Origin of the sequence: Candidatus Magnetaquiglobus chichijimensis, assembly GCF_045865675.1 — a bacterium.
GTDB classification, from domain to species: Bacteria; Pseudomonadota; Magnetococcia; order Magnetococcales; family Magnetaquicoccaceae; genus Magnetaquiglobus; species Magnetaquiglobus chichijimensis.
Map to the genome: position 1 here is coordinate 519,043 of NZ_BAAFGK010000002.1, position 57,671 is coordinate 576,713.

Annotated in this window: 43 protein-coding genes (2 of these 43 only partly in view); 30 read left to right on the forward strand and 13 right to left on the reverse strand. The window is 62.7% G+C overall.

The genetic code is table 11. From position 1 onward, the window contains the following. Together ACOY6C_RS04050 and ACOY6C_RS04055 are read right to left on the reverse strand one after the other, a co-directional pair. On the reverse strand, positions 1-656 hold the 5' portion of the coding sequence (locus ACOY6C_RS04050) for an MBL fold metallo-hydrolase (protein WP_420904194.1). The gene continues 232 nt to the left of window position 1, outside the view; only the first 656 of its 888 coding nucleotides appear in the window; its start codon is at positions 654-656; the stop codon falls past the left edge of the window. Beyond that, positions 653-1,546 (reverse strand): HDOD domain-containing protein, encoded by an 894-nt coding sequence (locus ACOY6C_RS04055; RefSeq protein WP_420904195.1) that lies wholly within the window; start codon positions 1,544-1,546, stop codon positions 653-655. The genes ACOY6C_RS04050 and ACOY6C_RS04055 overlap by 4 nt, the downstream gene beginning before the upstream one ends. 383 nt (positions 1,547-1,929) lie before the next feature. On the opposite strand from ACOY6C_RS04055, the gene yajC reads away from it, so the two are divergent. The 7 genes from yajC to ACOY6C_RS04090 all read left to right on the forward strand — a co-directional run bounded on the left by yajC (position 1,930) and on the right by ACOY6C_RS04090 (position 9,873). Then, positions 1,930-2,328, forward strand: coding sequence for a preprotein translocase subunit YajC (gene yajC, locus ACOY6C_RS04060; protein ID WP_420904196.1), 399 nt, complete (start codon positions 1,930-1,932; stop codon positions 2,326-2,328). 248 nt (positions 2,329-2,576) lie between these two features. Further along, positions 2,577-4,103, forward strand: a complete 1,527-nt coding sequence (secD, locus tag ACOY6C_RS04065; RefSeq protein ID WP_420904260.1) for a protein translocase subunit SecD — start codon at positions 2,577-2,579, stop codon at positions 4,101-4,103. A 34-nt stretch (positions 4,104-4,137) separates the two neighbouring features. Then, on the forward strand, positions 4,138-5,073 hold the full coding sequence (gene secF / locus ACOY6C_RS04070) for a protein translocase subunit SecF (RefSeq protein WP_420904197.1): 936 nt from the start codon (positions 4,138-4,140) through the stop codon (positions 5,071-5,073). A 34-nt stretch (positions 5,074-5,107) separates the two neighbouring features. Continuing rightward, the gene (locus tag ACOY6C_RS04075) at positions 5,108-5,488 is read left to right on the forward strand and encodes a hypothetical protein (RefSeq protein ID WP_420904198.1); all 381 of its coding nucleotides are present in this window, start codon (positions 5,108-5,110) and stop codon (positions 5,486-5,488) included. Between the two features lie 166 nt (positions 5,489-5,654). After that, entirely contained in the window at positions 5,655-6,026 is a 372-nt protein-coding gene (locus ACOY6C_RS04080; RefSeq protein ID WP_420904199.1) for a response regulator, read from the forward strand. A 19-nt stretch (positions 6,027-6,045) separates the two neighbouring features. Then, positions 6,046-6,591, forward strand: coding sequence for a hypothetical protein (locus ACOY6C_RS04085; protein WP_420904200.1), 546 nt, complete (start codon positions 6,046-6,048; stop codon positions 6,589-6,591). Between the two features lie 51 nt (positions 6,592-6,642). Further along, the gene (locus ACOY6C_RS04090) at positions 6,643-9,873 is read left to right on the forward strand and encodes a response regulator (protein WP_420904201.1); all 3,231 of its coding nucleotides are present in this window, start codon (positions 6,643-6,645) and stop codon (positions 9,871-9,873) included. A gap of 308 nt (positions 9,874-10,181) precedes the next feature. Here ACOY6C_RS04090 and hpf read toward each other — a convergent pair whose 3' ends face one another. From hpf to ACOY6C_RS04130, 8 genes are all read right to left on the reverse strand, one after another. Further along, on the reverse strand, positions 10,182-10,487 hold the full coding sequence (gene hpf, locus ACOY6C_RS04095; protein WP_420904202.1) for a ribosome hibernation-promoting factor, HPF/YfiA family: 306 nt from the start codon (positions 10,485-10,487) through the stop codon (positions 10,182-10,184). Between the two features lie 46 nt (positions 10,488-10,533). Further along, positions 10,534-10,743: a hypothetical protein gene (locus ACOY6C_RS04100; protein ID WP_420904203.1), complete on the reverse strand. Its 210-nt coding sequence runs from the start codon at positions 10,741-10,743 to the stop codon at positions 10,534-10,536. A gap of 47 nt (positions 10,744-10,790) precedes the next feature. Further along, positions 10,791-11,669 carry an ATP phosphoribosyltransferase gene (hisG, locus tag ACOY6C_RS04105; protein WP_420904204.1) on the reverse strand — a complete coding sequence of 293 codons (879 nt, stop codon included), beginning with the start codon at positions 11,667-11,669 and terminating at the stop codon, positions 10,791-10,793. Between the two features lie 22 nt (positions 11,670-11,691). Continuing rightward, positions 11,692-12,378, reverse strand: coding sequence for a phosphoglycolate phosphatase (locus ACOY6C_RS04110; protein WP_420904205.1), 687 nt, complete (start codon positions 12,376-12,378; stop codon positions 11,692-11,694). Continuing rightward, complete coding sequence (hpt, locus tag ACOY6C_RS04115; RefSeq protein ID WP_420904206.1) at positions 12,375-12,905, reverse strand: hypoxanthine phosphoribosyltransferase; 531 nt, start codon at positions 12,903-12,905, stop codon at positions 12,375-12,377. Before hpt ends, ACOY6C_RS04110 begins: the two co-directional genes overlap by 4 nt. Next, the gene (metW, locus tag ACOY6C_RS04120; RefSeq protein ID WP_420904207.1) at positions 12,902-13,543 is read right to left on the reverse strand and encodes a methionine biosynthesis protein MetW; all 642 of its coding nucleotides are present in this window, start codon (positions 13,541-13,543) and stop codon (positions 12,902-12,904) included. The genes hpt and metW overlap by 4 nt, the downstream gene beginning before the upstream one ends. Positions 13,544-13,636: 93 nt before the next feature. After that, positions 13,637-15,733: a carbon starvation CstA family protein gene (locus tag ACOY6C_RS04125; protein ID WP_420904208.1), complete on the reverse strand. Its 2,097-nt coding sequence runs from the start codon at positions 15,731-15,733 to the stop codon at positions 13,637-13,639. A 5-nt stretch (positions 15,734-15,738) separates the two neighbouring features. Next, positions 15,739-16,014, reverse strand: a complete 276-nt coding sequence (locus ACOY6C_RS04130) for a hypothetical protein (RefSeq protein ID WP_420904209.1) — start codon at positions 16,012-16,014, stop codon at positions 15,739-15,741. A gap of 169 nt (positions 16,015-16,183) precedes the next feature. Here ACOY6C_RS04130 and ACOY6C_RS04135 point away from each other — a divergent pair, with 169 nt between their 5' ends. Continuing rightward, positions 16,184-17,329 (forward strand): KamA family radical SAM protein, encoded by a 1,146-nt coding sequence (locus ACOY6C_RS04135; protein WP_420904210.1) that lies wholly within the window; start codon positions 16,184-16,186, stop codon positions 17,327-17,329. Next, positions 17,323-18,348 (forward strand): D-alanine--D-alanine ligase family protein, encoded by a 1,026-nt coding sequence (locus tag ACOY6C_RS04140; RefSeq protein WP_420904211.1) that lies wholly within the window; start codon positions 17,323-17,325, stop codon positions 18,346-18,348. The genes ACOY6C_RS04135 and ACOY6C_RS04140 overlap by 7 nt, the downstream gene beginning before the upstream one ends. Positions 18,349-18,381: 33 nt before the next feature. On the opposite strand, the gene ACOY6C_RS04145 is transcribed toward ACOY6C_RS04140, so the two are convergent. Further along, complete coding sequence (locus ACOY6C_RS04145) at positions 18,382-18,516, reverse strand: hypothetical protein (RefSeq protein ID WP_420904212.1); 135 nt, start codon at positions 18,514-18,516, stop codon at positions 18,382-18,384. Between the two features lie 215 nt (positions 18,517-18,731). Here ACOY6C_RS04145 and ACOY6C_RS04150 point away from each other — a divergent pair, with 215 nt between their 5' ends. After that, positions 18,732-18,926, forward strand: a complete 195-nt coding sequence (locus ACOY6C_RS04150; protein ID WP_420904213.1) for a hypothetical protein — start codon at positions 18,732-18,734, stop codon at positions 18,924-18,926. A 68-nt stretch (positions 18,927-18,994) separates the two neighbouring features. On the opposite strand, the gene ACOY6C_RS04155 is transcribed toward ACOY6C_RS04150, so the two are convergent. Then, entirely contained in the window at positions 18,995-19,810 is an 816-nt protein-coding gene (locus tag ACOY6C_RS04155) for a hypothetical protein (protein WP_420904214.1), read from the reverse strand. Between the two features lie 143 nt (positions 19,811-19,953). Between ACOY6C_RS04155 and ACOY6C_RS04160 the strand changes: the two genes are divergently transcribed. From ACOY6C_RS04160 to ACOY6C_RS04225, 14 genes are all read left to right on the forward strand, one after another. Further along, positions 19,954-20,751: an outer membrane lipoprotein-sorting protein gene (locus tag ACOY6C_RS04160; protein WP_420904215.1), complete on the forward strand. Its 798-nt coding sequence runs from the start codon at positions 19,954-19,956 to the stop codon at positions 20,749-20,751. Between the two features lie 90 nt (positions 20,752-20,841). Continuing rightward, positions 20,842-21,060, forward strand: coding sequence for a translation initiation factor IF-1 (gene infA / locus ACOY6C_RS04165; RefSeq protein ID WP_420904216.1), 219 nt, complete (start codon positions 20,842-20,844; stop codon positions 21,058-21,060). Positions 21,061-21,122: 62 nt separating this feature from the next. Next, positions 21,123-23,039, forward strand: a complete 1,917-nt coding sequence (locus ACOY6C_RS04170) for a DNA gyrase/topoisomerase IV subunit B (RefSeq protein ID WP_420904217.1) — start codon at positions 21,123-21,125, stop codon at positions 23,037-23,039. 209 nt (positions 23,040-23,248) lie between these two features. After that, on the forward strand, positions 23,249-24,562 hold the full coding sequence (locus ACOY6C_RS04175) for a TolC family outer membrane protein (RefSeq protein WP_420904218.1): 1,314 nt from the start codon (positions 23,249-23,251) through the stop codon (positions 24,560-24,562). Positions 24,563-24,760: 198 nt separating this feature from the next. After that, positions 24,761-24,985 (forward strand): NifU family protein, encoded by a 225-nt coding sequence (locus ACOY6C_RS04180; protein WP_420904261.1) that lies wholly within the window; start codon positions 24,761-24,763, stop codon positions 24,983-24,985. Between the two features lie 8 nt (positions 24,986-24,993). After that, on the forward strand, positions 24,994-25,554 hold the full coding sequence (gene ampD / locus ACOY6C_RS04185) for a 1,6-anhydro-N-acetylmuramyl-L-alanine amidase AmpD (protein WP_420904262.1): 561 nt from the start codon (positions 24,994-24,996) through the stop codon (positions 25,552-25,554). Between the two features lie 109 nt (positions 25,555-25,663). Further along, positions 25,664-27,130 carry a UDP-N-acetylmuramate--L-alanine ligase gene (locus ACOY6C_RS04190; RefSeq protein WP_420904219.1) on the forward strand — a complete coding sequence of 489 codons (1,467 nt, stop codon included), beginning with the start codon at positions 25,664-25,666 and terminating at the stop codon, positions 27,128-27,130. A gap of 27 nt (positions 27,131-27,157) precedes the next feature. After that, the gene (locus ACOY6C_RS04195; RefSeq protein WP_420904220.1) at positions 27,158-27,721 is read left to right on the forward strand and encodes a YqgE/AlgH family protein; all 564 of its coding nucleotides are present in this window, start codon (positions 27,158-27,160) and stop codon (positions 27,719-27,721) included. Positions 27,722-27,762: 41 nt separating this feature from the next. After that, a complete protein-coding gene (gene trpE, locus ACOY6C_RS04200) occupies positions 27,763-29,253 on the forward strand; it encodes an anthranilate synthase component I (RefSeq protein ID WP_420904221.1) in 1,491 nt (496 codons plus the stop codon). 6 nt (positions 29,254-29,259) lie between these two features. Then, on the forward strand, positions 29,260-29,823 hold the full coding sequence (locus tag ACOY6C_RS04205; protein ID WP_420904222.1) for an anthranilate synthase component II: 564 nt from the start codon (positions 29,260-29,262) through the stop codon (positions 29,821-29,823). 6 nt (positions 29,824-29,829) lie between these two features. After that, complete coding sequence (gene trpD / locus ACOY6C_RS04210; protein WP_420904223.1) at positions 29,830-30,843, forward strand: anthranilate phosphoribosyltransferase; 1,014 nt, start codon at positions 29,830-29,832, stop codon at positions 30,841-30,843. Between the two features lie 32 nt (positions 30,844-30,875). Next, positions 30,876-31,697: an indole-3-glycerol phosphate synthase TrpC gene (gene trpC / locus ACOY6C_RS04215; RefSeq protein WP_420904224.1), complete on the forward strand. Its 822-nt coding sequence runs from the start codon at positions 30,876-30,878 to the stop codon at positions 31,695-31,697. A 231-nt stretch (positions 31,698-31,928) separates the two neighbouring features. Then, on the forward strand, positions 31,929-33,986 hold the full coding sequence (locus ACOY6C_RS04220) for a methyl-accepting chemotaxis protein (protein WP_420904225.1): 2,058 nt from the start codon (positions 31,929-31,931) through the stop codon (positions 33,984-33,986). An 85-nt stretch (positions 33,987-34,071) separates the two neighbouring features. Next, positions 34,072-37,194 (forward strand): bifunctional diguanylate cyclase/phosphodiesterase, encoded by a 3,123-nt coding sequence (locus tag ACOY6C_RS04225; protein ID WP_420904226.1) that lies wholly within the window; start codon positions 34,072-34,074, stop codon positions 37,192-37,194. A gap of 9 nt (positions 37,195-37,203) precedes the next feature. On the opposite strand, the gene queG is transcribed toward ACOY6C_RS04225, so the two are convergent. Further along, the gene (gene queG / locus ACOY6C_RS04230) at positions 37,204-38,286 is read right to left on the reverse strand and encodes a tRNA epoxyqueuosine(34) reductase QueG (protein WP_420904227.1); all 1,083 of its coding nucleotides are present in this window, start codon (positions 38,284-38,286) and stop codon (positions 37,204-37,206) included. A gap of 102 nt (positions 38,287-38,388) precedes the next feature. Between queG and nadA the strand changes: the two genes are divergently transcribed. The 6 genes from nadA to ACOY6C_RS04260 all read left to right on the forward strand — a co-directional run. Further along, a complete protein-coding gene (gene nadA, locus ACOY6C_RS04235) occupies positions 38,389-39,471 on the forward strand; it encodes a quinolinate synthase NadA (RefSeq protein ID WP_420904228.1) in 1,083 nt (360 codons plus the stop codon). A gap of 2 nt (positions 39,472-39,473) precedes the next feature. Then, positions 39,474-39,908: a GTP pyrophosphokinase gene (locus tag ACOY6C_RS04240; protein ID WP_420904229.1), complete on the forward strand. Its 435-nt coding sequence runs from the start codon at positions 39,474-39,476 to the stop codon at positions 39,906-39,908. A gap of 366 nt (positions 39,909-40,274) precedes the next feature. Continuing rightward, positions 40,275-48,665, forward strand: coding sequence for a carboxypeptidase regulatory-like domain-containing protein (locus ACOY6C_RS04245; protein WP_420904230.1), 8,391 nt, complete (start codon positions 40,275-40,277; stop codon positions 48,663-48,665). 19 nt (positions 48,666-48,684) lie between these two features. Beyond that, entirely contained in the window at positions 48,685-49,416 is a 732-nt protein-coding gene (locus tag ACOY6C_RS04250; protein WP_420904231.1) for a hypothetical protein, read from the forward strand. Positions 49,417-49,773: 357 nt separating this feature from the next. Then, positions 49,774-50,910: a hypothetical protein gene (locus tag ACOY6C_RS04255; protein WP_420904232.1), complete on the forward strand. Its 1,137-nt coding sequence runs from the start codon at positions 49,774-49,776 to the stop codon at positions 50,908-50,910. Positions 50,911-51,089: 179 nt separating this feature from the next. Continuing rightward, positions 51,090-57,671, forward strand: the 5' portion of a protein-coding gene (locus ACOY6C_RS04260) for a carboxypeptidase regulatory-like domain-containing protein (protein WP_420904233.1). It continues 6,156 nt past the right edge of the window; only the first 6,582 of its 12,738 coding nucleotides appear in the window; it begins with the start codon at positions 51,090-51,092; its stop codon lies off the right edge, out of view.

Sequence of the window (57,671 nt, forward strand, 5' to 3'; positions counted from 1 at the left end):
TACGACGTATCCGCGATCAGCACGTCCACCCCACGCATGAACGCCACGATCGCCTCATTCCTCTGCTCGATGTGGCCGGCATATTCGGCGTATTCGGGATCTTCCGGCGCGTAGATGTTGTACAGATGCTCGTGATCGCCGGTGAAGACCACCGATTTGCCGTTGCAGTCGATTCGGTAGCCGTAGTTCAACACCGGGTGATTCATCAACAGATTGGTCACCGTGGCATCGGCGACCTGGACGGTTTCCCGTTCCCGCAGGGTGTGGTATTCGATCCTCGCCTTGAGTTCCGCCTCCCGGACCGGGAAATAGCAGTATTGCAACTGGCCGGTCAGCACCTCGCGGATGTCCCGTTGGTCGATGGGGTCGAAGGCGCCGAAGATCTTGAGCGTGTTGCCAGGAATGAAGTTCGGGATAAAGAACGGCAGACCCTGGATGTGATCCCAATGGGTGTGGGTGATGAACAGGTGGGCGGTGATCGGCAACTCCGGAAAGAGGGAGAGGGCCAGAGGGTGGATGCCCGTGCCGGCGTCGAGAATGATCAGGGCGTTCGAGTCGGTGCGGATCTCGATGCAGGTGGTGTTGCCGCCGTGGCGGAGCGTCGTCGGGCCGGGCGTGGCGATGGAACCGCGCACCCCCCAGAATTTGATTTTCATGGCGGTTCGCAGGTTGAATCGGCTGGAGTGGCGTTCCAGGCGTTCAAAAAGAGTTGGACCTTGTGCATCTCCGCCGGGATTTCGCCCAGGGAACCGATCAACTCCGGCAGGGTGCCATCCAGACGGCGCGCCACGCTCTCCGGGAGGGTGGTTTCGATGCGGGGATTGCCCGATGCCCCCAGGCCGACGGTTTTGGCGATGATGTTGGCGGCATGCACGCAGTCGGGGAGCGGGGAGTCGGATTCCGGGTCATCCGGAAGGTGGTGGCGTCCCATGGCCAGGGCGCAGTGTGGGGAGAGTTCCCATTTTTCGGCGAGCAAGGCGCCCACGCCCAGGTGGTCGAGTTTGAAGAGTTCCCGTTCCGTCTCGTGGAGCGGTCGCTGTTTTTTGACCGCCATGGCCAGGGCTTTTTTGTATCGGGCCGGGAAGAGTCGGTGCAGGACGATCTTGCCGTAGTCGTGGAGCAGACCGGCCATGAAACAGTCGTGCGTCTCCCCCCCGGGCAGGCCGAGGCGGCGCGCCAGTTGCCGGGCGATCAGGCCGACGGCGAAGGCGTGGGAGAGTTGTCCCTCCAGAAACGGGGTGCGCTCCGAGTCGCGACCGAGCATTTCGATCGGAGCGACGGTCAAGGCGAGATTCTTGATGGTGTTGATGCCGACGATCACCACGGCCTGACGAATCGAAACAACCGGTTCGGCGAGTCCGCAACGGGGTGCGTTGATCAGATGCAGGAGCTGTCGGGCCAGGGGTGGATCCTGATCGAGGATGCGCACGATCTCCTTGGGCGGGCAATTGATGTCCGAGGTGAGTTTCAAGATCCGGCAGGCACTCGGCGGAAAGGCGGGCAACACCTCCACGAGTCGCGGCAACTCTTTTTTCGATGGCCCCATGGTGCCCTGCCTGCGGTGTTGGTGGTGCGATCCCGGTCAATTTGGGGCAAGTCGGTCCCCAAGGTCAATCCTTTTCATCGGTCGATCCAAAACAGAGTCAAAGCAAGATTGACACCAAAGTGACCGGGGGATGGGTCTCGCGAGGGCGGGATGCGCAAAATCGTGAGGGACGCCTTGCCAAGAGATGGGAATTCTCGTATGTTGGATTGATTTTGTCTGTCGTGGTATCGGGTTGGTTTGCGCGTACGGTTTGCGCGGGGATTCCGATCGGATCCCGATCTTCAGGTAAGGTCGGGTGGCATCCGGGACGATTCATCCAACCGCTCCACGAAAGGCCATGGATTGGTCTGATTCGCTCTGTCAACACGTAACTGGAGAGAACCATGCTTGATTGGTTGATCACCCCTGCCTATGCGCAGGCTGCCGCCCCCGGACCCGAGGCGGCCATCGGCAACATCGTGTTCATGGTGCTGTTGTTCGGCATCTTCTATTTTCTGCTGATCCGTCCGCAACAAAAGCAGGTGAAACAGCACAAAGAGATGGTCGCCAATCTGCAACGCGGGGATTCGGTGGAGACCCGTGGCGGATTGATGGGACGCATCCATCGCGTGGAAGAGGATCACGTCGTGCTGGAGATCGGCGAGATCGAGGTGTCGGCGCGCCAGTTCCGTCCGGTGCGGGTCAAGGTGCGGCGCGCGGCGGTTGCGGAGATGGGCGCCAAGGCCGGCGTGCCGATGCCCGAGGAGCCGGCAGAAAAACCGGCGGACAAATCCCAGGAGTGAGGCTTCGGCATCCTTAAGGCATGTTGACTTATGAAGGCAGCGAACCTTCAGACAAGGCGCGACGACCCGGGCAGCAGCATACACGGTAAGTATGTGAGCAGCGAAGGGGCGTCGCAACGCCGTATCAAGGCCGCTGACGCACTATGTCAACACGCCCTAAGATTTTTTCGTGATTTTAGGAGTGACCGGACGTGCGACACTTCCCGCTCTGGAAGACCATCCTCTCCCTGATCGTTGTCGGGGGGGCCATGCTCTACTCCCTGCCCACCCTGATGGGCGGGGTTCCGGCCTGGTGGCCGGGTTGGCTCCCCTCCAAGACGGTCTATCGTGGCCTGGACCTGCAAGGCGGACTCTATCTGCTGCTGCATGTCGAAACCGACAAGGCGGTGGAACAGTCCGCCGAAAATCTCGTGGACGAGGTGCGTCTGTCGATGCGCAAGGCCAAGCTGCGCTATCAGGCCATCAAGCGCGAGGGACGCGATGCCGTGGATCTCAAGTTGCCCGCCGACGTGGCCAAGGCCGATGTCTTGAAGGTCATCAAGGAGGAGTTCCGCAACTCGGTGGCCGAGGAGACCCCGGATGGGGTGCGTCTGCGCCTCTCGCCGACCGAGGTGACCGATCTGAAGAAATTCGCGGTCGATCAATCGATCCAGACCATCCGTTCGCGCATCGACCAGTTCGGCGTCGCCGAGCCCTCGTTGCAGAAACAGGGCGAGGATCGCATCCTGCTGCAACTTCCCGGCCTCAACGACCCTTCGCGCGCCAAAACCCTGATCGGTCGCACCGCCCGCCTGGAGTTCAAGCTGGTGGACGAGAAGGGCGATCTTGCTGCGGCTCTGGCCGGGAACATCCCGCCGGATGACCAGCTTCTCTACGAGGAGCGCGGACCCCGCAAGGGACAGGCCGCCAGCCGCCAGCCCCTGCTGCTGAAAAAACGCACCAACCTTACCGGCGATCTCTTGACCGATGCACGGGTCAATTTCGATCAGTTCGGCGAGGCGCTGGTCTCCATCACCTTCAATCACCAGGGGGCGCGCAAGTTTGCGCAACTCACCGGCGAACATGTCGGCGAGCGGATGGCCATCGTCCTGGACGACAAGGTTTACTCCGCGCCGGTGCTGCGCGAGAAGATCGAAGGCGGACGCGCCCAGATCACCGGCAACTTCACCATGGAGGAGGCCCACGACCTGGCCATCGTGTTGCGCGCCGGCGCTCTGCCGGCCCCGGTCACCATCCTGGAGGAGCGTACTGTGGGGCCCACCCTGGGCAGCGACTCGATCCGCGAAGGGGTGCTCTCGTCGCTGATCGGCGGATTGATGGTCATTGTCTTCATGGCGGTCTACTACAAGGGGTTGGGGATGCTGGCCAACATCGCCGTGATCTTCAACGTCTTCATCGTCATGGCCGTGCTGGCCGCGCTTCAGGCCGCCCTCACCCTGCCGGGCATCGCCGGCGTGGTGCTGTTGATCGGCATGGCCGTGGATGCCAACGTGCTCATCATCGAACGCATCCGCGAAGAGCTGCGTTTGGGAAAAACTCCCTTCGCCGCCATCGATCAGGGGTACGAGAAGGCCTTCATGACCATCCTCGACTCCCATGTCACCACCCTGGCCACGGCGCTGATCCTGTTTCAGTTCGGCACCGGACCGGTGCGCGGCTTCGCGGTCACGCTGATCATCGGGTTGATCTCCTCGCTCTTCACCTCCATCACCCTGACGCGCATGATGCTTTACTACATCCTGCACAACCGGCGGATCAGGCAGTTGAGTTGCTAGGATCAAACCCACTCACCCTGAAAAGTGGCACACCATGGAATTTATCAATCCGAAAATCAACATCGATTTCGTTTCCAAGCGCTATTGGGCCTTTGCGATCTCCGGATTGCTGCTGCTCATCAGTCTCTTCTCCCTGGCGACCCGCGGTCTGAACTTCGGACTGGACTTCTCGGGCGGCGCGGTGATGCAGGTGCGCTTTCCCGGTCCGGCTCCGGTCCACGATATCCGCGTGGCCCTGGGCGAGATCGGCCTGGGCGCGGCGGTGATCCAGGAGTTCGGCGCCCCGGAGGAGATCCTGATCCGCATCCATCAGGCGCACCAGGAGGGTCAGGACGGACAGACCGCCTCGAAGATGGCCCAGAAGATCGTCGATACGCTGAACCCCCTGTCCGGCGCCTCGGGCAAGGTGGAACTTCGGCGCGTGGAATTTGTCGGACCTCAAGTGGGGCATGAGCTGACCGTCAACGGGATCTGGGCGGTGGTCTACTCCTGGCTCGCCATCCTGGTCTATGTGGGGGTGCGCTTCGAATTTCGCTTCGCCTTTGGCGCCGTGCTGTCGCTGATCCACGACGTGTTCCTGATCCTGGGCTTCTTCGCCTTTACCCAGAAGGAGTTTTCCCTGGTGGTGGTGGCGGCGGTGCTTACCGTGATCGGCTACTCGATCAACGACACCATCGTGGTCTTCGACCGGATCCGCGACGAAACCAAACGGCTGCGCAATCAGCCGCTGGAGGTGATCATCAACGAAGCCACCAACCGCACCTTGGGGCGTACCATCAACGTCTCCCTGACCGTGGTTCTGGTGCTGCTGGCACTCTATTTTTATGGCGGTGAGGTGATCCACGACTTCTCCGTGGCCCTGCTGCTGGGCGTGGTGATCGGAACCTGGTCGTCGATTTACGTGGCCAGCCCGACCGTGTTGCTCTTCGAACACTGGAAACTGGCCAGGCAGGCCAAGGTCGGGAGTTGATCCCCATTCCTGGTATTGGAACAAGGATGAGAGCATGAGCAACGAGCAGGACTCCGAGCAGTCGGACGATTACCATCTGCGGTTTCAGATCGCCACGCCGGAGTTCAGCGCCGAGCAGGATCGCCAGCATGCCGAGGCCATGGAGTCGCTGCGGGCGGCCCTCGACGCCGGACGCAAGTGGGATGGGGCCATCAGGGCCGTCAAGATCCCGGCTGGTCCGTTTCGGGAGCTGGTGCTGGCGGATTTCCTGAAAGTGCTCCTGGCGGAACGCCATTTTCAGGGCGGTGGGCGACTCAAGGAGATCGCCCGTGAAATCGGGGCGCCGATGGAGTTGCTGGTCGCGATGAAAGAGGAGATGCTTCGCGAGGTGAGCGACTCGGCGCAAGAGGCCTATCGGATGACACGTCAATCGTGACAGGCTGTCCGTAACCTCCAGACCGCCGACGCGGGCCCTGGTGGGTTCGCCCGATGGCTTGGCCATTTGTTCGAGCACGGTCGAAGTCTTTGCACCACGCGCGTTTGGCGATTCGAGGGATGCCGTCGCCAAACGGCCTTTAATCATTAAGAAAAAAGGAATTTTTATGGCACGTATCCTGGTGATCGACGATGATGCCTCCATCCGCGCCCTGCTGCGCGAGATTTTGACCGAGGAGGGGCACGAAATCGAGGAGTCCCCGGACGGTCGCGCCGGGCTGCGCCGTTTCAAGCAGTACCTCCCGGATCTGGTCATGACCGACATCCTGATGCCGGAAAAGGATGGGGTGGAGCTGATCATGGAGTTGAAGGAGGTCTCCCCCACCATTCGCATCATCGCCATGTCCGGTGGTGGTCGTGGCCTGGATGCGGCCTTCAATCTGCGCATGGCCCAGGATTTCGGGGCTACCCGTCTGCTGGTCAAACCCTTCGGACGCAGCCAGGCCCTGGAAGTGGTCAACGAGACCCTGGCGTTGTGACGCCAATCCGGCACCGCCCATGAGTCTGAACACCGACCCTCTGCAAGCCACCCTGACGACCCTGCGAGAGGCGCATGCCCACATGCGGCGCGTCGTCCCGGAGAGCGGGGATGGGGTCCTCAAGGAGGTGGAGCGGATTCAGAGCATGGTCCCTATCCTGCTGCGCAAGGTGTTGCGGGAGTTGGTGCCGGGAACGCCGCACCTGCATGAGGTTTCGGTCAAGGAGTTGTTGCGGCTGGCCTTCCGGCATGGTCTGATGAGCTTCGATGAGGTCGAGCGCTGGTTCACCTGTCGTGACCAACGCAACAACACCGCCCATGCGTGCGGTCTGGCCTTCACCGAATCGACTCTGGCCCATCTGCCGATCTGCGCCGGGATGGCCTGCCCTGCTCATCCGCCTGCGGGAGATGGGGGTGACGTGGGCCAACGGGATCCCGCCACGCTGGCCTTGCGTCCCCGTCATTTGGAGAGGGTGCTCGGGATTGTTGCCCAGGTCGCCCCCCGCGCCGAGGTGTGGGGCCACGGCAGGAACGGGTGGGGTGTCGCGATTTCGATGGCGTCATGAAGCGGTGTCGGACAGGGTTCGAGTCGCTCTCTTTCGGGCTGGAGGGGGGTGATGGTTGAGTCGGCGGGAAAACCGGTCGTGCTGATCGTCGATGACGCGGCGGACAATCTGGACGTGTTCAAGGCGGTGCTGACGGAGAGTTGCCAGGTGCGTCTGGCGATCCACGGCGCTCTTGCCCTGCGGCTGGCGCGCACGTCGCCACGACCGGATCTGATCCTGTTGGACATCGTGATGCCGGGCATGAGCGGTTTCGAGGTGTGCCGCCAGCTCAAGGCCGATCCGGAGACCGCCGACATTCCGGTCATCTTCGTCACCGCGCGCACCGACGAGGCGGATGAACTCGAGGGGTTGCAACTGGGCGCGGTCGATTATCTGACCAAACCGATCCGACCCGCGATCGTTCTGGCGCGCATCGCCACCCATCTGGCCTTGCGGCGCATGCAAACCCAGATGGCGGAGAAGAACCGTCGTCTGCGGGAGATCAATGAGCAACTCGACGAAAGCCTGCATAAACTCTCTGCCTCCGAAGAGCGGTTTCGCGGACTGGTGCAGACCATTCCGGACATCGTTTTCAAGATCGACTCGGACGGCCATTTCACCTTCCTGAACCGGGCGATCGAACGGCTGGGATATCACCCCTCCGAGCTGATCGGACGCCACTTCACCACGATCATCGACAGCGCGGACGTGCCGTCGGTGAGTCTCGATCGGGTGTTGGACCGCATCGGCGCCGGCACGTTCAATCCGGAACAGAAGCTGTTCGATGAACGCCGCACCGGAACCCGTTTGACCCTCGGGCTGGAATTGCATCTGAAATCCAAAGTCGGCACCTGCGACGAGGTGTACGAGTTGCGCAACATCGATCCGCCGAAGGTTCAGGTCGAGGTGAACAGCACCGGCTTGTACGGTGCGGTCGGGGAGGGGAGCGAGAGGTTGACCCGACAGTACATCGGATCGGTGGGGGTGATCCGGGATGTGACGGAGCGCCAGAAGGTCCAGCAGGCGTTGCTGGAGGAGCGTCTGCTGCTGCGCCAGTTGATCGATACCGTGCCGTTGCCGATTTTTTTTATCGACGGAGCCGGTATGGTGACGTTCGCCAACAACGCCTTTCTCGATTTCATCGGACTCACCGCCGATCGGTTGGCGGGCCAGGGATTGGGCGATCTGTTCCGCGCCGAGGGGGGACGGGAGATCGTCCGTCTGTATGGGGAGTTTCTGGCCGATACCGGGGCCATTCAGACGCGGCGGGAGATCGCCTGGGGGGGCGAACACGCCTCCATCGGGTGCATGGAGCTGCGTCTGGCCAAATTTACCACTTCCGGCGACGATCCGCCGGCGATCATCGGCGTGCTGGTGGATTTGACCGAACTCAAGAGCATCCAGACGCATCTCCTGGAGGCCAGGCGTCATGCCGAGGCCATGTCCCGAGCCGCGGAACGGGCCAGCGAGGTCAAGGGGGAGTTTCTGGCCAACATGAGCCATGAGATCCGGACCCCCCTGAATGCCGTGATCGGTTTGACACAACTCTGTCTCCAGACCAATCTGACCCCCAGGCAGAGGGATTATCTGGCCACGATCGCCACCAGCGCCGGCATTCTGCTGCACCTGCTCAACGACATTCTCGACTTCTCCCGGATCGAATCCGCCGGGTTGTGCCTGGCCGACGTGGAGTTCGTTTTTACGCAGATCCTGGACGATCTGGTCAATATGAGCGGTCAGGCGCGCAAGAAGGGGGTGGAGTATCTGATCGAGGTGGAAGACGGAATCCCTGCGCGTCTGCGTGGGGATGGGGAGCGTCTGGGTCAGGTGTTGCAGCATCTGGTGGGCAACGCCATCAAGTTCACCGAGCGCGGGGAGGTGCATATCTCCATCGCACTGGGCGAATCGGGTCCGGAGTGGGTGGAGCTGGTTTTTTCCATTCGCGACAGCGGCATCGGCTTGCCGGAGGATCAGATCGAGGAGCTGTTCCGGGAGTTCGCCCAGGGGGATGGCTCGAGCCGGCGCAAATACGGTGGCGCGGGCTTGGGCTTGGCGATTGCCAAGCGGCTGGTGACGATGATGGCGGGTCGGATCAGCGTGGAGAGTACGCCAGGGGTGGGAAGCTGTTTCCGGTTCACGGCCCGTTTTGCCACGGTGGACGGACGGCGACGCCTCGGGGATGGGGCGGAGGTGGTGCAGAGGGATTCCGGCGTGCTGATCGTGGAAGATCACCCCGTGGCGGGACGGATTCTGTCTGGCATGGTGGCGCGGTTGGGGTATCGACCCATCGTCGCAACCGATCCGGGCACCGCTTTGGAGCGGTTGCGCGTGGCCGAACGCGCATCCGAATCCGTGGACATGGTGTTGATGGATGGGGATCTGGTCGGCCTGAAGGGTTTCGAGGGGGTCCGGGAGATTCGCGATCTGCCGGGGTTGAGGCGGTTGCCGAAAATCATTGTGTTGACCGGGCCTGGTGAGGAGATCCTGTTCTCCGCGCAAGACGATCCGGAAGGGTGCCCGGACGGATTCTTGATCAAGCCGATTCTCCTGGAGCCCTTGCGTACCTGTCTGGCGCGCTGGATCGGGGATGGTCCGGCTGCGTCAACCTTCTCCGCCGCCACCGTGACCGCGCCGGTCAAGCCGGATGCGGGGATCGGGTTGACCTCCTGTCGGGAGATCGACGTGGCCGTGGGCATGCGGAATGTCGGCGGGCGGGTGAGCACCTATCGGAGCGTGCTCGGCAAGTATCTGAAGAATCAGGGGGATGCCTGCGCGCGGCTGGCACGCTTCTGGACCGAGGCGAATTACGGGGAGATGGAACGTCTGGCCCACACCCTCAAGGGGAGTTCGGCGCTGATCGGCGCTCAGCCGGTGGCCGAGCTGGCCAAACGGTTGGAGTTGATGGCCAAGGCCCCACATGAGGCGCTGGGATTGCCAGAGCTTCTGGAGGAGACCGGGCGGGAGCTGGGATTCCTGGCCGGGCTGATTCGGGCCGGCCTGGGTCAGGAGGAGGATCTGCTGGTGGAGGCCGGTGACGAGGCCGATGCCGGACGGATTTCGGAGGCGTTGGTCGGATTGATGCGCGAGGCCGACGAGTTGCTGCGCGCTTTCGACGCATCGGTGGAGCAGGTGGTGGAGAACATGCTTCCCCTGGTGCGCGGCATGGCGCGCAAGGAGCGGCTCCGGGGGTTGCGGCAGTGTCTGGCCGATTACGATTTCGACGGGTGTCTCGAACGGCTGCGGCACTGGGCGGATGAGGAGCGGGTGACGTTGGCCCCGTATCAACCTCTGGACGATTCGTGAGGGAGGGACGGAGATGACCGAAACGGAGACGTCGCCGAAAAAAACGGTTGTTGATCGTCGATGACACGCTCGAGAACCTCGACCTGTTGAAGTCGAAGAGGTGATGCGGTGTGATCGGCACGGGTGATCGGGACGGGTGATGCGGCGTGATCGGGACGGGTGATGCGGCGTGATCGGGACGGGTGATGCGGCGTGATCGGGACGGGTGATGCGGCGTGATCGGGACGGGTGATGCGGCGTGATCGGGACGGGTGATGCGGGGCATCCCGACCCCGCGAGATGTGGCGCGGGATCGGGATGGTGTGGTGTTATCTGTGACTCTTCTTGCTTTTTTCCGCGTGGGTCAGCAACTCCTCGGTAAGCGTGTCGAGGGTTTCGTTGACTGCCGCGAGCACGGTCGAGGACTCCTTGGTGGCGGAGATGGTTTTTCCGGCCACGTTGACCACGGTTTTGACCGAGGCGCGTTGTTCGTTGTTGTGCGCCTTGCGCTCCACGGAGATGCGGCCATGGGTCAAGGGCCCGAAGCGTTGATCCAGATTGTCGAAATACTTCTGGATGCGATCACGCAATTCGTCGCCGATCTCAACCTGACGGCCTTCAATTTTGACTTCCATCGATTAGAACCCCTTTCTGATTGATGAAATCCGACACGACTGGCATTCAATCGTCCAGCGCGCGACGGCGCGCCCTGGCGCGGGCCAGGGCCAACCGACGTTCCGACTCGCGGGTGCGAACCGGGATCGGAACAAGTGTCGGCATCGAACGGAGAAAACGCGACAGCGCGTAGAGCACTCCGGTCACGATGCCCGAGATCCCGAGGAGCAGAACCATCGAGGGGGTGTCACCGGTCCACGTCTGGGTTGGCGGCATTGGCGGAACTCCTGGGATAAAAGGATTGAACCTGTTGTTGGAAAGTATCATACCACCTTTTTGAGGTCATATTCCAGTATGCCGACGGCCCCGGCCTGTTTGAGGCGCCAGATCAGGTCGCGCACCTGGGAACGATCGACCACGGTCTCCACCGCCTGCCAGGCCGGATCGGAGAGGGGGTTGATGGTTGGGGATTGCAGGCTGGGCAGAATGGCCAGCACTTCCGCCGAACGGGCCACCGGGACGTTCATTTTCAGCACCGCCTTGTGACGGGCGGTGAGGGCGGCGTTGAGCAGCAGGGTGATCTGATCGATCTTGGATTTTTTCCAGTCATCGCGCACCGCGTCGTGATTGGCGATGATCATGGTGCGGGTTTCCAAGAGATCCTCGACGATGCGCAGGCCGTGGGCCCGGATGGTGGAGCCGGTTTCGGTGATTTCGACCGCCGCGTCCACCAGTCCTTCGACCACCTTGGCTTCGGTAGCTCCCCACGAGAAGAGCACGTCGGCCTCGACGCCCCGTTGCTGGAGATGACGCCGGGTGAACCCTTCGAGTTCGGTGGCGACCCGTTTGCCTTGCAGATCCTCCACCCGTTTGATTTCGGAGTCCTGACGGACGATCAGCACCCAGCGGCAGGGACGGTTGGAGCTTTTGGAGTACTCCAGGGCGCCGATCTGGGCCACCTTCTGTTCGCACTCCCACTCCAGGATCCAGTCGAGTCCGGTCAGACCCATGTCGAGGGTGCCGTCGGCCACGTAGCGGGCCATCTCCTGGGGGCGGACCAGCGAGCAGACGATTTCGGGATCGTCGATGCTGGGGAAATAGTTGCGTGAGCTGGTGGAGATGTGCCATCCCGCCTGGGAAAAAAGTTCGATGGTGGCCTGTTCCAGGCTCCCCTTGGGCAGGCCGAGCTTGAGTCGTGTCATGATGCGAAAGATCCCTGAATCCCTAGGATGATTGAAGAAACTCCGGCAGTTGGCCGAAGCGGTCCACGACGCGGTCGGGATGGAGCGCGCGCACATCCTCCCCGCGATTGTAGCCATGCGAGCAGAGAATCACCGGCAGTCCCGCGCGGCGCGCGGCGGTGAGATCGGTCTCCGAATCGCCGATCATGATGCCCTGTTCCAGGGCGACGTTCAACCGTTCCAGTGCGTGCAGCAGCGGGGTGGGATCCGGTTTGCGCGTGGGCAGGGTGTCGCCACCGATCACCACGGGAAAGAAGCGGGCCAGATCGAGTTGCTCGAGCATTTTCCGGGAGAAGCGTTCCGGTTTGTTGGTGACCACCGCCAGGGCGAAGCCGCGTCCGGCCAGTTCGGCGAGCACCTCGGGGACGTCCGGGTAGGGGCGCGAGTGGTCGGTGAGGTGTTCGGCGTAGTGGTCCAGAAAGGCCCGCACCGCGGCTTCGAACGCCGGGTCGTTCTCCGGGGCATCGGCGGTTTCGTCGTCCAGGAGTCCCCGCGCCAGCAGGGCCCGCGCGCCGTGTCCCACCAGATGGCGCACTTTTTCCAGCGGCAGGGGATTCCGGCCCTTGAGCGTCAGGACGTGGTTCATCGCCCGCCACAGATCGGGGGCCGAATCGACCAAGGTGCCGTCCAGATCGAACAGCAGGGCCTGTCCTGGAAGCGGGGAGGTCATGAGGCGCGCAGATGGCCCACGAAGGGCAACTCCCGGAACATCTGGTCGTAATCGATGCCAAAGCCGACCACGAAGAGGTTCGGGATTTCGAAGCCGATGAAATCGGCCTGCATGGGAACCCGGCGGCGTGCCGGTTTGTCGAGGAGCACGCAGGTCAGCACGTCGGCGGCCCCTTTGTCGCGCAGATGGTTGCTGGCCATCAGCAGGGTGTTGCCGGAGTCGAGGATGTCATCGACGAGCAGCACCTGACGTCCGGTGGGATCGATGGAGAGATCCATGCGGGTGGTGATCCGGCCCGAGGTGACGGTGCCGGAGCCGTAGGAGGAGAGCACCATGAAATCGAGGGTGAGGGGTTTGCCGAGGCGGGCCAGGGCGCGGGTGAGATCCGCGCCGAACACGAAGGCCCCGTTCATGAGGGTGACCAGCAGCACATCCTCGCGCAGGCGTGGCGCGATCTCCTCGGCCAGTTGCGCGATGCGCGCGCGGATCATCTCTTCGGAGAGCAGGATTTCGATCGGGGGTCTCATCGGCTGTTGCGCTCCAGGAGGTAGACCGCCACCGGTGCCAGCCAGTTGGCCGTGGCCCCGGGCAGCATCCATTGGGAGAGCGGATTCTGGATGGTGCGGCGGACCGGGTGTTTGCCAGAGGCCAGGGGGAGTCTTTTCAGGATGTTGATATCCAGTTCGGCGCAGAGATCCTCGAAATCGAGGATGGTGCAGAGGTGGATGTAGGGGGTGTTGTGCCAGCGATAGGGGAGCATGCGGGTACGCGGCATGCGGCCCGCCAGCAGCAATCCCAGCCGTACCCGCCAGTAGCCGAAGTTGGGGAAGGAGACGATGATCTTTTTGCCGACCCGCAGCATCTCCTTGAGGACGTATTCCGGGCGGTGGACCGCCTGGAGGGTGTGGGAGAGGATGACGTAATCGAAGGAGTCGTCGTGGTGATCGTTCAGTCCCTGGTCGATGTCCCCCTGGTAGACCGGCAGGCCGCGGGCGATGCAGGCATGGACCCCCTCGTGGGAGATCTCCACGCCGAAGCCTTGGGCGTGTTTGCGGCGGATCAGGTGTTCGAGCAACAGGCCGTCCCCGCAGCCCAGATCGAGCACGCGCGCGCCTTCGCTCACCAGGTCGGCGATGACGGCTTGATCGATGCGCAGTTTATGCAACGCGGGGCCTCATGTTCGGTGTGGAAAGCCATGCAGATGGCATGGCCATTTTTTTCCATGTGCGAGGAGTTTACGTCCAACGTCCCCCTCGCGTCAACAACATCGCGTGACCGGATTGCAGACCGTGGAGGGTGGTTCGTCCTCTTTGGCGGTGACGTGGGGATTTTTGAGCGCCTGGCGGCAGGCGAGTACCCCGAAGACCAGCATGGTGGCCACGATGCTCATGAAAAAGAGCGCCAGGATGGCATCCAGCCGGTCGTTGGCCACGATGCGGGCGAGTTGTTCCAGGGTTTTGGCGGGTGCGATCACCTGGTTCTGGTCGAGGGCCTGTTGGTACTTGTCGGCATGCGCCAGGAAGCCGATCTTGACGTTCGGGGAGAAGACCTTCTGGAAGCTGGCGGTCATGGTGGAGATCACCAGCCATGTGGCGGGAATGATCGTGACCCAGGCCAGTCGTTCCCGTTTGAGTTTGAAGAGGATCACCGTGGCGACGATCATGGCGCAGCCGGCCAGCATCTGGTTGGAGATGCCGAAGAGCGGCCACAGGCTGTTGATGCCGCCGAAGGGGTCGATCACCCCCTGATGGAGGATGTATCCCCAGGCGCTCACCACGATGGTGGTGGCGACGATGCTCGACAACCAGGACGAGGTGCGGGCCAGGGGTTTGAAGATCACCCCGAACATGTCCTGCACCATGAAGCGGCAGGCGCGGGTGCCGGTATCCACGGCGGTGAGGATGAAGAGCGCTTCGAAGAGGATGGCGAAGTGGTACCAGAAGGCCATCCACCCTTGTCCGCCGAACAGCGACAGCAGTTGCGCCATGCCGACCGCGAGGGTCGGCGCGCCGCCGGTGCGGGACAAAAGCGACTGTTCGCCGACGTCGCGGGTGATTTGGGCGATCATCTCCGGGGTGACCACGAAGCCCCACCCCTGGATCACCGTGACCGCCGAGTCGATCGAGCTGCCGAGCACGGCCCCGGGGGAGTTCATGGCGAAGTAGATGCCCGGTTCCAGAATCGACGCGGCGCACAGGGCCATGATGGCCACGAACGACTCCATCAGCATTCCGCCGTAGCCGATGAAGCGGGCATCCCCTTCGCTGGCGATCATTTTGGGCGTGGTGCCCGAGGCGATCAGCGCGTGGAAGCCCGAGCAGGCCCCGCAGGCGATGGTGATGAACAGAAACGGGAACAGATCGCCGCTCCAGACCGGTCCGGTGCCATCGAGGAAGCGGGTGGTGGCAGGCATTTTCAACTCTGGCGCGGCCAGCAGCACGCAGATGGCCAGCAGCATGATGGTGCCGATCTTGAGGAACGTGGAGAGGTAATCCCGTGGGCAGAGCATCATCCACACCGGCATGATGGAGGCCAGGGCGCCGTAGGTGATCAATCCGGCGGTCACCTGGGGTCCGGTGAGGGTGAACAGGGGGGCGAGGGTGGGGTGGGTGGCCACCTTGCCACCGGCGATGATCGCCAGGATCAGCAGCGCCGCGCCGATGGCCGACACCTCGCCGACGCGACCGGGGCGGAGTTTTTTCATGTACACCCCCATGAAGAGGGCGATCGGGATGGTCATGGTGACGGTGAAGACCGACCAGGGGCTTTCCGCCATCGCCTTGACCACGATCAGGCTGAGCACGGCCAGCAGAATGGTCATGATGCCGAAGATGCCGATCATGGCGATGGTGCCTGGGATCGGGCCCATCTCCGAGCGGATGATCTCCCCCAGGGAGCGTCCGGTGCGGCGCATGGAGAACGACAGGATCAGAAAATCCTGCACCGCGCCGGCCATCACCACGCCGATGAGGATCCAGAGCATGCCCGGCAGGTAGCCCATCTGGGCGGCGAGCACCGGTCCCACCAGAGGTCCGGCGCCGGCGATGGCCGCGAAGTGGTGTCCGTAGAGGACGATGCGGTTGGTGGGCACGAAATCCTTGTTGTCGTTATGCCGGACTGCCGGGGTGGGGCGATCCGGATCGAGTTTCAGGACGGTTTTTTCGATGAACAGGGCGTAGAAGCGGTAGGCCAGGGCGTAGATGCAGAGCGCCGCGATGACCAGCCAGGTGGCGTTGACCGTCTCTCCGCGGGCCAGGGCGATGCTGGCGAAGGCCGTGGCGCCGAGGATGGCGATGCCGGCGAAGAGGAGTTTTTGCGGGAGGGGGGTGGAGGGGAGGGTGGCGGTTGGGTTCATGGGGCTCAAGCCTGGCGAGGGGTGAGGGCGGCGGGATGGGTGAATCGTCCCCGCCGGCCCGTATGTTTGGCCATGTACTCGGGAACGTTTCGCAACAGGCGCGAAACGTTCCCGAGGCGAAGGCGGCGCGCAGCGTTTTTCACAAAAAACGTGAAAAACGTTTTTTGGTAGAGCGCGCTAAAGTCAAAACCATGAATGACAGAATCAGAATCAAAATCAAAATCAAGAATGGCGAATCGAACCAAAAACACGTCAAAGTCAAACCAACCGTCAAAGTCCAAACCAACACCTCGGAGGCTCTGCCTCCGAACCTCCGCCGGGGACCTTCGGCCCCCGGTCCCCCGCGACAGTGGAGACACGCACGACCGCACCTTTCCATGGGCTCGGGATTTCATTAAACTTTTTGTCCTCTTTTTTGTCAAGTACGACCTGGCATCGGGATCAAGCGACGTGTCCGAATGGTTTATCAATCAAAATCGTACCAGCTTCCAGAAACGGTTCTTTCCGGAATCCACGCGATCCATGTGGTCCGATTGGCGCTGGCAACTGCGCCACCGCTTCCGGAATCCTGCCGCCCTGGCACGGGTGCTGCGCCTCTCCGACTCGGAACGAACCGCCCTCGACCATGTCACGAACGGGCCACCCTGGGCGATCACCCCCTATTACGCCGCCTTGATGAACCCGGATGATCCATCCCATCCCCTGCGCCGTACCCTGGTTCCTACCCTGGCGGAAAACATCCCCACACCGGGTGAATCGAGCGATCCCCTCGACGAAACCACCGCCACCGTCGCCCCCAACCTCATCCGTCGCCATGAAGATCGTGTCGTGCTGCTGGCCACCGATCTCTGCGCCGGCTACTGCCGCTACTGCACCCGCTCACGCCTGGTGGGCAACGGAGTCCGCACCGATTGGCAACCCGCCCTGGCCTACATCGCCACCCATCCGGAGATCCGCGACGTGCTGATCTCGGGCGGCGACCCCCTGCTGCTCGCCACCCGCAGACTGGAACGACTGCTGACAAGCTTGCGCGCCATCCCCCACGTGGAACTGATCCGCATCGGCTCGCGCATGCCGCTTCTGGTGCCCATGCGCATCACCCGCAAACTGGTCGCCATGCTCAAACGCCACCATCCCCTCGGCCTGAGCCTCCACGCCACCCACCCGGATGAATTGACCCCGGAAGCCGGACAGGCACTGGAACGCCTGGCCGACGCCGGCATCCTGCTGGCCGGACAGACCGTGCTCCTGGCCGGCATCAACGACGATCTGGAAACCCTGCGCACCCTGATGCGCGGATTGGTGCGCCATCGGGTGCGCCCTTACTACCTCTATCAGTGCGACCCGATCTCCGGCTCGGGCCACTTCCGCGTGCCGGTATCACGCGGCCTGATCCTCATGGAAGGGCTGGTGGGCCACCTGAGCGGCTACGCCGTGCCACGCTACGTGATCGATGCACCCGGCGGGGGCGGCAAGATCCCCATCGCGTCGGCCACCCTGGTGGGACGGGAGGGGAATGACCTGCTGATCAGAAACCATCTGGGCCGGATCTGCCGCTACCCGGATCCGGAGTTACGAGGAGAGCCCCCATGCTGATCGGCCTGGTGTACGATCTGCGCGATGCGTATCGAAATCTTGGCTGGGACGAAGAGCATCTGGCCGAGTTCGATCAACCCGAAACCATCGATGCCTTGTGCCGGGCCCTGGAGTCCGGTGGCCACCGGGTGGAACGGATCGGCCATGGTCGGGCGCTGGCCGAGCGGTTGGTGGCCGGAGAGCGTTGGGACCTGGTGTTCAACATCGCCGAGGGGCTGGGCGGACGCGGGCGCGAGGCCCAGGTGCCGGGATTGCTGGAGCTGTACGGTCAGCCGTATCTTTTCTCCGACCCGGTGACCCTCGGCGTGACCCTCGACAAGGGATTGGCCAAACGTCTGGTGCGCGATGCCGGCTGGCCCACCGCGCCGTTCGTGCTGCTGGAGGAGACGCGCGACCTGGAATGGATCGGGATCGCCTGCCCCCTGTTTCTCAAACCGGTGGCCGAAGGGAGCGGCAAGGGGTGCGACTCCGGGTCGCGCGTCCGCGATGCCGATGAGTTGGCGCGGGTGTTCGAGGGGTTGAGAACGCGATTCGATCAGCCGGTTCTGGCGGAAAGCCATCTGCCGGGACGGGAGTTCACGGTGGCGATCGTGGGCAATGGTGCGGCGATCCGCCTGGCCCTGGTGGCCGAGATCCTGTTCGAAACGGATGGGGGGGATGACGGGGTGTACGCCTTTGCCACCAAGGAGGAGGGAGCGACGCGGGTGCGCTATCGGCTGGTGGAGGATGGCGAGGCCCGGCAGGCTCTGGAGGCGGCTCTGGGGATCTACCGGTTGTTGGGGTGTCGCGATGCCGGACGGCTGGATTTTCGCTCCGATGGCGAGGGATGTCCCCATTTTCTGGAGATCAACCCCCTGGCCGGTCTCCATCCGGACCACTCCGGATTCCCGCGCATGGCCGCCCAGCACGGCTGGTCCTACGACCGATTGATCCTGACCATGCTCGAAGCGGGCCTGGAACGGTTGAAAATCCAGGATTCAGAAGCGAAAAAAAACCTCCGGAAGCGTCCGGAGGCTTGATTCGTTCGGTCCGTCTGGCAGGCCGGGAGTGGGTCAGCGACCTTTGGAGGCTCCACGCGGGGGCATGGCCGGCTTGGCGGCGGGTTTGGCCGCGGGCTTGGGAGCCGGCCTGGCGGCTGGCGGCTTGGCGGCAGTGGGTTTGGCGCTGGGGGTTTTCGAAACGGCCATGCATTCCTCCTGGAAAAGACAAGGGGTTGTCGATGGCGCTTGATTATAATCCAATCCTGGCTTGCGGCAATCAAAAAATGCATCCGTGCCACCAATGGATCCGATCGGGTGGGGACGAGTCCGGAGCGGCATGAGTATTGCGTGCCCCTCTCCATGGGTGGGTCCGCGTGGATTCGCCACCACTGCTCTTTATCAAAGAGGGAAGGAGACGGAACATGTCCAGATCGACGGGATCCCGGACGCCGGAGTCGTTGGCGCGGGTCGGGACCTTTTATGTGGCCACGCGTGCGGATTGGCAGGCGTGGTTGGATGCGAATGGCGCCGAGACGCGCGAAAGCACCGTGGTCGTGAGACGGGGCGCGCGCGGCTGGCCCCCGGAGCGCGGCAAGGTGGCGGCACGCCTGGGCTGAACGCATGCCATGCCCCCACCCTGGCGTCGGGGTCGGCGCCGGGTGGGGGTGGGTCGTGTCGTGGGTGATTATTGCTGCAAGGGCGTGGTCGAACGTCGGGCGGCCAGAATGCTCTCGCGACGCGCGCGAGCGGCCATGGCGGCTTCGGTCTCCGGGATCGGCATTTGTAGCGTCTCTTTGATGTGCGGCAGCTTTTCCGGGTTCGGATAGCGGGCGCGACAGGCGGTCATGAGGGTTTCGACCACGGTGAGAATCTCGTCGGCGTTGGGCGGGGGCTCGCCGTAGACCCAGATCTCCTGCCGGTGGTTGTAGGTGAATTTGTCCACCGCGCCGGTGTAGGGGCCGCCAAGGGGATCATCCGGGCTTTTGCGGTAGGTGTAGACCCGCACGATGGACGAGCGCGGGTGAAAGCCGACGATCATCTCCGAGTTGGTCAGGCTCTCCCGAACGTAGCACCCGTCACGCAGACGAAACGAAATCACCCCACGGGTCAACTCGTCCAGGTTTTGCAGACAGCCGCTGTTTTGCAGTTCACGGCGCAGATGTCGGCAAAGACGGCGGATGTCGTTGGCCGGGTAGAAGCGGCGGATGCGTCGGAAACGCAGGCATGAGCAGGTGAGTTGATAAAGGTTGACTCGATAGCTCAAATGGATCAGCCTTTGACTGTCCACGCGCATGATCTTGTCGTGTTCGGCGGGCAGTTGGGGCAGGAGCAGCGAGGGGCAGTAGGGAATGGATTCGAGGATGTGCCGTTTGCGTTGCATGGGCACGATGATGAAATAATGGATGCTCCAGGAGATCAGGCCGATCAGGAGCAGACCGGCCAGCCAGACCAGCACGGAATGATCGGAGACGGCGTGCGTTTGCGCGGTGATGGTGCTCATGAGGCGTGGGTCGCATCCTCTTTGTGGATTGAATTTTGTCAATTGTGGGATACATTAACATCGGTTGAGCGGTGACACCATGGTTGGGATGCGTTTTTTTTCCGGAAGAGTCGGGAAATTGGTTTCACGGTTGACGGGTGATTGTGAATCGCGCTCATCGGATCGCGCCTGCCGAGGCGGGCGCGCTTCGGGGGGGGATGGCGCGGGTCGGGCTGGGCGGGCTGGTGGGATTGTGCGTCTGGTCTTTTGTGCTGCCGCTGTGGGCCATGGATGCCGTCGAGATCCTGAAAACCATGGATCGGGCCATGCACGCCGTATCCCACGAAAGCTTCAATCGCCTCACCTTCGAGTTGCCCACCGGTCGTCAGCGTCTCGTGACGCTCTACACCGCCAAGACGAGCGGTCGGCGCGCTCTGATGGTGGTGGTGTCGCCCGAGGAGTTGCGCGGGCGGGCGGTGTTGAAGGTGGGCGACGAGGCGTGGCTGCACATGCCCGGCGAACTCGAAACCCGCAAGACCACCCTGTTGCAGTCGGTGGTGGGCGGGGTGTTCAACAATGCCGATTTCCTGCTCGGGGACTTTTCCGAGGAGTATCGTCCCACCCTGGACTCCGAGGACGACGCCCACTGGAAATTGACGCTCCATCCCCTGCATCCGGGCACGCCGCATGCGCGGGTGAACTTGACGGTGGACAAAAAAAGTCGCCTGCCCGTCGAATTGACCCAGTACGACGCGGGCGGAGGGTTGCTCAAGACGATCCGGTTCCTGGAACCCCGCGAACTGGAGGGCGACCATCGGGCCCCCATGCTGCTCGAGACCACCAGCGGTCTGAATCAGGCCTATCGCTCCTCGTTGCGGGTCGGGCGCATCGAGGGACGGGAGTTTCCCGCCAATGTCTTCACGCGGGAATTTTTGCCCGGAGCCGGACAGTTGATGAAATGATCACCCGGTTTGGTGCTTGACAGAAGTCAGACATCTCTTTAATGTATTCTGCTTCCAATCCGTTCGGGTCTTGTCGTGGGAGTGTGAATATTGAGTAAGGAAGATGTCATCGAAATGGAAGGGACGGTCATGGAGAACCTTCCCAACGCCATGTTTCGCGTCGAACTGGAGAACCAGCACAAGCTCTTGTGCCACATCTCCGGACGCATGAGAAAGCACTACATCCGCATCCTTCCGGGTGACAAGGTGACGGTGCAGCTGACCCCGTATGATCTCACCAAGGGTCGCATCTCCTATCGACACAAGTAGTCCTTTCTTTCGGATGAGCCTCCCTCCCACATGACGGGACGGCGGGCCGGATCCAATCCATCATGAGCTATAACGCTTCCCAGATCGAAGTCCTCGAAGGGCTGGAGGGGGTTCGTCGGCGTCCGGGCATGTACATCGGCGGCACCGACGAGTCGGCCCTGCATCATCTGGTGGTGGAGTTGCTCGACAACGCCACCGACGAGGCATCGTCCGGTCACGCCAATCGCATCCAGGTGACCTTGCGCAAGGATGGTGCGGTGTCGGTTTGGGACAACGGGCGCGGCATTCCGGTCGATCCCCTGCCGCGCTATCCGGACCGTTCCGCCCTGGAAGTGATCATGACCACCCTGCACGCGGGTGGGAAATTCCACGACAAGGCCTATGAAACCGCCGGCGGTCTGAATGGCGTGGGCGTGTCGGTGGTGAACGCCCTCTCCGCCTGGACCGAAGTCGTGGTGGATCGCGACGGTCATCGCTGGCGCCAGCGTTTCGAACGCGGCGTGGCGGCATCTCCTCTGGAACAACTCGATGCCACCCGCCGGCGCGGCACGCTGGTGACCTTTCTGCCGGATGGCGACATCTTCCCCCTGACCCGCTTCGATTCGACCCGTCTTCTGGAGATGTGTCGCGCCAAGGCCTATCTCAACCGTGGGCTGACCGTCACCCTGCGCGACGAGACCCAGGATGCCGAACAGGTCTTCTCCTATCCGGACGGAATGCGGGATTTCGTGCGCGAGCTGATCCCCGAGGAGCGGCGCGTCATCGCCGATCCGTTTGCCGGGATGCTGGAGCGTTTCGGCGAGGATGGCCGCGGACGGATGGAGTGGGCGCTGGTCTGGACCCCGGAGGAGCGCGGGGTCATTCTCTCCTACTGCAACACCATCCCCACCCGCGAGGGCGGGGTCCACGAAACCGGTCTGCGCGCCGCGCTCTTCAAGAGCGTGCGCGAGTTCGCCGAGGCGCGCAACCTGATCCCCAAGGGGGTGGAGTTCGCCCCCGAGGATGTGCTCGATGGACTCAACGGCGTTCTGTCGCTGTTCATCCCCAACCCGGAGTTCGCGGGACAGACCAAGGACCGGCTCACCAACCACGGCGTGACCCGCCGGGTGGAAGCGGTGATCAAGGACAGCCTCGATCACTGGCTGCACGGCGCGCCGGAGCGGGCCGGAAGCCTGGTGGAGCTGGTGGTCGATCGGGCCCGTGAGCGGCTCAATCGCAAGAAATCCATGGCCCGGGTGACCCGGAAAAGCGTCACCACCCGTCTGACCCTGCCGGGCAAGCTCACGGACTGCATCTCTTCGGATACCACCGCCACCGAGCTGTTCATCGTCGAGGGGGATTCGGCGGGCGGATCGGCCAAGCAGGCCCGCGACCGCCATACCCAGGCGGTGTTGCCGCTGCGTGGCAAAATCCTGAACGTGGAACAGGCCAATCTGGAGAAGTTCGAGGCCAACGTCGAGATCAAGAACCTGATCACCGCCATCGGCGCGGGTAGCGGACGGGCCTTCGAGCTGGAGAAGGTCCGTTATGGTCGGGTGATCATCATGACCGACGCGGATGTGGATGGCGCCCACATCGCCAGCCTGCTCCTGACCTTCTTCTACCGGCACATGACCCCCTTGGTGCATGGCGGGCGGCTGTTTCTGGCCCAGCCGCCGCTCTATCGCGTCAGCGTCGGCGCCGAAACCCGCTATGCCCTGGATGATGCCGCCAAGGAGGCGATGGTGGCCGCGATCACCCGCAAGAAGGCCAATGCCAAGGTGGAGATTTCACGCTTCAAGGGGTTGGGCGAGATGGATCCGGCGCAGTTGCGCGAGACCACCATGGCGCCAGCCAGCCGTCATCTGCTCAGGGTGGTGGTGGATGACGCCGATGCCACCCATGACGCTCTGGATCGCCTGATGGGCAAGCGACCGGCGGAAAGGTTCCGATTCATTCAAGAAAAGGCCCCCTTCGCGCGGGATCATCTGGACATTTGAGCGCGGATCGACCTATGTTATCGTTACCGTGGTCGCGTATCGCGGTCGGGCCCGCTTGTGGCATCGTTGGCCCCAGGTTTGCTTGAAATCGCATCGACTGAAAGAATCTTCCGGGACAGACGTTCCCAGGAGTTGAATCGCTCTCGAGAAAATAGGGGATTTCAGACGTGTTTGGCGTTCTAAAGCGTGTTATCGGCATCGGATCCCTCGTGATCGGCCTGTCGGGCCCGGCTTGGGCGGATGCGGACAAAACCGATCCGTTCGTCACCTCCATCGACGCGGCCCTGCGCAAGAACCCTCGCGCCACCGCCGCCGCCGCCCAGCTCAGGGCCGCCCTGGAACGGCTGCCCCAGAGCCAGGCGGCGCTGCTGCCCACCATCGACCTGAACGCCTCCAAGGGACACAGCCGTCTCGATTGGCGGGACGGCGCCGCGAGCACGGATCCGGATGTCGTCGGACTCTCGCTGACCCAGGTGCTCTTCAATCAAAAGGCGCTGGTGGCCATGCGTCAAACCAAGCCCTACATCGCCTCTTTCGAGCGCGATGCCCAGGCGGCGGTGCAGGGGGTGTTCCTGGAGGCCTCCTCGGTGATCGTGGAGGTGTTGCAGGCCACCGAGGTGGTGCGTCTGGCCAAGAACAACCGCGAGGTGTTGAAACAACACCTGGAGGCGACCCGTTCCCGGTTTCGGGTCGGCGAGATCACCCGCACCGACGTGAGTTGGGCGGAGTCGCGTCTGGCGAGCGCCGAGGCCAATCTGGTCCGTTCCGAAAACACCCTGGCCCTGGCCCGGACCCGTTTCGTCGAGGTGGTCGGCATGCCGGTGCCGGAGGGATTGCATCTGCCCGGTTTTCGGGAAAAACTCGAGGCGCTTTCCCAGGTGGAGATGCGTCTGCGCTCCGCCGAGCGTCCGGATCTGGTGGCCGCCACCTTGCGTTTGAAGGTGTCCGAGGAGGATGTCGCCCTCAAGCGGGCTGGTCACATGCCGTCAGTGGCCCTGTCGGCGCGGGCGAGCCGAACCTGGGGCGAGGAGACCTCGGGCACGGTGGATCCGTTGAACAAATACAGCGTCGATCTGGGGGTGACGTTGCCGCTCTACGCGGGTGGCATGATCGTCTCCCAGACCGCCGAGGCCGAGGCCCGCAAGGATGCCCAGGCCGCGGATCTGGAACGGATGCGCTTGCAGGTCGAGCGCGAGGTGGAGTCGGCGCTGCTCGATCTCAAGAGCGCCCAGGCCGCCAATCAGGCACTGGAGAGCGGATTGAAGGCTGCCAACAACGCCCTGGACGGCGTGGAACGGGAGTATCGCGTCGGTACGCGCACCGCGTTGGATCTGCTGGACGCCCGCAACGAGGCCTTCTCGGCCCAGACCGAACTGGCCAAGGGACGGTTCGCGCTGGTGTTGGCCGGTTTCAAGCTGTTGTACGCCACCGGCGGGTTGAACCTCGATGCCCTGCTGCCGGCGGTGAACGCCGTGCAGCCGGTCGCCCCCTTGAAGGAGCAGCTCAAGGAGTCGCGTCCGTAACGTGCATGCTGGGGGGAGCCCCCTTGACCATGGACCTTCCCTTCGGAAATTCCATGGTCAGGGTTAAGGGTTGATTCTGGCGTGGCCGGTGTTTCTTGCCGTGGAACTCCCGCCTGGGATGTCTGCGGTCGGGTGTGAGGGGGATCCCCTCATCATGTTTCAAGTTGACTTGTGAACGAATCGGAGTGGGCCGTGGATATCCTGGAAAAAGTTCAGAACGTATTGGATGAGGTCCGTCCCATGTTGCAGCGGGATGGTGGGGATGTGGAGTTGGTGGAGATCACCGCCGACAACATCGTCAACGTCCGTCTGCGTGGGGCCTGCGGCACCTGTCCCGGCGCGATCATGACCTTGAAGGGCGGTATCGAGCGGCTCATGAAACAGCGGGTGCCCGAAGTGGTCGCCGTGGAGAGCGTCCGCTGACCGCCGCGCTGGTGCGTTACCTGCCATCTCCCCACGCCGACGCGCGTCCCGAGGGGATTCGGATCGATTTGCTGGTGGTGCATGCCATCAGTCTGCCTCCCGGCGCGTTCGGTGGACCATTCGTGGACGATCTCTTCCTGGGGCGACTGGATCCCGAGGCCCACCCCTATTTCCGCCAGTTGGCCGGATTGCGCGTTTCCGCCCACTTCCTGATCGATCGTCTCGGTCAACTGACCCAGTATGTCCCGGTTTTGCTCCGGGCCTGGCATGCTGGCAAGAGCAGTTGGCTGGGTCGGGAGGCCTGCAACGATTTTTCCGTGGGCGTGGAGCTGGAAGGGGTGGAACATGGTCGGTTCACCCCCGAACAATACAGCTGTCTGGCCGGGCTGGCCCGTACTCTGATGGTCCGTCTGCCCGGCATCACGCCGGAGCGGATCGTCGGGCATCGCGACATCGCCCCGGAGCGCAAATGGGATCCGGGATCCGGGTTCGATTGGGAACATTTTCGCGCCCTGCTGCGCTGGGCGCGGCCCGAGGAGCCGGATTCCCTGGTCTGGGATGCCGGTTAGCATGGAACTCCCGAAGGGAGGTCCATGGTACGGGGGGTGAGGGGGTTCTCCCCCCATCATGCAAGTTGGCCATCCGTCAATCCTGGGTTCATGAAGAGTCTTCAAGATCATGCTCAAGCATCTGCACATCATCGGCATTTGTGGCACGGCCATGGCGGGCATCGCCGCCCTGGCGCGGGAGGCCGGTTGGCGTGTCACCGGTTCGGATGCCGGGGTCTATCCGCCGATGAGCGATTTTCTGGCTGGTTTGGCCATCCCGGTGGCCGAGGGGTTTGGCGCCGGGAATCTCACCCCGGCCCCGGATCTGGTGGTGGTCGGCAACGCCATCTCGCGCGGCAATCCGGAACTCGAGGCCCTGCTGGATTCGGGATTGCCCTACGTGTCGGGTCCGGAGTGGTTGCAGACCCATGTGTTGCAGGGACGTCACCCGGTGGTGGTGACCGGCACCCACGGCAAAACCACCACCACCAGCCTCATGGCGCGGGTGTGGGAGGAGGCCGGCTGGGGACCGGGTTTTCTGATCGGCGGCATTCCTCTGGATTTCGGTTTCGGCGCCCGCGCTCCGCAAGGGCCCTGGATCGTGATCGAGGGGGATGAGTACGATACCGCCTTCTGGGACAAGCGTCCGAAGTTTCTGCATTATCGTCCGAAAACTTTGATCCTGCACAATCTCGAATACGACCACGCGGACATCTATCCCGATCTGGAGGCGATTCGCACGCAGTTTCGTCTGTTGTTGCGCACCGTGCCCGCCTCGGGCCTGGTGCTCGCCAACGGCGACGATCCGGAGATCGAGGCCCTGCTCACCCATGCCCATTCCCGGGTGATCCGCTACGGTCTGGATGAGTCTCGAACTGCGGGACTCCCGGAGAGCAGGCCAAGAGCCGGAGGTGAGGGGGGTTCCCCCCCATCTCGTCAATTCACGGCGCGCCTCGACCAGGCGGATGGTCGGGTCTGGACCGTGGCGCGGGACGGGGAGGCGTTGTTCACCGTGACCTGGAACCAGACCGGGCGTCACAACGTGATGAACGGCCTGGCGGTGGCCGCTGCGGCCCTCTGCCACGGCATGGATCCGGCGCGGGTTCGGGATGGGCTGTCGGCCTTTCGCGGCGTGGCCCGACGGCTGCAACAGCGGTTTGAAATTCAGGGTGTGACGGTTTATGATGATTTCGCCCACCACCCCACGGCCATCGCCACCACCCTGCGCGGTCTGCGCGCCAGCGTCGGCGGCGATCGCATCTGGGTGATCCTGGAGCCCCGGTCCAACACCATGCGCCGGCGGGTGCATCAGGAACGGCTGGCAGCCGCCTTCGAGGCAGCGGATCGGGTGATCCTGGCCCGTCCGGCGGCGCGGGGACTGCCTGCGGAGGAGCTTCTGGACGTCGATTCGATCGTGGCGACCATCAATCGGGAGAGGCCACTGTCCGGGAACGAACCGCGCGCCCTGGTGGTCGAGGGCGCTGCCGAAACCGTGGCGTTCCTGACCGGGCGGGTGCTTCCCGGCGATCGGCTGGTGGTGATGAGCAATGGCGGTTTTGATGGGATTCACGAGCGGTTGAGAAGTCTGTTGTCTTGACGTTTCCGCACGAGAGGGTATGCCGCGATGAAACAAGTGGGGAGTCTGGCCGGCAAGTTCCTGATCGCCATGCCCGGCCTCCGCGATGCCCATTTCGAGCGGAGCGTCTTGTTCATCTGCTCGCACACCAGCGATGGAGCCTTGGGATTGGTGATCAATCAACCCCATCCGGTCTCGATGCGTGAGATCATGCAACAGCTGGGGCTGACCTGGCAGCGCGACGACGATCACCCCATGGTGTTCCAGGGGGGGCCGGTGGCCCTGGATCGGGGATTCATCCTCTACGAACGCACCCTGGACTGTCCCGGCTGCATCGAGGTGGAAAAAGGGCTCTATCTCGGCACCAATCCGGATATCCTGCGCCATCTGGCCGGGGATGCCGGAGGACGGTTCCTGTTGGCGCTGGGCTACTCCGGCTGGTCGGGCGGACAACTGGAGGATGAACTCAAGTCCAATGCCTGGCTGGTGAGCGCGCCGAATCGTGCGGTGCTGTTCGAGGCCCCGCCGCTGGAACGCTGGCATGTGGCCTTGCGGGGTTTGGGCATCGACCCGGCCATGCTGGCCGATCCGGGCGCCCATTTGATCAACTGACCCTTCCATCGACAATCCATCCGGCCTGAGTCTGGGGTGGCATGATGCATCCTTCCTTGCAACAGTTTCGTACCCTGGTCGGACAGGGCAACCTGATTCCGGTCTATCGGGAGATCATGGCCGACCTCGACACCCCGGTCTCCGCCTTCATGAAGGTGGCCGGCGACCAGAGCCATGCCTTTCTTCTGGAGTCGGTGCAGGGGGGCGAGAAGTGGGGCCGATACAGCATGATCGGCCTGGATCCCATGGCCATCTTCACGGTGAACGGCAACCGGGTGGAGTTGCTGGACCGGCGCGACGGCTCGAAGGTGGTGGAGGAGGGCAATCCGGTCGAGATCCTCAAGAGTCTCATGGGACGCTTCCGACCTGTGGCGGTCGAGGGGCTGCCCCGGTTTCACGGCGGCGCGGTGGGATTCTTCTCCTACGACATGGTGCGCTGCTTCGAGCGCATCCCGGATGGCAATCCGAACGTGCTCGGCTGTCCGGACGCCCAGTTCATGCTCACCGACCTTACACTGATTTTCGATAATCTGTTTGGCAAACTCAAGGTGGTGGTGAATGTCCTGGTGGGGCCGGAAGATGACCCGGACGCCCTCTATCTGCGCGCCGCGTCGCGCATCGAGGCGGTGGTGGAACGGCTGCGCGCCGGGGAGCGGCGTCCGCCGTTCACGCCCCCCGGACGACCGGTGAGCGAGGCCGATTTCGTCCACGAAACCGAACGGGAGATCTTCGAGGCGTCGGTGCGCAAGGCCAAGGAGTACATTCTGGCCGGCGACATCTTCCAGGTGGTGCTTTCGCACCGCCTGTCGATCCCCTTCGATCACCCGCCGATCGCCCTCTATCGGGCGTTGCGGGCCACCAATCCCTCGCCGTATCTCTATTTTTTGAAGATGGGGGATTTCGCCATCGTCGGATCGAGTCCCGAGATCCTGGTGCGTCAGGAGGGGGAGACCGCCACGGTGCGCCCCATCGCCGGCACCCGGCGGCGCGGGGTGGACGCGGCCCAGGATCTGGCGTTGGAGCAGGAACTGCTCGCCGACCCCAAGGAGATCGCCGAGCATATCATGCTGGTGGATCTGGGGCGCAACGATCTGGGGCGGGTGGCGGTGAACGGCACGGTGAAGGTGACCGAACGGTTCGTGGTGGAGCGCTACTCCCATGTGATGCACATCGTTTCCAACGTCGAGGCGCGGCTGAAACCGGGTCTGGACGCCTTCGACCTGGTGGCGGCCACCTTCCCGGCGGGCACGGTGAGCGGCGCGCCGAAGATCCGCGCCATGGAGATCATCGACGAGCTGGAGGTGTCGCGACGCGGACCCTATGCCGGCGCGGTGGGGTACATCTCCTTTTCCGGCAACATGGATCTGGCGATCACCCTGCGCACCGCGATCATCAAGGATGGTCGGCTCTATGTGCAGGCCGGGGCCGGGATCGTGGCCGATTCGACCCCGGAGCGGGAGTACGAGGAGACCCGCGAGAAGGCGCGTGCCGTGTTGCGGGCCGTGGATCTGGTCCAGCGAGGGTTGGAGTGAGCCGCCATGCTGCTACTCATCGACAATTACGACTCCTTCACCTACAACCTGGCCCAATACTTCGGCGAGTTGGGGGTGGAAGTTCGGGTGGCCCGCAACGATGCCCTGACCGTGGACGAGATCGAGGCCATGTCTCCCGATCAACTGGTGATCTCGCCGGGTCCGGGCAATCCGGATCAGGCCGGGATCACCCTCGAGGTGATCCGGCGGCTGGGCGGACGGATCCCTCTGCTCGGGGTGTGTCTGGGGCATCAGGCGATCGGGCAGGCTTATGGAGGGCTGGTGGTGCGCGCGCCCCATCTGATGCACGGCAAGACCTCGATGATCCAGCACGACGGAACCGGGGTGTTCCGGGAGTTGCCGCTGCCGTTCCGCGCCACGCGCTACCATTCGCTGGTGGTGGCGCGGGATTCGATTCCCGACTGTCTGCGGGTCACCGCCTGGACCGACGACGGTCTGGTGATGGGATTGCGCCATCGCCATCTGCCGGTCGAGGGGGTGCAGTTCCATCCGGAGTCGATCCTGACCGAACACGGTCACGCGATGCTGGCCAATTTTCTGAAAGGTTGACGTCCCATGGAGATCCGTGAGCTGCTTGGTCGCGTGGTGACCGGCGTCGATCTGACCCAGGACGAGGCGCGTTGGATGATGGAGCGCATCATGTCCGGGGAGATGACCCCGGCGCAGATCGGCGCCTATCTGACCGCCTTGCGCATGAAGGGCGAGACGGTCGAGGAGATCGCCGGTTCGGCGTTGACCATGCGCGCCAAGGCGACGCGGGTGACCGCTTCGGGTACGGTGATCGACACCTGCGGCACGGGTGGGGACGGGTTGGGCACCTTCAACATCTCCACCACGGTGGCCTTCGTGGTGGCCGCGTGCGGGGTGACGGTGGCCAAGCACGGCAACCGGGCCATCTCCTCCAGGAGCGGTTCGGCGGATCTGCTGTTGGCTCTGGGCGTGCGGATCGACCTGGATCCCGAGGCCGTGGAGCGGTGTCTGGCCGAGGCCGGGATCGGGTTTCTTTTCGCCCCGCGTCATCACGGCGCCATGCGGCATGCCATGGGACCGCGCCAGGAACTGGGATTCCGCACCCTGTTCAACCTGTTGGGACCGCTCACCAATCCCGCCGGCGCGCCGAATCAACTGTTGGGGGTGTTCGATGCCCGTTGGGTGGAACCGGTGGCGCGTGCGCTGGGCCGGCTCGGTTCGCGCCATGCCCTGGTGGTGCATGGTCACGACGGGCTCGATGAGATCACCACCACCGGTCCGACCCAGGTGGCCGAGTGGACGCCGGATGGCCGGTTGGAACCGCATACATGGCATCCCGAGAGCTTCGGCATCCCGCTTGCCGGTCCCGCCGATCTGGCCGGCGGGGATGCGGCTTTCAATGCCGCGATCACGCGCGGGATTCTGGCCGGGGATCCCGGTCCGCGTCGCGACATCGTGTTGTTGAACGCGGGCGCCGCGCTGCTGGTCGCCGGTGTCGTGACGGATCTGCCTGCCGGGATCGCCCGGGCCGCCTGGGCCGTGGATTCGGGCCAGGCCGGCGAGCGGCTGGAACGGCTGGTTCGCATCTCCAACGCCTGATCATCCCTCCTTTTTGTCAGGACCAGCCCCCCATGTCCGAAACCATTCTGGATCGCATCATGGCCCGCAAGCGCGCGGAGGTGACCAAGGCGCGCGGTCGCATCTCCGAGGCCGGGCTTCTGGCGGAGTGTCGTGGCGCGCCGCCCACCCGTGGTTTCGCCCCGGCCTTGATTGCCAAGGCCAGTCAACAGCAGACGGCGGTGATCGCCGAGGTGAAATTGGGATCGCCCTCCAAGGGACGAATCTTCCCGGTTGGTGTCGAATTCGATCCGGCGGCCATCGCGGCGGGGTATGCCGGGCATGGGGCCTGTTGCATCTCTTGTTTGACGGACCGGGATTTTTTTTTCGGGGATGATGTCTATCTGGGACAAATTCGGGCGAGGATCGGCCTGCCGGTGTTGCGCAAGGATTTTGTCTATGATCCTTATCAGGTGGCCGAGGCGCGTTTCTTGGGCGCGGATGCGATTTTGTTGATCATGGCGGTGTTGGCGATCCCTCAGGCGCGAGAACTCGAAGCCGCGGCTTTCGAGTTGGGGCTGGATGTTTTGATCGAGGTGCATGACGAGGCGGAACTCGAGGCGGCGCATGAACTCAAGAGTCCGCTGTTGGGGATCAATAACCGGGATCTCAAGCGGTTCGTCACCGATCTGGAGACCACCTTCCGGCTGGCCCGGCGGGTGGAGGCCGGGCGTCTGGTGGTTTCCGAGAGCGGCATCCGCGATGCCGGTGATCTGATTCGTCTGCACGACCAGGGGATCCACTCGGTGTTGATCGGCGAGTCCTTCATGAAGGAGTCCGATCCGGGCGCGGCCCTGGGTCGGATGCTGGATGGGGCGCGAATGCGTGATGGTTGATTCTTTGTAACGTGCACGATGGGGAGGCTCCTCCCAATCATGCACGTTTGTTTATAGAGTTTGAACACTGTTTGAAATTTATGGGCAGGAGCTGTTTCTTGTTTGACTTTGTTGCGTTCATTGCATCAAATAGAAATCAATCAAGCAAATGAAGGGCGTTTGCAATTCTTTGCAAAACGTGCATACAACGTTGCAAGGGTGCAATCGGTCGGTGAACCCAGGGGAGAGGCCATGAAAGATCTGAAACTCGGTGTAAAATTGGGTGCTGGTTTTGGCGTGGTGCTGTTGCTCACCGTGCTGGTGGCCTTCATCGGCTGGAAGAGCATGAACAGCGTCGAGAAGCGCGTCGCGAATGTGAACGACATGGCGTTTCTGAGCCACCAGGCCACGGAGGCGTTGCGCGCCGAACGCAACTTCCTGGGCACCAAGGATCTCGGACAGCGCGAAAAGGGGCTCAAGGCGGTCGAGGAGATCAAGAAACAGGCAGGGGATTCGCGGGATGTGAAATTCCACGATCCGACCAACAAGCGGCAGATGGACGACGTGATCGCCATGTCGGACGCTTATGGAAAGGCGTTCGCCGGTTACATCGATACCGAAAAACAGCTCAACGACACCATCGGTCAGATCCGCACCTCCTCCCAGCTGGTTGCCAAGGATATCCAGCAACTGGTCGATTACATGTTGGCCCGGATGAACGAGCATCTCGACGAGGTTGGCAAGGGGGTGGATCCGGCCAAGGCCAAGGAGTTGCGTGAGAAACTTGCGGATCGGATACACAAGCTCGATCTCGCGCAAGATATCCTGAACACGTATCTGGATGGCCGGTTGGGCGAGAAGGAGATCCTGCTGACCCGCGGCAAGGACGACAAGCAGATGAAACGGGCGCGGGAGCAGAGCGCCAAGGCCAGAAAAATGGCCGAGGAGATGCTTCCGAGCTTCAAGAACCCGGTCAACAGTGATCAATGCAAAAAGATCATCGCGGCCTTGGATGTTTATCAGAAGTCCCTCGAGGCGGTGATCCAGAGCCAGGCCAAACAGGCCGGCCTGGAGGCCGAAATGATCCAGAACCGCCGCAAAGTGGACGATGTGGTGAACGTTGCGGCCAAGGATCAGGAAGAGAAGATGCATCATGAAATGGCGTCGGCCAACACCATGATCATGAGCGGCAGCGCCCTGGCGGTGGTGTTGGGGATTCTGGTGACCATCTTCATCACCAAGATGATCGTGAACGCCTTGCTCAAGGGGGTGGTGTTTGCCCGGAGTCTCTCCCAGGGTGATCTCACGGCCACCATCGATCTGGAGCAGAAGGACGAGTTGGGGCAGTTGGCGAAGGCCCTTCAGGAGATGGTGACCAAGATGCGCGCGGTGATCGGCGAGGTGTCGGCTGCCGCCTCCCAGGTGTCGGCGGGCAGCAACGAGATCTCCAACGCGGCGCAGAATCTTTCGCAAGGGGCCACCGAGCAGGCCGCATCCATCGAGGAGACCTCCTCGGCCATGGAGCAGATGTCCTCGAACATCCAGCAGAACTCGGACAACTCCAGCACCACCCAGACCATTGCCCAGAAGGCGGCCAAGGATGCCGAGGAGGGTGGTCAGGCGGTGATCCAGGCGGTGACCGCCATGAAAGAGATCGCCTCCAAGATCGGCATCATCGAGGAGATCGCCCGCCAGACCAATCTGTTGGCGTTGAATGCCGCCATCGAGGCGGCGCGTGCCGGCGAGCACGGCAAGGGGTTCGCGGTGGTGGCTGCCGAGGTGCGCAAGCTGGCGGAACGGAGCCAGACCGCCGCCGGCGAGATCAGCCATCTCTCTTCCACCAGCGTGGGCGTGGCCGAGCGGGCGGGTGGCATCATCAACATGCTGGTTCCGGACATCCAGAAGACCGCAGAGTTGATCCAGGAGATCGCGGCAGCGAGTCAGGAGCAGAATCAGGGGGTGGCGCAGATCAACCAGGCGATCCAGCAGCTCGATCAGGTGATCCAGCAGAATGCCGGCTCCTCCGAGGAGATGGCCGCCACCGCCGAGGAGTTGAGCGCCCAGGCGGACATCATGAGTCAGTCGATCTCCTTCTTCAAGTTGGGCCATGTGGTCTCCCACGCGGTGGGGCGTCGCGCTCCGGCGGTCAAACGGAGTGGCACGGCGCCGGCGGTGGGGGTGGCGAAGAAGGGGGTGGTCTTTTCCAAGAAGGCGGCCCCCAAGGCGTTGCCCGCGCCTGCCAAATCCGGGAGTGGCGTGAATCTCGACATGGGCGGCGGTGCTTCCGACGACGAGTTCGAGTCCTTTTGATCGGGATCCGACCGCGCCGCGCCGGTAGAGATCCTGGCGCGGCGCGGTCGATCAGGCTTTGGCCTGAATGGGAGTTGGTATACGCATGAGATTGCTTGTCCATCGCCTTCTTCCGTGGTTGGTTTTTGTCGCGGGCGTGGTGATCACCTTGATTTCGTACCGGGTCGTATGGCTGGAGGGTCATAACGATCTGCAACGCGAATTCAACCAACGCGGCAAGGAGGTGGTGACGCGGATCCAGAATCGCATGAATGCTTATGAGCAGGTGTTGCGTGGGGTGCGAGGTCTGTTCATCGCTTCCGAGAACGTCTCGTGGCACGAGTTTCGCGATTATGTGGTCAACCTGAATCTGGATGAGAAATATCCGGGCATTCAGGGGGTTGGTTTTTCAATGTGGGTTCCATCCGCCGGGAAGGTCGCGCTGATCGAATCGATTCGGAGCGAGGGTTTTCCGGAATTCGCCATCCATCCGGATGGGGAACGTCCTGTCTACACGCCCAGCATCTATCTGGAACCCTTTTCCCAACGCAACCTGCGTGCGTTCGGATACGACATGTATACCGACGACGTGCGTCGCGCGGCCATGGACGAGGCATGGTCATCGGGTCGTGCGGCCATGTCGGGAAGGGTGAAGTTGGTTCAGGAGGATGGCAGGGAGGAGCAGCCGGGATTTCTGTTGTATGTGCCGGTTTATCGGCGTGGGGTGTCCATAGCCTCTTCCGAGGAGCGTCTGGGCAACCTGCTGGGTTGGGCCTATGCCCCTTTTCGCGCCCACGATTTGATGGATGGCGTGCTGGGTCGTTACCGTGAAGGGTTGGATCTGCACATTTTCGACGGTCATGCCGTGGACCGCGCGCACCTGCTTTACGATTCGGATCATCATCTGTCCCGTGGGGAGACGGAACGGGAGTCACCGGCGTTGTTCCATTTCGAGGAGCGATTCGAAATGTTCGGACGCTCCTGGATGATCACCGTCCGCTCGCGCGCGGCCTATGAGTCGATGCCTCGCGAACAGGATGGGCGATTGATCCTTTATTCCGGACTTCTGGCCACCGTGCTGTTTTCGCTGCTGGTGTGGCAACTGGTGACCGGTCGGTCGCGGTCGTTGGCCCTGGCCGAGGAGATGACCCGCGAATTGCGCGAGAGCGAGATCGAGCGGCGGCGCGGAGAGGCCCTGGTGCGCGCCATGGTGGACACGGTTGTCAACGCCATCATCGTCATCGATGCCAACAAGCTCGTGCAGTTGTTCAATCCCTCGGCGGAGCGGATTTTCGGTTATTCCCAGGCGGAGATGCTGGGGAAGAGTGTGAACCTGCTTATTCATGAACCGGTTCCTGATGCACATGACGGCTTTGGGGATCACCAGTTGGCGGACGGCGAGAACAAGGTGATCGGCATGGGCCGGGAGATCACCTGTCTGCGCAAGGACGGGAGTCCGTTTCAGGCCGAGTTGTTCGTCAGCGACATGAACGTCGGTGGTTTTCGGATGTTCGTGGGGGTGATCAACGACATCACCGAACGCAAGCGGGCCGAGGAGTCGTTGATCCTGGCGCGGCGGGTATTCGAGAATGCCGGCGAGGCGATTCTGATCACCGATCCGAAAGGCAGAATCACCGATGTCAACCCCGCCTATGAGCGGATCACCGGCTATGCGCAGGAGGAAGTGCTGGGCAAGTCGCCGAGCGTGACCAAATCCGGTCGGCATGACGGGGAGTTCTACCGTGGCATGTGGAACCAGTTGATCGCGGATGGCAAGTGGGAGGGGGAGATCTGGGACCGGCGCAAGAACGGCGAGATCTTTCCGAAGTGGGTTTCGATCAGCGCCATCCGCAACGCCGGGGGTGATCTGACCCACTACATGGCCATCTTCATGGACATCACCGATCAAAAGGCGGTGGAGAACAAACTGGAGCGTTTGGCTTTTTACGATGCCCTGACCGGTTTGCCGAACCGCATGTTTTTCCACGAGCGTCTGGCGCGGGATATCGTGCTGGCCAAGCGTCAGAAGAACAATCTGGCGGTGATGTTCATCGACCTGGACCGTTTCAAGTGGGTGAACGACACCCTGGGGCACGAGATCGGGGATGAGTTGCTCAAGGAGATTTCGCGGCGACTTAAAATCTGCGTGCGCGAAAGCGATACCGTGGCGCGCATGGGGGGAGATGAGTTCACGATCATCCTCACCAACTTGCACAGCACCGACCATGTGGCCGCCGTGGCCCAGAAGATCATCGCCTCGGTGCGTGAACCGGTACATCTTTGCGGCCAGAACGTCTATGTTGGGGCGAGCGTGGGGATTTCGATGTTCCCGGTGGACTCCTCCAACATGGAGACGCTGATCAAGCATGCCGACATGGCGATGTATCACGCCAAGGAGGGGGGACGCAACACCTTCCGCTTCGCCTCCACGGATCAGCATGCCAAGGCGTTCGATCGCATCGCCATGGAGGATGATCTCTACAAGGCGCTGGATCGTCAGGAGTTGGTGCCCTTCTACCAGCCGAAGTGGGACTTGCAGAAGCAGTGCCTGTGTGGGGCCGAGGCGTTGATCCGCTGGATCAAGCCGGATGGCAAACTGATCAATCCCGGCCAGTTCATCCCCCTGGCCGAGGAGACCGGTCTGATCCTGCCGATCGGCAAGCGGATTCTGGAGACGGCCAGCACCGATACGGCCTCCTGGACCCACGGCAAGGGGAGTTGTCCGTTCAAGATGGCGGTCAATCTCTCCTCGCGGGAGTTCCAGCAGGCCGATCTGTTGGAACAGGTGCGGGATATTCTGGCCAAGACCGGCCTGTCGCCGGAGCGGCTGGAGATCGAGATCACCGAGAGCATGGTGATGGGCAATGTGGAGAAGGCGATCGGAATCATGAACCGGTTGCGCGAGCTTGGCATCTCCCTGGCCATGGACGATTTTGGTACGGGCTATTCGTCGTTGGGCTATCTCAAGCGTTTCCCGTTGAACACCTTGAAGATCGACCAGTCGTTCATCCGCGATTTGCCAGCCTGCGAGGGGGACGGGGCGATCGTCGAGGCGATCCTCTCCATGGCCAAGGGGTTGAAGATGTATGTGGTGGCCGAAGGGGTGGAGACCGAGGCGCAGATGCGTTATCTGGAAGAGCGGGGGTGTGAGTCGATTCAGGGGTATCTGATCGGCAGACCCATGCCGGAGGCCGATTTCGCCCGCATCTTCCCAACCGGAAAAAAGTGAGCCGGTTCATTATTTCGCCATCTGTTTTTCAAGCGCCCACGCCGCGTGCTCCCGCACCAGGGGCGAGGGATGTTCCAGCAAGCGTCGAAGCGGGGGGATCGCGCCCGGATCGTCCCAGTTGCCGAGCGCGGTGGCGATGTTGCGCAGCAGACGCACCCGTCCGATCCGTTGGACCGGCGTGCCCGCGAAGCGGTGCTGAAATGCGGTTTCATCCAGTTCCGCCCACTCGGTCAGCGTGCGGTTGAAGGGGGCGTCGGAACCGGATTGCGCGAGATCGCTCGGGGGTGGGGTTTCCAGAGGGGCAAAGCGGTTCCAGGGACAGGCCGTGATGCAGGCATCGCAGCCGAAGATCCGGTTGCCAAGCGCCGTGCGCAGCGATTCGGGAATCGATCCCCGGTGCTCCACCGTCAAGTAGGCCAGGCAACGGCCTGCGTCGATCTGGTAATCCCGATTCAGGGCTCCGGTCGGACAGGCCCTCTGGCACCGGTCGCAACGGCCACAGTGGTCGCCTCCCGCCGCATCGGGAGAAATGGGAACGGGCAGGAAAAGCTCCGCGAGCATCAACCGGCACCCGAACCGACGCGTTACCAGCAGGGTGTTCTTTCCCTGCCACCCCAGACCGGCGGCCATGGCAAGCGGTTTTTCCAGAAGCGGTGCGGTATCGACGAAACTGCGGTGGGAAATGACCGTGCCCATCTCGCGTTCGAGCCAGGCGGCCAGGGCCTCGGTTTTCTCCTTTAAAACGATATGATAGTCGGTGCGCTGCGCATAGGCCGCGATCACCCCGCAAGCCGGATCCCGATCCCTGTCCCGCTCCTGGTTCGGGAAGTGCCAACCCAACACCATCAACACCCCTTCGGTGCCCAGCAACAGGCCAGGATCGGCCCGTTTTTCCGGGCTTCGCGCCAGCCAGGCCATGCCACCGTGGCGTCCCGCCTCGAGCCAGGGCGTCAGCGCCTCGGCGCGCGGCGGGGGGCGCAACGCCGCGAAGCCGGCCAGCGCGAAGCCCATGGCGATGGCCTGGGCACGCAACGCCTCTTTCCGTCGCTCCCAAGGATTGTTAAACTGCATGATGTCGTCTGGATTCGTCATGCCTCGACTTTCGTTCGTGCGTGGAGAGCCTGTCCGGGTGTGCCACGTCGGGGGGTGAGGGGCTCGCCCCATGTTGCAGTCTGCTCAATTGAGGATTGTTCGATGCTGCCCTTGGAACCCTATTATGAACTCTCCGACGCCGATCTGGATAGGCGTATCGCCATCGCCAAACAGGCGTTGGGCTCCGCGTGCGTGATTCTCGGTCACCACTACCAGCGGGAGGAGGTGTACAAATTCGCCGATCTTACCGGCGACTCCCTCAAGCTCTCCCGTTTGGCCTCGCAACGGGCCGATGCCCGATACATCGTTTTCTGCGGGGTCCACTTCATGGCCGAGGTGGCCGATATCCTCTCCGCGCCCGGCCAGACCGTGATCCTGCCGGACCTGGCCGCCGGCTGCTCCATGGCCGACATGGCCGATCTGCCGAGGGTGGAGAGCGCCTGGCGCCAACTGGGCGAGATCCTGGATGTGGATGGCCTGGTCACGCCGATCACCTATGTCAACTCCATGGCCGACCTCAAGGCCTTCTGCGGCGATCACAACGGGGTGGTCTGCACCTCTTCCAACGCCACCAGGATTCTTGAATGGGCCTTTTCGCAACGGGAGAAGGTGCTGTTCTTTCCGGACCAACACCTGGGACGGGTCAGCGCCCACGCCCTGGGGGTGAGCCTCGACGAGATGGTGCTTTGGGATCCGACCCGACCCCTGGGTGGATCGGATCCGGAAACCCTGCGTCGCGCCAAGGTGATTCTGTGGGATGGCTACTGCTCGGTTCACCAGATGTTTCAGCCCGCCCATGTGGAGCTGTTTCGCGCCCGTCATCCGGGGATCCGGGTGATCGTCCATCCGGAGTGCTCCTTCGAGGTGTGCCAGATGGCCGATCTGCGCGGCTCGACCGAGCTGATCCAGAAAAGCGTTCGGGAATCCCCCTCGGGCTCGGTCTGGGCCGTGGGCACAGAGCTCAATCTGGTCAACCGCCTGAAACACGAGATGCCGGACAAGGAGATCCATTTCCTCTGTCCGACCATCTGCATGTGCTCGACCATGTTCCGCATCGATGCCCAGCACCTTTGCTGGACTTTGGAGAATCTCCAGGCTGGCGAGGTGGTGAACGTGATCTCGGTTGCTTCCGAGGTGGCGGCTCCCGCCCGAGTGGCGTTGGAACGGATGCTGGCGATCGTCTAGCCATGGCCACCCTGGATCGCGCCATCGCCCTGGCCGCCGAGGCCCATCTGGGTCAACTCGACAAGTCCCGCCAACCTTACATTCTCCATCCGTTGCGGTTGATGATGCGCCTGGAGACCCAGGAGGAGCGCATCGTCGCGGTGCTCCACGACGTGATCGAGGATTGCGGGGTCGAATTCGAAACCCTGCGTTCCATGGGGTTTTCCGAAACCGTCCTTGAGGCGCTGGACTGCCTGACCCACCGTCCCGAGGAGTCCTACGACGACTACATCGCGCGCATCGCCCATCAGCCGCTGGCGCGGCGGGTCAAGATCGTCGACCTGGAGGACAACATGGATGTGCGCCGTCTGCCCCAACCGTTGATCGAACCGGATTGGGCGCGTTTGCAGAAATACCACCGCATCTGGGCCCGTCTCCGTTCCCTCGAGAACGGTTGATCCGGCGCAACTATCCTGGACCCTTGCCTTTGCGGGGTCCAGGGGGTGTGACCGAGATGTTCCGTTTTGGTGCCCTTCCGTTTTGCCTGGACAAGAGCCGTCTTGATTTCGACTGGCAGAGTTGTTGCAGACACCCCTCTGGGATCCGGATGCCAGGAAAGATTTGCCTGGTACTTTGGGCCCGGAATGGTCACGGGTCGTGTAACCAAGTGTAAAAGATTGATTTTTCAATTGACGTGTCATGAACAACCAATCATCCTTGTGATAATGGCCTCGTCACGGGTTGGAGTTTCCTGCCTCCCCTGACGCCTGGGAGTGTTCGCGGCAGGTGGATTCCTTATGCTTGAAGAGATGGAGAAAAGTTCGATGGGCATTGCCAAAAGAGCTTGGGATCGCGGGTTGGTGGTGTGGATGCTGCTTGGATTGTGGATGACCACCCTTCCGGCACAGGCGGCCACCTATGACGCCACGGGACGCTGGGCGATCGACTTCACCCCGGATGCGCTCACCACGCCGTTGGCGTCAGGTTGTCTGTCTCTCCCCAAGGAGTCGATCCTCGCCACCCTGAGCCAGGACGGGGATGCCTTCACGGTGCGTGAGTCCGCCGGCGCCGAGGCGTCGGGGAGCATCGATGCCGAACTCTATACCTATCACATCCAACGTCCCGACGGCAGCGGCAGCCAAATCGCGCTCACCTTGAACACCGCAGATGCCGGTTCCGGCACGGTCACGACCAGCTGGCCGGATGGCGCGGGCGGAACCTGCTCGGCCACCGGCAGCATCGTCGCCAGGCGCGCCCACGATGCCCTCTTTGCCCTGACCGGTGACTGGACCATTCAATTCGGGGCCGAGCAGCTCGACACGGCGCTCTCCGATCCCGCCTGCACCCTCGCGCCAGCCCGTTCGTTCCAGGCGCGCATCGATCAGGATGGCAACCGGTTCATCGCCACCCTCGATGCCGGCGTGCAGATCACCGGCGACATCGATCGGGCTGTCCATGTGTTCGCGGACAAGCAACTGCTCACGCAACCCCATCTTTCCGTGAGCCGGTTTCTGATGCTCAATGCCAACCAGGGCAGCGGCACGGCCCGGTGGAGTCGTTTGCAGGGGGGGCTGGCCTGTTCCGGTTCCAACACCCTCTCCCTCACCCGCGCCGGGGTGACGGCGGATCCGAACGCGCAACTGAGCATCGCACCGATCAATCTCACCGAGGGGCAGAGCCGCGGGGTGTCGTTGGCCCATGTTACCGGCACGCCGTCGATCGTGGTGGAGCCGGAGAGCGGTGTGGTGGCGCTTGATACGTTGGGAGGGGTGACCACGGCGCGTTGCGAAGGGGCCGGGTCCGCGACCCTCACCGTGACCGACGCGACCGGTTCGGCCACCGCTTCGGTCAACTGCGTCCCGCCCGTCACCGACTCACCCGTGGATCAGGCCTGGAGCCAATGGATCTTTCTGCCTGGCGTGACCCTGGTGAACGGGGAGAATTGGCGTGGTGGCGAGGCCAACAGCCGCGACCAGCGGAGCATCGGCTGGTCCAGGGCCGGGGTGGCGACCTCCTTCTTGAACCGTGGCACGGTGTCGAGTCTGGTTGGGAACCAGGGGTTGCTCTATACCCTGGGTGATGACGGCCTGATCTTCCACGGGGAGAAATCGTTTGATTCCGGCTCGGGTCAATCCAGGCGGCGCGCCTATTACGGTTTTGTCAACGCCCCCTCCCTGGAGTCCGGCGCGGCGGGGATCGGCGCCGAACAGCTGGCATCCGCCAATCTCAAGAGTCCGCCGACGGTGCTTCCGGGGCGGATCGTCCCCGGCACGCCGGTCACCACCGTGCGTGTTGAATTCGAACTCGATGACAGCGATCAGCCTCTGGCCAACCGTTGGAGCGTTGTGGAACAGACGATCGAGGTGACCGGATCCGTGAATCTCCTCGCCGCCGAGACTCCGGAGTCGTTGGCGGACGATGCCTTTTTCCCGGCCTGGCGCGATGCGATCACCGATCTGGATCTGCTCGGGCGCCTGACCTCGGTAGTCCGGTTGAAGGTGAGCGAATCCCGTTACGAGCCGGGTCAATTCCTGGCCACCGGTTCGAGCGGCGAGCTTTATCTGGCGCGCGGAGTGGGGATCGTCCTCGAACGTTGGAACGAATCCGATGGCAAGTCCCATGGCGTTCTCATGGGGCTCGACCGTGGGAGTGGGCTGACTGGCGTGACCGCGCGCGGCATGTCGGCCCGGCAGTTCCGCATCGAGGGGCCGAGCGGCACGACACTGGTCGATCCGTTCGTTCAGGTGCGTGTCGAGCATGGGGAGACGGCGGATCATACGCATGAGACCATCGCCTGGCACAACGAAACCCCGACCGGCAATCAGGCCCTGTTGACCCTCTTCGAGCTGGACACGGATGATCCCGCCGATTCGACCCGCGTGGTGCGTCTGTCGCATGGCGCGCGGGGCTTCGAGACCCAGGTGGAGGCGGATGTCGATCTGGGGATGTTGTCCTCTTCGGCCTCCTTGCCGTTGAGCCTCGATCAGGTCGGGCACGCGGTGACCTTTCTGGTCAAGGATGCCTCGGGCGCCGTGATCGGCCAAGCCGGCGTGCGGGTTTCTCCGGTCCGGGAAGGGCAGTGTGCCGGTCATCTGGGCAACACCCGCGAAGTCGATTCGTCGGGTGCCACGGTCTTCACCCTGGCCAATGGCCCGCATTGCGTCGATGTGTGGCCCAGGCAGAACGGCGCCTTCGCGGGTGGCGCGTACGACGCCACGATCCCGACCGGGGTGATCAACATCGTGCTCTCCTCCAGCGCCCCGCAAGGGATTCCCGTCACGATCAGCGACGCGATCACCCAGGTGGTGCTGGTGGTCGGTCCGGACGATCTCCCGCGCTACAACCGCATCAGCGGGCGGGTGACCGACGGGATCCAGGGATTGGCGCATGCCGAGATCCTGGTCTATCCATCGGCGGGTGGGACGCCGTATCTGTTTCAGGCGGATGGCACGGGCGCGTTCGGGTTCGACCTGCCCGCCGGGGCCTATCGGTTCGCGTTCCGCCATGTGAACGGCGAAACGGTGACCTTCGGTTATCTGACCGCCATCGACCCCGGCGTGCCGCTCTCCTCCACGCCGGGCGATGCCCAATACATCCATGCCAGCGCCCTGTTGGGCGATATCAAGTTGACCGCCGCGTTGCGGATCACCACCGCCACCCTTTCCGGAACCCTCACCGACGAAACCAGCGCCCGTCTGAGCGAACCGGTGGTGGTGATCGCCCGTTCCACCACCTCGGCGGTCTATCAGCGCGTCACCGCCAGTTCGACCGGGGCCTTCGCGCTCCGTTTGCCGGTCAATCAGGAGTATCTCGTGCGGGTCGAGGGCAAGAGCGCGGGCATGCTTTATCGGGGGTATGTGGACGCCTTCGGCAACCTGGTGGCGGGCCGGGAGTCCCAGTCCGGTCTGAATCTGACGGGGGATCGCGGACTCAATGGGGCGATCAACGACCTCATGGGAATCCCCTCGTTCCCGGTTTCCGGACGGGTGACCGATGCCACGACCGGTCAGGGAGTGGCCGGGGTGACGGTTCGGGTCACCCATGCCCAACTCCTCGACACCGTCTTCGAGACCGTCACCGATGCGCAAGGCAACTACACCCTGGCGGTCGAGGCGGGCAGCTATCGGGTGGCCTTCTTCAGGGAGGGGTACATCGCCGGATTGGCCCACGGCCATGGCGATACCGTGGTGTTGGGGGGTGAGAGCGGAGCGGAGATCTACACGCTGGGTGGTTCCGGCCTTTCGGCGTTGAGCCTGCCGGTCGCCATGGCCGCCAGAAACTCCGGCGGGGGTGATTCCACTCCGCAAGTCACGATCCGTGGCGATGTCACCAATACCCATGGTCAGAGCCTGGCCAACCTTCTGGTCGAGCTGTTGCCGGTCTGGGAGCAGAATTCCACGCCGGTGGCGATGGCCTCGGCCAGGAGCGATGGCTCGGGTCACTACGAGGTGGCCATTCGTCCGGGATTCTATCGGGTCTATTTCCGCCCCGTTTATCTGGATCAGGGGAGCGGAAAGGTGGTGCATGTCCCCGGCGTGATGGGTGCGGGTGGCTTTGCGGACGGTCTGGGCCAGATCACCGGGCAGGAGGCGGAGGCGCGTGTCTTCGAGTTCACCGGGGACGAGCAGGTGAACGCCATGCTGCCGGGTGGGGTGCGGGTGGCCGGTCTGGTGAGCGACGCCGCCGGTGCGGGCTTGAAGGGGGTCAAGGTGGCGTTCCTGCCCGACTCCACCCAGCCGAACGCGCCAGCGAACGGCGTGGAGACCATCACGGACCAGGACGGACGTTACGAGGCCTTCGTGGTGCCGAATGCTCTGTGGCGGATTTACTTGACGACCGATTACTGGGATGAACAGAGCCAGAAACCGGTCAAGATCGCGGCGGTGGGAGGGTATGCCACCGGAGCCGAGGACGACGGTGTGTCTGGCTCCCTGGCCGAGGCCAAGGCCTATACGTTTGCCGAGGAGAGCCTGCTCAACGTGCGGTTGAAGAGCGGGGTGCGAATCCAGGGCATGGTCACCGCGGCGGATGGGAGTGGTGTCGCCGATGTGCTGGTGCGCTTCCAGCCGGAGTGGGATGCGGATGCCAATACCATGGGCGGTTGGGGTGAAAGGACCACCGATTTCAGTGGCCATTACGAGTTCGACGCTCTGCCCGGCAAGTATCGGATCGAATTTCTGACCCGCTATTGGAATCCGACCACCCAACAGACCGTCGTGGTGGGCGAGGGACGCCTGATCGGTGGTTTTGCGGATGGTCAGGGGGGCGTTACCTCGGACTGGAGCGGTGCGCGGCTGGTTCAGGTGATGGCGCCCGTCGCGGTGGATGCGCGTCTGGGCGAGGGCATGAGCCTTTCGGGTCATGTGGCCAACGCCGAGGGCAAGCCGGCCATCGGCGCCACGGTTTACGCCCATCTTCACGACTGGAGCCAGGCGTTCCATGCTCAGGTCGATGCCCAGGGCGACTTCGCCATGATCGTCTCACCGGGTCAGACGTATCAGCTCGAGGTGTGGCCCGCCGGGTGCGCGGCGGAAAACACCGATCCGGCGCAAGGGTGTGGGGAGGCGTTTGTGCCGTTCACCGGAGGGCGGTGGATCACGCAGCCGGATGCCGGTTGGGTTTCAGGCTGGAGTGTGAACGATCCGACCAGTCGCCCGGTGGTTGTGGCGAGTGCCGCGGCCAGTGTCGGGCCAATTCCCGGCGTGGTCATGGAACAGAGTGATCCTCACATCGTCACCGGTTTGCGCATGGATGGCCCGCTTCAGATCGGCGTGCTGGTCGAACAGGCCGTGGAGGTGCATGGACGGGTGGTGGACGATCAGGACCATGGAGTGGCCAATGCCTGGGTGAGCAGCGATTTCGGCGCTGGGCCCACGGACGGGGAGGGCTATTTCATCCTGCACCTTCCAGCCGGGAACACGGTCACCCAGGCCCAATCAACCTTCACCATCGGCATCTGGCCGGGCGGATATGAGGATCCCGAGACCCATGCCTGGAAGAGTGGCGATTTTGTCGGCGGCAAGGTGCGGTGCGAGCCGGATGCGACCTGCCGGTTGACAATGGACGAGAGCCAGGCGAGTGCTTTTGGCACCGACCTGGTGCGGGGAGTACCCTGGCCGGCCTCGGATCTGGGCAACGACCATAACGGTCTGGTGGTGCGGATCAGCCGCGGGGTGACCGTGGTTGGCGAGGTGATGCAGGATGGCCAGGGGATCGGCAACGTGTGGGTGCATGCCCGCTCCCTGGATCAGGGGGACGGCGCCGGATCATCCACCAACAGCCTGGGTGCGTTCACGATCCGGTTGCCCGCCCCGGCGGATGGCGCCGAGGTCTGGTACGAAATTACGGCGTGGAGCGACGGGCATCTGCCGCCGGAGCCGGTTCTGGCGCGGGTGAAGGGACAAGGCGTGGTGGCGGTGCATGCCATCGATCCGTCCCGATCGGTGGGAGCCAACGGAGCCTATCGGCCCGTGCCGGGCGAGTCGTTGCTGGCCGATGATCAGGGTGGTGTACCGGTTCGATTCAATCTGACCAGCGGCAACACGATTTCCGGACGTGTGACGGATGCCCAGAACAACGGCATGTCCTGGACGTGGGTGGATGTTCACACGAAGGACGGCGGCAAATGGTATGGGGCGAACACCGACGAGAACGGCAACTACCGGGTGACGGTGGCGCCGGCGAACGACTACATTGCGGTGGTGTGGGGATGGAGCGGTCAATACCGGACCACGTATTACAAGAATGTCGGCAAGGAGGATGCGGCGACGCTGATCGACGTGTCGAACGGCAATCGGGAGGGTGTGGACATTCAGATGAACTCGGGCGCCAGGATCAGCGGGACGATCAAGGGTCTGACGAGCGGAGTGAAGCTGTGGCTGAACGTCTGGTCGGAGAGCGAGGGGTCGTGGGGCGGCAAGGAGGTGGTCGGGACGGGCCAGGATGTGAGCTATGAGGTGACGGGTCTGGCCCCTGCGAAGGATTACCGTCTGGATTGGCGCTCGGAGAGCGACGAGGTTCCTGCCGGGTATTATGGCGGTGTGGTCGGGGGCGAGGTATCGGGTCCGAAGAGTTGGGAGAAGGCGACCCTGATCAGCACGTTGAACGGCAATGTGGTGGGTGTTGGGATCGATCTGACCAGGATTCAGACCAAGACCCTGCATGTGAAGGTGGACGGCATACCGGCTGGGACGAAAGCGGTGGACGTGAACCTCTGGTCCGAGAAGCTGGAGAGTGGTCGCTGGAAACAGACGAAGGTGAATGCCGGTCAGACCGAGGTGAGCGTGGATGTGAAGGGTCTGGAGTCGAGCGACGACTATCGGTTGTTCATCGGTGGCCCGGATGCGCTGTTCAAGGTGGGGAATTTCAAGGGGGAGGTGAGCGGGAGCGGATATCCGGCGACGGGTGGCAGTGTGGTGGGTTGGGATCGTGCCACATTGATCGACATGTCGGCGGAGCGGTATGTTCATGTCTCGCTGGGAAGCGGTCGCAAGCTGACGGTTGTCGTGAGCGGGTTGCCGAATGGGGAGAAGGCGTGGGTGGATGCGTTTTCGGAATCCACCTGGTCGTGGGGTGGCGCGGAGTTGATTTCGACGAGCGATACGGCGTCCGGTCAGGTGGAGATCAAGGGGTTGGAGGAGGCCGGGGATTACCGGATTTCGATCTGGGGCGCGAAGATTCGCGGCGGCTCCTATGCCGGCGAGAACGCGGAACCGGATACCTGGGACAAGGCCAAACTGGTGAGCGTTTCGGGTCAGGATGCGACGGTCAACATGCGCGTGTCGAGCGGTCGGAGCATCGCCGGTCAGGTGAGCGGTTTGCAGAAAGGTCAGTGGGGCTGGGTGGATGCGTGGTCGTCTGGCAGTTACTCGTGGAGCGGGAATTCGGTGCAGGCCGGCGGCACGGGGACGGACGGGTATACGCTCGGTGGTCTGGGTCAGGCGTCGGACTTCCGGGTGAGTTTTCTGTCGGAAGGGTATGTGCCCAGGTATGTGGAAGGGGTGGATACCACGAACGGGAATGTGAGTGGAGTGAACTTTGCGGCCTCGACGGGCGGCTCGATCAGCGGATCGATCCGCGGGTTGAAGGCCTACGAGTGGGCGCGCGTGGATGCCTGGTCGCCGGCGACGGGAGCGTTTGTGGTGGGTGGCGCGACGGCGGATGGCAGTGGCGCGGCGACGTATCGCCTGACCGGGTTGCCGGATGGGAGCGATTATGTGATCGGGTTGTGGCGTGGCATGCAGGGTCTGTTCTACACGACGAACGGTGTGACGGTGTCGTGGGATAGGCATAGCCCGGTGACCGTGAGTTCGGGCGGTGCGGTGAGCGGGATCGACTTTGACCTGAGCAATGCGGCCAATCTGTTTTTCACCCTTTCGGGCGCGGTGAGCGGCGTGGGTGAGACGCAGGTGGTGGAGATCAACGCCTGGTCTTCGACGGGTGGTGGTCGGACGAGCGTGACCGGGAACGGCACGTACAAGCTGGAAGGCCTGTCGGCAGGGACCTATACGGTGGAGGTGATGTCGCCTGGTTATGTAACGAAGCGGACCAGGAGCGTGACGGTGGCGAGTGGTGCGGTCACGGAGGCGGCGTGGACGTATGGGTGGAACGACGTGAATGGCGTGTCGTTGCAGGGGAACACCACGGGCCTGAACGTGGCGATGGAGAGCGGTCGTGCGATCACCGGGACGGTGAAGGTAGGATCGACGTCGGTTTCGGGAGCGTGGGTGAACGCCTGGTCGGAGGGATTGGCGACCGGCGGGGGGGCGGTGACGGATGCGGCAGGGAAGTACGCGATCAAGGGTCTGCCCGCCGGGACGTATCGTGTGGATGTGTGGACCACGGAAGGGACGGTGGGCGACACGGTGACGGTGGGTGCGGATGCGGATCAGGTGAAGGATCTGTCCGTGGTGAAGTCGGCGGGGATCATTCGCGGCAAGGTGACGAGTGACGGGACGACGGCATCGGTGAAGGCGCTGGTGTTGGCGTATGATGCCAGCGGCGTGGAGCGGGATAGGGCGGTGAGCGACAGCGGCGGGGATTACAGGCTGGAGGGTCTGGAACCCAACCAGAGCTACACGCTCAAGGTGTTTGCCGCCACGAACGGCAACTGGAGCACCACGGGTAGCGGCTATGCCACCTCCTGCGCGGTGACGGCCAGTACCGACGGCGCAAACCCGGTCAATCCGGTGTTGGGATCGGTGTGCGCGCCGTGAGGATCGTGGGCCTCTTCCCGTGATGACGGATCGTCCCTGGAAGCGTGCATGGTTTCTTTGGCTGCTTCTGGCGGGTATCGTGGTGTTGATGCTTTGGGTCGTGGCGGGGTATCGGTCGCCACGACCCCTGGAGACGACCCCGGAGGCCAAACAGGCCGAGTCGCGTCCGGCCCACCAGGTGGGCGGTCCGACCTTGACCGAGATGCGTGGGGATCGGGTGGTCCGCGCCTTTTCGGCCCGGGAGTTCACCACGCGGCGCCGTTCGTTCATGGCCTTCCAGGTCAAGGGAATCGAGGATGCTTGGTTTCAGGATGCGCATCTGAAAATATACCGGTACACGGATAATCAGGATAAGCTCCCGGAATCCCTTGGGGAAGAGGTGGAAGCCTTGCTCAAGGGGGTGATCGGGAAACCCGGTTCCGGAGAGTCCGGGATGTTCATGGCGTTGCCGCGCGTCATGCAACTGATCCTGGAACCGGTTACGGTGGAGATCTTTCTGGACAAGAGCGCGGTGTTGCGACTGCATGCCAGCTCCGCACGCATCGGCAAGGATCGCCAGAGAATCGAATTTCACCAGGCTGAGCTGGAAAATCCCAAGACGAGTCAGAAAATCACCAGCGGGCGCATCGATTGGAACGAGACATCCCGGTCGTTCGAGATTCGGGAGAGGTATCGTGCCGAGAGTCCGTCGGGTCATGCGTTTGCCCGTGGTCTGAGGGTTGGCCTCGATTTCTCTGTTTCCCCCCTGTAACGTTGCCGTGCTGTAACTGGCATGATGGGGGGGATCCCCCTTACCCCTCGCGCCATGGACCTCCCTGCGGGCGTTCCATGGTAACTTGCATGATGCCCCCTCGACCGTGGACCTCCCTGGCGGGAGTTTCATGGTAACATGCATGATGGTCCCCACCTCACCCTCGACCGTGGACCTCCCTGGCGGGAGTTTCATTGGTAATGTAACAAAATGAATGCCCTGAAATCGATGGGGGGTATTTTATTGTTTTGACATTTGATGCGAAATCGATCATTAATGAATCGTCGAAATGGTCTACTCGACGCATGGTTCCCTGTTGCCATATCCGTTCCCAAGAGGGGTGGGGAAGTGGGATCGATGAACGTTTTCCGTTTCATACTGTTGCTTTTTCTCCTGCATGGCGTTCCAGCTTCGCTGAATGCGGCACCCGCCGCCTCCAGCGACTCCTCCCGGCGCGCGGACAGTTCCGTCGCGGGCGAGAGCGTGGTTTATCGCAACCACAAACTGAGCGTCAACCTGCGTGCCGTACCGATCCGGGAGGCGTTGCAAAAGGTCTCCGACCAGGTGGGTCTGTCGTTTCTGGTTGATCCCGAGGTGTCGGGCAAGGTCTCGGCGCAGTTCGAAAATCTGTCGCTGGAAAAGGGGTTGCGGCGCCTGCTGAGCGGCCAGAGTCATGCCATGGTGCATGCGGTTCCCCAGAAGGGCGGGAAGGGTGACAAGAGCGCCCAACGCATCACCCAGGTCAAGGTCTTCAAGAAAGGCAGTCTCAACCTGACCCGGTACGATACCATACACCCCTCCGAGCCATCCGAACCGGTGGTCGAAAAAAAAGGTGGGGATGAGAAAAATGCCGTCAAATCAGTCGATAAGGGTAGCGCCCCCTCCCAGGGAGCGGTCCAAGGCTCCAGCGGCGCCGAGACGGCCAAAACCGGCGGTCGCGAGGTGGACTCCTCCAGACACCCGTCTCCGGCACGGGTGGATACCCACGGGGTGCGCGGTCCGGCCCAGGTGATGGCCGCGATCCAGGAAACCGAGTCGGCCATCGCGTTGATACACCGCAAGGCCCAGGGCGAGCGACAGGCGATCGAATACGAATCGGCCCGCACCCGTGAGACCCTGGCATCGGGTCAAGGCAATCCCAAGGATCTGGTGGACAAACTGACCACCCTGGAGCAGCAAAAGGCCCGCAGCGAACAGAACACCCAGGCGATGCTGGCTCCTGAACAACAGAAATTGCAGCAGTTGCGCCAGGATCTGGAAAGTCTCAAAACCCCGGCGGAGCAGCAGATCGAAAATCGTGCCATGGTCAACCGCCAGGCGGCGGTGATGCGCGATCAGGCCGGTCAGGTCGAGGATGCGCGGCGCGTCGAGGCGTCCCGTCAGGCGGCGATGGTCGCCGAGCAGCGTGCCAACGCGGCGCGCGAGACCGAGGCCAGGCGACAGGCCGAGATCAGGCGGCAGCAGGAGTTGTCGAATCGCAACGCCGGGCCGTGATGATGATCACGAGCCGGTGACGAGACTGGTGGAACCTCCGTATGGAGAGCCTACGGTCGGGGGGTGAGGGGCTCCCGGCGTCATGTTGCCGTTTATGGCGGAACACCGGATGCGCGTGAACCGTTCTCCTCGCGAATTATAAGTATCATCAAAAGCCATTCCACTTCAGGAGATGGAACATGGTTGGACAGTGGATCAAACGGAAAATCGTGCTTGCGGCATTGGTGCTGTTCGGGTTGGGATCTCAGCCCTGCGACGCCCAGGCTGCATCGGTGTCCGGTACCCTGGTTGACAAGGCCATTGTCGTGGCGGTGAACGCCAACAACGAAACGATCCAGGCTGTCGAAACCCAGCCAACCGGTCAGGTTTCCCCCGTCATCTGGGGCTTCACGTTGCAAGATTTGCCGGCATCCTCGGACGTCAGCGTGTACGTTTTCATGGATGGCAAGTTCTTTCCCATGATCTTCTCGAATGGAACCAAGGACGCGTTCCAACTGATCGGCAGCACGTCGGCGTTCAACCTCGGCCTGGTCAGCATCGACTGGCTTAATTATGTGGCACATCCGGCCACCGCGCCCATCAGTGGCAATGCCCTGGCCTCGACCTCGGACAAACGGTCCACGATCAATTTTACCAGCATCCAGAATACCGCTCTGAATCCGTTTCCCAACATGGATGTGCCCACGCTCATCCAGTACGGCAACGCCCTGTTCTCCCACGGTTGGTTCGTGGTCGCCGACAAGTTCTATGCCCAGGCCGAGCAGTTGGCATCGACCAACGCTTCGCCCCTCCTGAATCAGGCGCGCGTGCTGCATTCGGTTTCCCAGGTGTTCGCCGTGCTCAACACCGCCCGTTCGGTCGCCAATACCGCCACCACGGACTACGGCAATGGCACGGCCACACTGGGCGATCTTCTGGCCGGGTTTGGTTGCGATCGTCGCCACCTGGGCCTGAGTCTCATGCGTTGCCCCAATCCCCTGCCGGGCACCGCTCCGACCGGGGGGGAGATCAAGGGGTGGCTGAATGCCCATGTCATCCCCAAGGTGTCGGACGCCATCATTCGGATCAGTCAGGTTCCCAACACCCTCACGGCCTTCACGTTCCGCGACCCGGGTGATCCATGGGATGCCGGCACCACGATCGATCATGCCGATGTTTTGGCGATCAAGGGCATTCTGGAAGCGGGGCTTTCCCAACTGCACTGGTTGCAGGCCTACGAATGGGGCGTGGATGTCGATGATTCGCAACACAAGACCATCGAACAGGTCAAGACCGCCAACCCGAATCTCTCCACCCTTGCCGCGAATGCCACCAGCATTCTGGCGGTTTCCAAGAACCATGCGCTCAGCGCGGTCGATGATCTCCTGACCGCCATGACCGCCATCCAGTCCCGCTCGGGCTCCCAGACCAGCAACCTCTTCACCCTGAATGCATCCGAGATCACCAGCGCCACGTCGCGTCTGAACGAGGTCAAATCCTCCCTGTCCGCCTCAACCGGGATCAAGGACGAGTCGGGCAATGTTGGCATGCATCTGAATCTCAGCAAGATCTTTGATGGCATCAGCCTGCGCGCCATGCTGCCGCCGTTTCTTGGCGACGCGTTCGCCGGTCTGTTCCCGGATCCCACCATGGGTGGCGTGTTGCCGGACAATAAATATAATTTTGCCGGTGAAAGCCTGAATCAGGATGTCAACGGGGATGGGATTCCCGATGTTCTGCAATCGGAATTGAAGAATTATGTTCCGACTGCCACCATGACCGTCGATGGGGCAGCCACGGATTGGGCCGATATCAACCCGGTTCTCACCGATCCTTCCAACGATGTCATCGATTACTTGAACGTCGTGCCGTTGGCCGATACCACGCCTTACGGCGCGGCGGATTTTCGCCGATTGTTCATCGCCCAGGACAGCAGCAAGGTCTATCTGCGCATCGAGCGTGCATCCGATGTGATCCCTTCCGGGTTTACCGCGACCTATACGGTGATGTTCACGGCGATCGATACGCCTGTTTATGATGTCACCTACATCTATCTGAGCGGGAACAGCCTCAACTGCTACCACAATTCCCAGACCTTGACTCCGGCCAGTTATGCGATCTCTGGACAGACGGTCGAAATTTCCTGTCCGCTGAGCGTATTCATGAATCTGACCGGTCGCTATCGTGTCGATGTCTATTCAAGCGTGTGGAAGAGTGGCGGGGGGCAGTACTTCGAATACAACGATATGGCCCGTATTGGTTCCCTGACCTTCGGTCCCAAGCCCGCTCTGGCCAGTGGTGGCACGTCCACCCCGCTCTGGGTCTCCTCCACTACGTTGACCCAGACTGTCGGCCAAAGTTCTGCGGTCACCGTCAGCGGTGGCACCACGCCCTATTCTTTCATGATCGATCCGCCCAGTGCCGGCGTGATTTCTCTCTCCGACACCACGGCCACGGGTACGACGATCACCTGTCTGAAGGCCGGAACCTCCACGCTTCGGATTCCGGACAGCGGCGCCGGTGCGCAAGCACAGAGTGGTACGGTCGCGGTGACCTGCAACGCGGCGGCGGTTTCGTTTGCGGTCGATCCGACCTCGTTGAATCTGAATGTCGGCGCGAAAAGCACGTTGGTGTTCAGCGGTGGCAGCGGCTCCTATTCGATCCAGGTCGATAACTCCGGCGTGATCAGTCTGGGTGAGATCACCGGCACCTCCGCCGAGATCTACTGCATGAAGGCGGGAAGCTCCACGGTGGGGGTTTTGGACACGGCCTCGCATACCGCGTCCGTACCGGTCACCTGCAATGCCGTTCCGCCGACCACGGTCTCGTATGATCCGGTCAATCTGACCGTGGGGAGCGGCATGCGGTCGCTCTCCTTCCCGACCGGCACCACGGTGACGGTCTTGACCGGCACGGATGTGATCTCCGGCTCGGCCACGGGGGTGAGTTGTCTGAAGGCGGGAACGGCCACGGTGAGCATCGTCAACGCCAGCGCCAACACCGAGGGGAGCGCCACCGTTCGTTGCGTGGCTCCGGTTGCCGAGATCACCACCACCGACACCGCGCGCTGGGTCTTCCCGACTCCGGACATCACCATGGTGATGCAGGCCCGCTGGATGGCGAACGGCTCTTCGGTCGTCGAGAATTTCCTGGACTATTCGCGCACCGGCGGAACCACCACCCTCAAGGATCGGAACGTGTCGATCCAGTCCACCAGCTGGGGTGAGATCTACTACACCCACGATGCCAACGGCCTGACCATTCACGGCGAGAAGGAGAACACCCTCGGCACGAATGCCAGCACCCGTTACATCCATTACGGTTTGATCACCGCTCCGAATCTGGCGAGTGCCGGCGTGGTTTCCGCGGACCTGGCGGACTCCAACCGCACCACCCCGCCGGCGCGCATGCCGCATGACCTCGCCTCGGGGGTGGTTTCGCCCCAGTATGTGGTGCGCTACGCGCTGGATGAGCAAGGGAACATCATGCCCTCCAGCTGGACCGTGATCAAAACCGAAATCACGGTGACCCCGAACGTCAATCTGCTGGCCTCGGTCCCCCCGACCGAGCGGGCCAACGACACCTATTTCGCCCATTGGCGTGACACGATCACCCATCCGGATCTGTTGAACAAGATCTCCCGCGTGGCCCATGTTCAAATGGTGGAGTCCCGGTACACCGCCATGGGCGTCACGACCCCCTCCAGCCAGTTCACCAGCCACCTCTATCAGGCCCAGGATCTGGGCACGGTCTACGAGGTGACCGCGGCGAACAACGGCGTCTGGAAGGGTGGACTGACCGCGATGACCTCCCTGACCGGTGAGCTGAAATCCTTGTCGGCGCAACGGGTCAAGACCCGCAAGGTGCGCATCGATGCGCCGGTGGGCACGGTTCTGAACAGTGCCTTCGTCTGGACGCGCGGGGATCACACCAGCGGCGCCTTTGCCAGCAATCCGCATGGTCACAATGCCGTATCCCTGATCAACGAGACGCCGGGAACCAACAGCGCCCTGTTCACCCTCTTCAACCGCCTCGATCCGCCGGCGGATGATCAGGTGGAGGTGCTCAACGTTACCTATGGCGCCATGGGTTTCATGCCGAAAACCGTTCCGGTCCAGACCAGCGCCATCACCGACCCGCAGGTTCTGACATTGACCCAGGCCGATCAGCCAGGCCAACCGCTGGTGGCATCCGGCAGCCCGGTACAAACGACGTCGTTCTTCCAGTTTTCCGAAGTCCCGCCGACCATGAGCATGGCGACGGTCACGCTCAGTCCGGTGAATCTGAGCGTGGACGACACCCGCTATCGCGTCTTGAACCTCCCGACCACCTTTGGCACGCCGGTCATTGAGGTGACCTCGGTCTCCACGCCCGACATGATCCTGGGCGATCCGATCAACGGCGTGAAGTGTCTCAAGGAGGGGACCGCCCAGGTCAAGATCACCTTCGGTACCCAGGCCCAAGGCTCCACCACGGTCAACTGCGTGGCTCCGGCCCCGGCGGATACCCTGGTGAGACTGCCGGAGTGGTTGTTCCCGGAGAACACCACCCTGGTCACCAACACCCGCTGGCAGCCGAATGGTACCCCTGTCCGGTACGACGCCAGCTTGCAAGCGAGCCGCGCGCTTGGTGCCGGAACATGGCATGGCCGTGACGTGAAGGTGATGCGCAACGAGGAAGGGGAGGAGTATTACACCCTGGATGAGACCCATGGTCTGGCCTTTCATGGAGAGAAACGGTTCGATCGCGACCGGAACACCATGGAGTCTGCCGTCAACTTCAGCCTGATCAACCCGCCCAACCTGACCACCGGGATCACGGAGGCCGATCTGGCCGAGGCCAATCGCACCGCTCCGGTCACGCTGGTTCCGGGTCTGTTGACGAGCGAGCGTTCCAACACCGTGTACACAGCCCGTTTCGAAGTGGATGCGACCGGGACGCTCAAGCGTGACAAGTGGTCGGTCACCAAGACCGATATTCATGTCAACGGCAACGTCAACCTGTTGTCTCCGGTTCCGCCGTCGGAGTTCTTCTCCACCCCCTCGGATCCATCCACCGTGGACGGGTACTTCACCGGTTGGCGTGATTCGGTCACGGATCCGGAACTTCTGAAAAAATTGACCCATGCCTTGCACGTCAAGGTGATCGAGACCCGCTACGAGGCGTTCGGTACCCAGGGGGTCGCGAATGCCGTCAGCCAGACCAACGACATCTATCTGGTTCAGGGGTTGGGTGTCGTCTATGAGCGCAACAAAGAGAACGATGGGGTCTGGAAAGGGGCCTTGTGGGCCTTCACGGATCCGAATGGGGATTTGCACGCCCTGACCTTGACCGGTGTCACCACCAGGAGCGTCGAGATCGTCGGGCCGGAAGGATCGACCCTGACCGGGGCCTATGTTTCCATGCACGCCCCGCATTTGGATCCCGCGCTCTACAACACGATCCATACCCACAACAACACGGGTTGGTTCAAGGAGGCCAGTGGCAATCGAGTCAAGTTCATCACCTTCAACCGGCTGAACGCGCCGGATAACGACAAGGTGACCCAGTGGAATGTCAGCTATGGCGCGGAAGGTTTCGTGCGCAAGGAGGTTCAGGTGGACGCGGCGTCCACCTATTCGTTCGCGCTCACGGATGCGGATCGGGTCAATCCGACTCCGGCGCCGTTGACCGCCACCCTTTCGTCGCAGAATCTGACCGTCGGTGTTCAAGGTCAGATCGTGGTGAGCGGTGGCACGCCGACCTATCGTTATGAGACGAGTGCCGGCTTCCTTTCGGTGTCCGAGTACACGGCCACGGGTGCCAAATTGAGCTGTTCGGGTGCGGGCAGCGGCACGGTGACGGTTTTCGATGCGGCCAATCAAAGCCTGGTGGTGGAGGTGCTCTGCACCGCGCAGTCGGGTGGTGGCACGAGCCCCCCCCTCACGTTGGAACCGATCAACCTGACGGTTGGCAGCGAAGCCCGCGCGGTGAATGTCCCGAGCGGCGCGGTGCCTGGCATCACGGCGGGTGCGGACGTGATTGAGCTTGCCGAGACGGGCGTGATCTGCAAGAAGGCCGGGACCGCCACGGTCCATGTGACCGTCGGCACGGACCAGGCGACCACCACGGTCACCTGTCTGAATCCGCCGGCCAATCCGGACACCGCGATTTCCATCGTGGATTGGCTCTTCCCGGCAGAGACCACCCTGGTGACCCATGGTCTTTGGCAGCCGAAGTCAACGACCTCGGGCGGCACGCTTGAGTACTCCATGCAGGCTTCCGTCGCCCATGGCACGGCCATGCTCAAGGATCGGGCCGTCTCTGTGGAGCGCAACGGCGATGGGGAGAGCTATTACACCCTGAATGAGCATGGTCTGACCTTCCATGGTGAAAAACGTGTGGATTTCTGGCAGAACCGTACCAGCCGCACCATCCATTTTGGCTTCGTGACCGATCCGGACATCGCGACCGGCATCAGCGCGGCCACATTGGCCCAGGAGAACCTGACCGCGCCCAAGCCCTTCGTCCCCGCCACGGTGACGCAGGCCGGCACGCATACCCACTTTGGCGTCAGTTTCCAGATGGATGCCAACGACCAGATCCTGCCCGACAAGTGGACGGTCACCAAAACCGAAATCACCCTCACGCCGAACGTGAACCTGCTGGCCGCGGTTCCTCCGGTGGAAGCGTTGCGCGACAACGGCTATTTCGCCCACTGGCGCGATTCGATCACCGATGCGGAGTTGTTGCAGAAGGTGATGCATGCCCTGCATGTGAAGATGGTCGAGACCCGTTATCAT

Bases quoted from the DNA above. Each gene is read 5' to 3' on its own strand.
- ACOY6C_RS04055 (WP_420904195.1), bottom strand. From the start codon at position 1,546: ATGGGGCCATCGAAAAAAGAGTTGCCGCGACTCGTGGAGGTGTTGCCC.
- yajC (WP_420904196.1), top strand. From the start codon at position 1,930: ATGCTTGATTGGTTGATCACCCCTGCCTATGCGCAGGCTGCCGCCCCC.
- secD (WP_420904260.1), top strand. From the start codon at position 2,577: ATGCTCTACTCCCTGCCCACCCTGATGGGCGGGGTTCCGGCCTGGTGG.
- secF (WP_420904197.1), top strand. From the start codon at position 4,138: ATGGAATTTATCAATCCGAAAATCAACATCGATTTCGTTTCCAAGCGC.
- ACOY6C_RS04075 (WP_420904198.1), top strand. From the start codon at position 5,108: ATGAGCAACGAGCAGGACTCCGAGCAGTCGGACGATTACCATCTGCGG.
- ACOY6C_RS04080 (WP_420904199.1), top strand. From the start codon at position 5,655: ATGGCACGTATCCTGGTGATCGACGATGATGCCTCCATCCGCGCCCTG.
- ACOY6C_RS04085 (WP_420904200.1), top strand. From the start codon at position 6,046: ATGAGTCTGAACACCGACCCTCTGCAAGCCACCCTGACGACCCTGCGA.
- ACOY6C_RS04090 (WP_420904201.1), top strand. From the start codon at position 6,643: ATGGTTGAGTCGGCGGGAAAACCGGTCGTGCTGATCGTCGATGACGCG.
- hpf (WP_420904202.1), bottom strand. From the start codon at position 10,487: ATGGAAGTCAAAATTGAAGGCCGTCAGGTTGAGATCGGCGACGAATTG.
- ACOY6C_RS04100 (WP_420904203.1), bottom strand. From the start codon at position 10,743: ATGCCGCCAACCCAGACGTGGACCGGTGACACCCCCTCGATGGTTCTG.
- hisG (WP_420904204.1), bottom strand. From the start codon at position 11,669: ATGACACGACTCAAGCTCGGCCTGCCCAAGGGGAGCCTGGAACAGGCC.
- ACOY6C_RS04110 (WP_420904205.1), bottom strand. From the start codon at position 12,378: ATGACCTCCCCGCTTCCAGGACAGGCCCTGCTGTTCGATCTGGACGGC.
- hpt (WP_420904206.1), bottom strand. From the start codon at position 12,905: ATGAGACCCCCGATCGAAATCCTGCTCTCCGAAGAGATGATCCGCGCG.
- ACOY6C_RS04125 (WP_420904208.1), bottom strand. From the start codon at position 15,733: ATGAACCCAACCGCCACCCTCCCCTCCACCCCCCTCCCGCAAAAACTC.
- ACOY6C_RS04140 (WP_420904211.1), top strand. From the start codon at position 17,323: ATGCTGATCGGCCTGGTGTACGATCTGCGCGATGCGTATCGAAATCTT.
- ACOY6C_RS04145 (WP_420904212.1), bottom strand. From the start codon at position 18,516: ATGGCCGTTTCGAAAACCCCCAGCGCCAAACCCACTGCCGCCAAGCCG.
- ACOY6C_RS04150 (WP_420904213.1), top strand. From the start codon at position 18,732: ATGTCCAGATCGACGGGATCCCGGACGCCGGAGTCGTTGGCGCGGGTC.
- ACOY6C_RS04155 (WP_420904214.1), bottom strand. From the start codon at position 19,810: ATGAGCACCATCACCGCGCAAACGCACGCCGTCTCCGATCATTCCGTG.
- ACOY6C_RS04170 (WP_420904217.1), top strand. From the start codon at position 21,123: ATGAGCTATAACGCTTCCCAGATCGAAGTCCTCGAAGGGCTGGAGGGG.
- ACOY6C_RS04190 (WP_420904219.1), top strand. From the start codon at position 25,664: ATGCTCAAGCATCTGCACATCATCGGCATTTGTGGCACGGCCATGGCG.
- ACOY6C_RS04195 (WP_420904220.1), top strand. From the start codon at position 27,158: ATGAAACAAGTGGGGAGTCTGGCCGGCAAGTTCCTGATCGCCATGCCC.
- trpE (WP_420904221.1), top strand. From the start codon at position 27,763: ATGATGCATCCTTCCTTGCAACAGTTTCGTACCCTGGTCGGACAGGGC.
- ACOY6C_RS04205 (WP_420904222.1), top strand. From the start codon at position 29,260: ATGCTGCTACTCATCGACAATTACGACTCCTTCACCTACAACCTGGCC.
- trpD (WP_420904223.1), top strand. From the start codon at position 29,830: ATGGAGATCCGTGAGCTGCTTGGTCGCGTGGTGACCGGCGTCGATCTG.
- trpC (WP_420904224.1), top strand. From the start codon at position 30,876: ATGTCCGAAACCATTCTGGATCGCATCATGGCCCGCAAGCGCGCGGAG.
- ACOY6C_RS04220 (WP_420904225.1), top strand. From the start codon at position 31,929: ATGAAAGATCTGAAACTCGGTGTAAAATTGGGTGCTGGTTTTGGCGTG.
- ACOY6C_RS04225 (WP_420904226.1), top strand. From the start codon at position 34,072: ATGAGATTGCTTGTCCATCGCCTTCTTCCGTGGTTGGTTTTTGTCGCG.
- queG (WP_420904227.1), bottom strand. From the start codon at position 38,286: ATGACGAATCCAGACGACATCATGCAGTTTAACAATCCTTGGGAGCGA.
- nadA (WP_420904228.1), top strand. From the start codon at position 38,389: ATGCTGCCCTTGGAACCCTATTATGAACTCTCCGACGCCGATCTGGAT.
- ACOY6C_RS04240 (WP_420904229.1), top strand. From the start codon at position 39,474: ATGGCCACCCTGGATCGCGCCATCGCCCTGGCCGCCGAGGCCCATCTG.
- ACOY6C_RS04245 (WP_420904230.1), top strand. From the start codon at position 40,275: ATGGGCATTGCCAAAAGAGCTTGGGATCGCGGGTTGGTGGTGTGGATG.
- ACOY6C_RS04255 (WP_420904232.1), top strand. From the start codon at position 49,774: ATGAACGTTTTCCGTTTCATACTGTTGCTTTTTCTCCTGCATGGCGTT.